Raw genomic sequence first — 57,671 nt, forward strand, 5'->3', positions numbered from 1 at the left:
TAAAGCCTAATTTAATGAGAGCACAAAGCTTAAATTCATCAGCACTCATATCTGGATTAAGTTGTATAAGATTCTCGTACAAATGAGGAAACATTTGTTTTACTTTAGGTATAAAAGCAATATCATCATTCATGGCCAGTTTTACAATACCTTCCAGATCTATCTCGTCTTTATTGTTGAGTTTTACTCTCATATCAGCAATAATCTTTTCACTTCTTATAGCCTGCTGGTACAATTTTACAATCTTAAACTGCTTTGAGAGGATGAAATACCCTAGAATACTAACGCCTAAAAATACTTGCAGAAAAGTAATGAGTCTTTGGTTTTCAGAAAAGAGTACATTATCTGCTCCTTCAATGGTAAAAATCCTGAAATCATAATAATGACTGATACTGAAAAGAATAAGTACAGTGAGATAAACAATTAAATTGTACCCAACTGTCTTTTTGGAATTGAAAATAAACAGAGAGGCCAACATAATGACGAAATAATATAATGACAATCCGTTTTCAAAGCCTGTGGTGGATGAAAAAAAGAAAATCAGAAACAGAAAAAGCTCCAAACTAAACAGCGTCACAAAATGATTATAACGCACCTTTGTGAAAAAGAAAAGGAAAAGATAAAAGATTCCTAATGCCGATAGAGCAAAAAAATTAAGTTTTAAACCAAACAATAAATCTCTGCATCCATTAAAGATCAAAACAGCTCCAATAGAAAATGCAAATAAGTTCATCCTCTGGGCTTCAATTCTTCCCAATGGATCTGTATCGGGAGCAATATGCCTATTCGCTATATAATCCCAGATTTTACGAAACATAATTTATAGATAATTAGCAAAAACATAAAATTCAACACAAAAATAAACAAAACGCTTAATATTTTATTCAAAAAATCACTTTTGATTACAATCTAGAGCTATTATTTATACCAAAAAGATTTTTTTCCATTTTGCTACGGTGTTTCGACTCAGTTTAAAATGAATGGCTAATTGACTATTATTGAGCTTATTTTTCTTCTGATAATCAAGAATTTTCACAATATCAGGTGTTTTATAAGACTTATATCGGCTGTTGCTTTTTTCAGAGACACCAAAAATAATGGTATTCAGCTTCAAAATATCTAACGCTAAAAGTTCATTTTTGGACAGTAAATGTTTACACAGTTTATATTTTTGTGGATATTTTCTGGCAAGAATATCAGTATAAATTTGCTTAAAATCAGGTGCTTTATATTTTTCCATATTTTGATTCAATGATATAGAAGAGAAAATATTATAACATCTTTATATCTGTCATTTTCTGAGTGTTTACCTCTTTTCAAATTTTATCGACTGTATTTACCAATCCATTTATGAAGGGTTGTTTTAGGAATTCTATATCGTTTCAAAACCTCTTCTCTGGTCATTTCTCCACTCATGATCTGTTCAAGAATAAAATCAATGACTTCCTGGGTATATATATTTTTACGAAACCGGGGTAATATCGTTTTTTTCTCTTCAGAAGAAGAACTTTTTATTTTAGAAGAAGTGGGAGCATAAAGAATCATGTGTTGAGAATAGATTCTGAAAAAATCATATTCCAAAAGCTTGCTCCATTGTAATAAAATTTCAGTATTCAAGCTGCTAGAGGCATACATTTCTTGGACTTGTTTTTCTGTACAGCGAAGAAACTTGCAAATACGAGATAATTCTATACTGTTTTCCGAAACAGCGTTTTCAATCAGATTCCCGATATGAATATTTTTATAATTCATATTCCTTTTTTCTTTTAAAATACTGCTGAATCTCAGAAAGAGAAACAACATGTATCATCGGTTTGTGTTTTATAGTAAAATCAATGAAAATAAAAAGGATAAAAATTCATATACCTGTTGGGATTCCATTGATCAGATCGTCTTTTTTAAGATTCCGGCAGGGCTTTGCCCCGCCGGAACTAAGCTTAGGAAGACATTCTTTGTGCCGTAATATGTATACGTCTGATGTTATTGGCCGGAATATTATCATTTAAATTATCAACGTAAACGAAAATGGTTAATCGATACCAAACTCCATCAATAGCAAGATCTATTGTTTCTATTTCCTGAGAATCATCAGAGCTGCTTGTAGAATTTATAGGAGTTGAACCACTGTTCATATTATCTCCCCAATTAAGGTAAATCCCGTTATCTGTTTCTACATAACCTCCGGGAGCGACTAAGATATTGGCTCGGCGGAAACGATCTACACTGGATAATGCAGCATACCACATTTTAACATTATTGGAAGAAACATTCACTAGCCTCGGGTTGTAGGTAACTCCGCCTGAACCTGTATTAGAACTAGACCAAAAACTAAGATCTAACCTCACCTTTCCTCCTAAAATAGGTGGATTTGGAATCATAGAACTTAATAAACCTGTTGTCGTTGCCGGAACTTCATACGTAAAAAACTGATATTCTCCCGGGCTTAGCTTTTTACCTCCACCTACTTCTGCGTTACAAGTTTGCCCTCCGATTGAAACAGGAAATATTGTAGTATTGGGGCTGGATACTGTAGGAGTTCCTGAAATAGTATAAATTAAAGTTCCTGCTCCTTGGGCAAAATTACCTTGTGTAATCGTTGCGGTAAGTCCGTTTACAGGGCCTAATGTCTGTGCTGAATATATTCCCCCATTTCCTCCGGTATAAGGAATTGTCATTGTTCCCTGGAAAGGAGTTCCTGCAGTGTATGTCAATGGATCAAGATTAACATCAGTACATCTCAAAGCACCTATAACTCCCTGTTGTAATGAACGCCCGTCTAAAGGTCTCCATTGAGTACCGTCCCAATATACATATCCGGCATAAGTAAATGTAGACTGTGTCCCCAGATTATACACCAATAATCCGGTAGCAGGATTAGGAATGCTAGTTGAGTCATTGTAAGCCGTTAGAGCAACTCTCGGCCCCAAAAAGCCTTTTTGCTTCCCTATCGTCAACTGACTGACATTGAGTTCTAAAATTGCTGATCCATCAGGTGAGGTTGTTCCTACTCCAACACTTCCATCAGCCATGACTACAAAATCATTGGCTTGCTGCCCTGCAGTAGGAATTCCTGTTAGAGAATTGTCTTTTTTACCATCAATATTAAAGATTCCTTGTGGATTAGAGGTATTGATACCAACCTGTGAATAACTCATTGAGCAGGCCATTATAGCTAATGGCAGAAGATACTTTTTCATACTGTGTTTATTGTATTTAAATTGATTGTTACAATGGTTTTAGTCAAAGAAATGCTGACTTTGATATTTTTTTGTTTTTTCTCAATACATATTTGGGCAGGTATTCTGTAAAAAAAGATGGGTATCAAATATCTTTTTTCATCACTCTAATTGCTCTTTTCACAGCCCTGCTGATCCTTCAAAATTATGATGCAAGATTAGAGTTATTTTATCCGAAACCCAAGAAAAGCAATACGCTACAGATACACTACAAGCTAACAACCATATACGTCAAAGATACGTTTAGCACACAAAAACAAAACACAATAAACTAACAATCAAACAATTAAAAACAAAAGTTCTAACTTAATAAAAAATTACAATATCTTGAACATTAGGATAAAAACAAACTCCATATAAAACAATTTTTATATAGGGATTTATTCCATATATGTTATAAGGAAAGAAATTTATTGAGAATTCGAACTCCGTTTTACACAATTATTCTAAGCAGGTAAAAAGTGTTTTTAGATTGATGTTATTAAAGAAGCTAAGAATATTGTATATCTTCCTATTCAGATTATTTTTTTGAATGTTGTTCCACCTTGTATATCCATCACAACTTCACTCACATTTCCTTTATCATCAAGGTTGAAATTGAAATCAAAATCGGGGTTCATTTGCTGAGCAACATCTTCAGTAAGTTTTGAAGAGAAAAGGTCATATTGTTTATGCACCAATATAAATTTGAATGTTGGAAAGGTGACATACAGATCATTTCCTAGTTTTGAAATTTTGAAAGTTCCATACCCTTTGTTGGTATATTCACCGCAATAAGAATCTAAATCATGAGTGGGCTTTTTCTTCTCATTAACTGCTGTATTTACATTCTTTTCCGGTTTTATAATATCATATTGCTCTTTTTCATAAGGATAAGGTTTATCATGATCCAATCTGAGCATCCGAATAGAAATCATATTGGCAATAGTATTAGAAATATCAGAATTATGTTGGTTAGACAATACAACAACTCCAAATTTGTCTGCAGGAAACATCGAAACACTAGAGGTAAAACCAGATACGCCCCCGTCATGCGAAACCTTATAGTGTCCTTTAAAAACTTGGGTAAACCAACCATATCCATGCGCAAATAAAAAATTTTTCTGGTCAGATTTTACAGGCGGTGTCCCGTCAATCACAGTTTTGGCGCTCATCGCATTGTTGGTATAATCTTTTGAAATGAGCATTGTACTTTCAAAGCTTCCATTATTTAACCAAAGTCTTACCCAGTTCCCCATATCTAATGCTGAACTATTCACTGCAGCTCCGGGTTTATCATTATCCGGCTTTTGAAATAACAATTTTTCAATACTGTTATGATAAAGCCCATAAGGATAAGAAAAGTCTTTCTGTTTTATCATTTCATCTACCGATGTATTGCTATTATTCATTTTCAAAGGGTTCAATATCTTCTCTTTGATAAGTTCATCCCAACTTTTACCATTAAGCTGTTCTGCAATGGTTCCTAACATAAGATATCCAAAATTGCTATATTTCCAGCTGTTCCTAGGTTCTCCGTTTTCTTTTAAAAAAGGAAGTCTCTGCATCAAATCAATTCTCTTGGAAGCTGGAAAAAAAATATAGGTACCATCTACACTTCCCAATCCGCTTCTATGTTCTAGTAAATCTTCAATGGTAATCAACGCATTCATTCGATCTGTAGAAAATGTTAAACCGGGAATATATTTAAAGGGTTTATCCTGAAGGGAAAGTTTTTTCTCATCTTTCAACATTCCTATCAAAGCGGATGTAAACGCTTTGGTATTGCTGCCAATGCAAAAAATAGTATTGGGGGTTACCGGAAGTTTATTTTCATAATCTCTATATCCATATCCTTTGCTATATATTATTTTATCATTCTTCACAATCGCCACCGATACCCCTACTCCTTTATAATCATTCAAAATTTTAGTGATTTCGTCATCTAATCCTTTCAGGTTTTCTCTTATTTCCTGGCTCAATAGTAAAGGACATAATAATATGCTCAGCAGATACATTATTTTTTTCATAGTATTAAGTTTTTAAGTGAATTGATCCATATCTAATTTTAAATACCATTGTCATTTCAAGTGCTATAAATTTACACTTATTAAGCTTTAAATGAACCAATTACATTCACTTATTTTATTTTAAAAATGCAGTTTTTTTATCGGCATTTTTTTAAATATTGAAAATTAATAATCAGCCGGCTTTTATTAATACATTTGTAATGCTATGGATATGAAAAAGATACTCTCATTAGAAACCTTACAGCTTGCCACATTAGAGAGCCAGGGATTGACACAGGCTACTCCTTTCGGAACCGGAAAAGATGCAGTATTGAATGCATTAGAACATCTTGGCTACATCCAGATTGATACCTTATCTATTGTGGAACGAGCCCATCACCATACATTATGGACAAGAATCCCTGATTTTCAGTCCGATTATCTGGATGAATTGGTGGAAGAACGTAAAGTATTTGAGTATTGGTTTCATGCTGCTTCTTATCTCCCAATGCAGGATTTCCGTTATGTGCTTCCTCAAATGCTTCATATAAAACAAAATGAATCACATTATTATAAGGCTGATAAAAACGTGATGGAATATGTGATAGATACCATCCGAGCTGAAGGCCCTAAAATGGCAAGAGATTTTGAGAGTAAAAAGGATAAAGCTGGAAGCTGGTGGAACTGGAAACCTGCAAAACTCGCTCTTGAAAGGCTCTTCATACAGGGAGACCTGATGATAAGTGGCCGAAGCGGCATGCAAAAAACATATGATCTTACGGAAAGGGTATTGCCATCGTCTATCAATACAACAGAACCTACCCCGATAGAACTTGCTGAATACCTGGTAAGAACTGCTCTTCGAGCTTACGGATTCACTACTTTAAAACAAATTACTTATCTCAGGAAAGGAGAAGCATTGAAAAAGAATGTGAATTTGGTATTACAGTCCTTACTTGAAAAGGGAGAAATACATCAGATTTCTATTGAAGGACTTCCCGCTGTTTTTATTCGGAGTGATATATTTGAAAAATCATTTGAATCAGCAAAATCTGATATCAGATTGCTATCTCCGTTTGACAATGCCGTTATCCACCGTGACCGTATTAAACAAGTTTTTGATTTCGATTTCAGGCTTGAGTGCTATGTTCCCAAAGAAAAAAGACAATACGGCTATTTCTGTCTACCCATTTTATTTGGAAATACTTTTATTGGAAGAGTGGATTGTAAAGCTCACAGAAAGGATAAAAGATTTGAATTGATTCATCTCCATATTGAAAATACAGATATTGCTCTAGAGCTATGGTTACCATCATTTGTAGCGTCTGTAAAGCGTTTCGCCTTATTTAATGGTTGTGAATCATTACAAATCAGCCAAGTAAGTCCATCCGGATTCAAAAATTTAATTCATAATGCTTTATCTCGTTAATGCTAAAGCTTTATGAATGTAAAAACCTGCAATTGTAGTAATGCAGGTTTATTCTCTCATCTTTGTGTCACAAGCTTCTCCAGCCTTTTCCATTTTGTAATGGCATTTCTGCTCATCTTAAAATGACTGGCCAATTGTGAATTGTTCAGTCTGTTTTTTTTTTCTGATACTCCAGGACTCTCAAAATATCATTCTCGTTGTAAGCCCGATGCTTTTAAGAACATTTTTCATGATCTAAAAAGAATTTTAGCAAAATTATCATTAATAAAACGACGAAAAAAGTGAATTTTTATAGATTTTTGTTGATAAAAAGACATTCTGTTGATCGCTAGAAAAAAACTATATTTACCCTAAATAAAGGAAATGGAGCTTTTCCCCATTATTGATATCCAGGATTTCAGAGAAAAACAGCTTTCCGGAAATGAAAACTTTTCTTATTCCGAGCTTAAAGGCATTCATCATATTGAACGGCCTCACAGACATCATTTCTTTCTATTGGTACTTTTTGAACAAGCCGGAGGTCTTCATACCATCGATTTTAATGAATATAAAATAGGAAACAGACAAATTCATATCCTCTTTCCAAAGCAAGTGCACACCTGGAACCTTGAACAGCATACCATCGGCTATCAGCTTATGGTAGACCGGGAACATTTTGAAAAATTTTCATCCAATTTTCCTTTTTCTTTTGCTTATTATCAGAAAAACCCTGTACTCAATTTACCTGAATCTGTTTTTGATCTGCTTCTTTATGAATTTAAAGCGATTCAAAATGAATTGGAAGAAAAAGATATTCTTCCTGAAGTGATTCACGCAAGAACTGCAGTCATCATCGCCATGGTAAGTAAAGAAATTCGAAAAATTTTCCATGCCAACGAAAACAATCCTTACAATACCCGACTTGTAAAATTGAATGAACTTATTGACGAATTTTTCAAGGAAGAAAAATCAGTTTCATTTTATGCAGAAAAGCTGAATATTTCAATGAGCTATCTTACCAAAATATGCAGAACCCAATTGCAGACATCTCCTACTCAGCTTATTTTACAGCGTACCATTCTTGAAGCCAAGAGACTTCTAAAATCCACCGACCTATCAGTCAAAGAGATTGCTTTCGAGCTTGGATTTATTGACTCACCTTACTTTTCCAATTTCTTCAAACAACATATAGGAATTTCCCCAAAACAGTTCAGAGATCAGTGATCGATTTTTCAATGCTTGGATCGGATTCTTCATCTTCTTGAAAATGCTTCTGGCTAATTTTGCACAGCAAATTCAAACAGATGATACAGACCAATAATATAACAGATCCAAAAGCTGTACAGACAAAAATAGAAACAGAGCACACTAAACCCGAACTTACCCAATCCTTACTTTGGCTCATCACCATAACCACAGGTATTGTGGTAGGTAACAACTATTATAATCAACCTCTTCTGGGGCTGATGGCTAAAGACTTCCAGGTAACTGAAGCAGCGATCAGTATTATTGCGATGCTTACCCAAGTAGGCTTTGCGGTCGGGCTACTTTTTATTGTTCCTTTGGGAGATATGGTACAGCGAAAAAAATTAATACTTTCTATCTTTTTACTGATCATTGTTTCTCTCATGGGAATGGTTTTAGCCCCTACTCTTCCCTGGCTTTATATTGCCAGCTTCATGGTAGGATTCAGTTCGGTAGTCCCTCAGATGCTTGTTCCTTTGACTGCAGAATTATCTACTCCGGAAAAACGCAGCTCTTCTATAGGAATGGTTATGAGTGGTCTATTGCTGGGTATTCTTTTATCACGTGTTGCGGCAGGATTTATCGGAGATATTTGGGGTTGGAAGGCCATTTATTATATTGCGATCGGATGTATGGTGGCATTGATGGCATTACTCGCCATAAAACTTCCGGATGTAAAACCTACTTTTAAAGGTCATTACGGGCAATTGATGCATTCTTTAATCCATCTGACCAAAACACAGCCGGTTTTACGTCTTTCAGCTTTTAGAGGAGCTTTAGGTTTCGCCGGATTCAGCGCTTTTTGGATCACTCTTGTGTTTCATTTAGAAGAAGCTCCTTTCCATGCAGGATCTGCAGTGGCCGGTTCTTTTGGATTAATCGGTGCAGTAGGTGCTCTTGCTGCTTCGGCAGTAGGAAAAGTTGCTAAAAGGGTTTCTACATACACCATTATCCTTGTAGCGATATTCATGCTATTAGCAAGCTGGATTATCTTTTACTTTGGAGGATATACTTATTTCGGACTGATTCTTGGAGTGATCCTGATCGACCTGGGATTACAATCAATGCACATCAGTAATCAATCTACATTCTTTGCATTGAATATAGGTGCTACCAATCGACTGAATACAGTGTATATGTTCAGTTACTTTGCAGGAGGTTCTTTAGGAAGTTATCTCGCCTCTCAGGCCTGGAAGTATTTCAAATGGGATGGTGTTGTATTTACAGGATTATTCTGTACACTGTTGGTGCTGGCTGCTCATCTTCTCTATGGAAAAAAAACGTCCGTGAACTAGAACTAGATATTTTATAACTCTTTTTTAAAATCCTCAATATCTCACAGGTATTGAGGATTTTATATTTCATGAGTATGTCATAGTTTATTAATATAAAGAGCCATTGGGAAAAATTGTCCATCATGAAGCGTAGAATATCCATTTTATCACGTTGAAGAACAACGCAATTTTGTACTGTCAAAAACAAGTAAAGAACAATTTAAAATAAAAATTATGACAACAACAAAATTCAACGTTCCTACCCGTGAAGAGGTTTCAACTAACAACCAGGCTCTTTTTGATACTTTACAGAAAGGATTAGGGTTTATTCCCAATACCTATGCTACCATCGCCCTAAGCAGCACCGCATTGGAAAACTATATGACTTTCACCAATGCTAAGACTTCACTGAGCAAAAAAGAAAAAGAGGTCATCAACTTAGTGGTGAGTCAGGTAAACTCTTGTGATTATTGTCTGGCAGCCCACACTGCAATTGGTAAACTCAACAGTTTTAATGAAGAACAAATCATAGAAATTAGAAAAGGGAGCATCACTTTTGATAACAGATTTGATGCCTTAGCAAAATTTGCTAAAGCAATAGCGATTAACAAAGGACATATCGACAATGCAACTCTGGAAAACCTGCTTGATCAAGGTTTTTCAAAAGAAAATGTAATGGATATTATTCTTGCAGTAGCTGATATTTCAATCACAAATTATGTCAACAATATTACAAAAGTTCCTATTGATTTTCCACCTGCATCCCCATTAGATTAATTCTCACATCAATAATAACCACATAGATTAGTAAATCTGTGTGGTTTCCCTATGTCCCAATTAAAACTACATTTCATTACCTTTGAATTTTATAATCTCTGCAAATGTCAGGACAGAACAACTATACACTTATTAATCCCAATACAGGCAATCTTGCTTTTAAAATATTTGATTTTGAAAGCAGTGAACGTTTTGATCATATCCAGCGAAATAACTTCTTTTCACTAATTTTTATACTGGAAGGTTCCGGAGAAGTAAAGGCTGACTTTTCAAAACATCAGTTTCAGAACGGTGCCATGTTTGCTTTTTCTCCCTATCAGCCATTTCTATTTTCTTCTGATCAGGATTGCAAAGGATTTGCTGTACAGTTTCATCCGGATTTCTTTTGCATTCATAAACATCAGAATGAAGTAGCCTGTAACGGAGTGCTTTTCAACAATATCTATGAGCCTCCTTACTTAACTCTGAATACGGCTCAGCAAGAGCAAATCAATACTATTGTGACTCAGCTTAAAAATGAGATTCTTAATAAGGATCTTGCTCAATATGAGCTTTTGATTGCCCATCTCAAAATTCTTCTTATTCATCTTTCCAGAATAAAAATGGAGCAGCAGTCTGAAGAATCAAAGGAAAAAGTAATCGGTGAAAAGCCTTTTGTCTTGCAAAATTTAAAAGATGCGATTGAAGAGCATTTTAAAATTAAACATTCTGCCAGTGAATACGCCGAAATGTTGAATATTTCATCCAAAGCATTAGCTAAAATCACAAAAGCCCACTTTAATAAAACGGTTACAGAATTAATTTCTGAACGCATCATCATTGAGGCTAAGCGAGAACTGTATCTTACCTCCAAAACAATAAAAGAAATTGCTGGTGAATTAGGCTATCAGGATGAATATTACTTTAGTCGATTTTTTAAAACCAATGCAGATGTATCGCCTCAAATCTATCGGGATACTGTTGGTTTTGCTGTAGCAGAGAAATAAGTTTCTAATTCAGACAAAGCAATTACTATTTTGATTTTTAGTTCTTTAGTAATTGCTCTCTGTACTCTATTCCCCATTTTGCCATCGTATCAATAATATCATGCAGGCTCTTTCCAAAATCCGTAAGTTCATAATCTACGGTTACAGGCATGGTATTATTTTGAGTTCTACTCACCAGATTATTCATTTCCAAATCTTTCAACTCCTTTGAAAGCGTTTTTGCGGCAATCCCTTCAAGCTGTCTTTTCAGATCCATAAACCGCATTTTACCACCAAAATACAAATGGCTGATGATAATTGTCTTCCATTTCCCTTCCAGAAGGTATACTGTATCTTTAACTCCTCGGATATGGTTTTTACACTCCGGGCCAAGCTCTATTTTTTCCTTTTTCATCCTTAAAAATTAGAGTACAAAATTAAATAATTATTCAAAATCATTGAAACCTGGTTACTTATAGGTAACTGATTACCTATGGGTAACAGGTATAAGAAAGCTACTGCTTATGCTATAACTTTGCAGCATCCTCAATAAGAATACAATAAATAATAAAATTATGTCACTACACGAAACTCTCAATTGGAGATCTGCAACCAAAGGTTATAACGGAAAAACCATTGAAAATGAGAAACTAGAACAGATATTGGAAGCGATTCGCCTTGCTCCTTCAAGTTCAGGTTTACAGCCTTTTAAAGTATTGGTGATTAAAAATAAAGAACTCAGAGAAAAGCTGCAACCTATTTCCTGTAATCAGGATCAAATCGTACAGGCTTCTCATATTCTAGTCTTTGCGGCGTGGGACGAATATACCACAGAAAGAGTAGATTCATTCTTTGAATTCAGCAATCAGGTAAGAAATCTTCCCCCTACAACTACTGATGACTATCGTTTGAATTTATTAAGGATGTTGGAACAACAGACCAAAGATCAACACTTTAACAATGCATCCAAACAAACTTATATTGCTTTAGGTTTTGGACTTTTGGCTGCCGCAGACCTTAGAGTGGATGCCACCCCCATAGAAGGATTTAACAATGAGGCTGTAGATCAAATTCTTAACCTCCCGGAGAAAGGTTTAAAAAGTACCGTTCTAATGGCTCTTGGCTATAAAGATGAAGCTACAGACTGGTGGGGAAAACTGGACAGGGTAAGAAGATCGAAGGAAGAACTCTTTGTGGAGATCAACTAAAATAAACATAAAATAAATAATAAAAAGCTGGAGATCTTTTGAGGGTCTCCCTTTTTTTGTATTAATTTAATGGACTGATAAATCATTACAATGGATTTGAAATTAAGCATTCTCGATCAAACTCCTGTTATCAAAGGAGGCAGCGCTGCTCAGGCACTTGAAAATAGCCTGGCTCTAGCAAAAATGGCGGACGAATTGGGATATCATAGTATTTTGTACTCAGAACATCATGGTGTGGAAGCCTATGGAAGCTCAAGTCCTGAAATCCTGGCAGCAACTGTTTTAGCATATACCCAAAATATTAAAGTGGGCACCGGAGGAATTATGCTGCGTAATTATTCCGCTTTTAAAATTGCTGAGTGGGCAAAAATGCTGGCCATACTCTATCCCAACCGTTTTATATTAGGATTGGGAAAAGCTCCCGGAGGTCTGAAAGATGCCGTTCTTGCTTTGAATGGGCATAAACTTCCCATCCTTAATAATCTGAATGAAAAGTTGGAAGAAATCATTGCTTATCTAAAAGAACAAAACTACAAAGAAGCCGGAGTGTTTGCCCAACCCACTCACGTTTCTGCATTACCAGAGCTTACATGGCTGGGTTCTGGAGAAAACTCTGCAAAAGAAGCGGCAAAATATGGCATTTCCTACTCTATGGCTGATTTCATAGCAGACGGCTCAAATACTGAAATTCGTAACATGTATCTGGAGGAGTTTAATGAGGAAGGATATCACAATCAACCTTCCTTTCAGGTAGCTATTTCTGTTTCTGTTGCTGAGAATATGGAACAAGCACGCCGAAACGCATTTGGAATGGTATATCAGTTTGTTGAATCCAGAAAAATCCAAGCTCCCGGCGCATTGAGATCTTCTGAAGAAGTGGAAACTCTTATTAATGGGAGTGAAGACGAAGAATTATTTAATACTTTACTAAATAAGGTTATCATAGGCACACCGGATACTATACATTCAAAACTAAAAGAAAAAGCAGTACAATACGGAACTGATGATCTTGTTCTATTATCGAATATGTTCCGAGAAGAAGACCGGATCTTTACTTATAAAAGCATTATTAAGTAAAAGTCTGCTCATTTTAACCATGGGCAGACCTATTTTCTTATTTTAAATTTTACTTATTTAAGGTTTCGGGATTCTAATTCTTTTTCTAATGCCTGGCTACGTCTGTTCCATTGAGTTCCCAGAAATACAGCAAAAAATAATGGAAACAGGGTAAAAAAACCAATCCCGTGGCTTACGCTGCTATATACAGCTACCCCAATGAAGCCCCCTATGAGAGCAGCAGTCACAATTTTATCAGATTTAGATTTGTTTTTCTTCTCTAATAATTCCTGATCAGTTAATTCTTTTAATCCTTTTTCACTCATGGTTATTGTTTTAGTTTTTATCTGAAATTTCTGCTAACTTACAAAAGTTTCGTTTTAAAATGAAAAATTTAAAGATTTTAATTAATTGACAGCCTGGCTCATAAGTTCAGTGGTAATTCTTAAAGATTTTAAAAGATTTTTATTATCAAAAAATAATGTTGAATAATGTTTTTCTCTTTTAAAAATCAGCTCTGAACCTCCCGGAAACTCACTATTATTATCTAGTTTCTGTACTTTTGCTCCGTATTTTTTGAACTTAGCTTTGGCTTCTTCCAGTGTCGTTTTATTCAAAACAAGACTATAAGGCAACCCTTCTATGATCAATGGCTGGCCATCCGGGATTTCAAAGAACATTTCATTGATTGTATTATTCTTTCCAAGGCCGGAATATAATCCTAATCCTGCTTCCGTAATCCATTTAGCATATTTTTCCTCATTAGCATCTTCATAGAAAACAGTTTCTGTATGCAATGCTTTTGAAATTTTATCTGTGGTTTGTGGAAAAATAAATTCTGAGTTTTTATCCAGTAAAGAATTCAAATCAACTTTTTTTTGCGAAAATGCAGTAAAGCTTATGAATTGTAAAATTACTGCCAGCCCTAAAGTAAACGGTTTTATCTTCATATCAACTATTTTAATGGTTTTCGGGTTTAAAGATATTAAAATTGTTGGAAGCCGAAAGAAATAGACCGGAAGTTATTATTGAACAAGCTATTATTAAACCACAATGGAGACACAAAAACTTTGTGACTTTTGTGGTTAAACTTAGACAGACTTATCGAATACCATACTTTTTTCAGTTTTTGCCTTTCTTAGATGAAGAATGAACAGTTTTTAATAAAGAAAACCGGAAAAAAATAATGTAAATTTGCCCTAACTTACCGCAAAGGTTGAGTCTTTTTAGTTTGAATATAATGAAAAAAACAGCATTTTCTTTACTGGCACTTGTGATACATCTGGCCTGCCAGGCACAAAATTTTGACGTTATTCCATTAGGAATCTATGGAGGAGAACAGGAAGATAATTTATCGGCATATCTGGTGGGAGCCACCAAAGACAACACTTTTCTTTGTCTTGATGCCGGTACTGTAAACACAGGAATCCGAAAAGCAATCCAGGAGAAAAGTCTTAACGGAACTGAAGAAACGGTTCTGAAAGAGCAGATCAAAGGTTATTTTATTTCTCATGGTCATTTGGATCATTTGGCAGGTCTTATTATCAACTCTCCGGCTGATTCCAAAAAAGATATTTTCGCCATCCCATCTGTTATTCAAATTTTTCAGAATCATTATTTTATTACAGATACCTGGATCAATTTTGCTGATCAGGGACAGAAACCAATCCTTGGAAAGTATCATTATAATGAGCTTCAGGAAGGGGTGGAAATTCCAACGAAGAAGACTTCTTTCTTCTTAACTGGGTATGAATTAAGCCATGTCAATCCATACAAGAGCAGCGCTGCTCTTGTAAGAAATGAAGACCATTACCTTCTTTATTTGGGTGATACAGGAGCGGATAGAATTGAGAAATCTGACCGTATGGACAACCTCTGGAAAAATGTAGCACCACTCGTACAGAACAAACAGTTGAACACTATACTGATTGAAGTTTCCTTCCCAAACAGCCAGCCTGAAAACCTACTGTTTGGACATCTTACGCCTAACCTATTGGTGGAAGAATTGGAGAAACTAAAAGATAAAACAGGGCAGAAAGATCTGGAAGGCCTGAATATTGTGGTTACTCATAGAAAACCAACAGGTAAAAATCCTGAGATCATCAAACAGGAATTATTGAAAAACAACCCTTTAAAGGTAAAGTACATCTTTCCTGAACAGGGTAAAAGAATTAATTTACCTTAATTATAAAAAGCGATGAGCCGTGGGTTTCATCGCTTTTTAGTTTATTAATCTGGATATCATTTCTGAAAACTCCCCGATTAATTGATTATTTCTCCTTTATTATTTTCCAGTTTTCCACGAAATTTCTGAATATCTTCAGGATTAGGTTTATTCCAGTCTGTTGCTTCTCCTACAATTTTCAATGGAAATTCTGAACGATAAGAACGGGTCAGATTGCCTGGAAATTTTTTATCCGTCAGATTGGGATCATTTTCAAAAATACCTGTTGGTTCTACTACATATACCCGCTCAACTCCATCACCTTTCGCTAATGTTGCAGCAAGACCCGCTCCATTAAGCAGAGCCGTAAAGTAAATATGGTTCATCTTAAAATCAGATTTATAATTGGAATTGCCTCCTGCTGTCAGCAAATCTCCTATTTGCAGATCTGCTTTTGTACCATGATAAAAAGGGCCTTTATCAAAAATTTCATCTTTCACCTTTACCGCAAGCTCATTATATTCTTTTGATTTTTCCGAATCAGAAAGTTCTTGATAACACTCAGCAATCTTTGAATATAAAGAATACAAAGCGCTTTTCGTTGTATTATCATTAGGTTTTAAAGAATGATATAAAGCTATTTCAAACCATTTTAAACGCTCGGAAGAGTTTTTTTGAGACCTCCCCATATAATATGCTGCAAGAAATTTTTCAACATCGTTTGTGGCTTCACTCCAGCCTTGTTCAAATAATTTACCGGCTTCTTCTGGTTTGTTTTGTTCCTCCATACTTATTCCCTGAATACAGAGCTTTACAACTTTATTGAAAGGTGAAAATTCCATGGTATCTTTATTTTGATCAATTACTAGTGGTAAGATTTTCAATGTGCTATAACAAATGTATACAAATATTCTTCCTTGTTTATTGTACTCTTCAATTTTCTTTACTTGCCCTTTTCAGAAAGACAGGATTATACCATTACCATTGAATCAATCAACTAGCTTTATCACTGGATTGATGGTCTAAAATCTAAAAATTAATCCTATATTTAAAGGAATATAACAGCAAACTGCTCAATCAATAATAACGATAACTTCTAAAAAATGGATAAGGAACTGATCGAAAGAATACAAAATAAAAAGCATTACTATGAAAATGTCGAAGCGCTGGAAAAGCATCTGGACACTCATTTTGAAAGTGACGAAATAACTGTTTTCCATGAAATGGTATCTCTGGATTTTCATCTGGATGTTTATTTTATTCAACCTAAAGATGAAGATTTCAATCTGCTGATAACTGCCGGGATGAGTTTATTAGAAATGAAGGTTCAGGATACTATTCAGGATAAGGAAGAGTATGCTTTTGCTGAACTCTTGATTTTACTCCCTAAAGATATTAAATTTGAAAAAACGTTTCCAAGTGAGGGAAAGAACGACTGGATCATCGCCTTGATAAAAGAAATGGCAAGGTTTCCACATCACCAGGATACATTCCTTACAGAAGGGCACTCGTTACAGGCATGGAGTGATATTTCAGAGCCTTATGATGAAAACACTCAGTTTACAAGCTCTATTTTATTGCCTTCCGCCACTTTTGACGATGATTTTATGCAAATTACCAGTGAAGACAGAATCATTAATCTGTACACTCTTTTTCCACTCTATCAAAATGAATTGGAATATAAAATAGAAAATGGCTACGACAAGTTTTTCGACTTATTGATAGAAGGTAATATCCCTGATATTCTCAATAATAACCGTAAAAATTTATTGGAATAAACGGTTTATAAAAAACGATTAAGTCTGATCATTGGATTCCTATTCTGATTTTCAGACTTTTAAATTATTTCTTTTTGATAATGATATCTCCATCTGATAACCTTACATTTTCATTATTTATATTCAGCTCAACCCATTGTTTTGGGTCATCAGACTCGCAATCATTGATGATTCTATAATCTGAGTATCCTGTGCGGAAATCCGGCAGCTCCAAAATCATATCAACAGTCTTTTTACTGATTTGATAGCCGTTAAACATATCTAATAGATGAACAGTTTCTGACAATTCTTCCTTCAGCTGTACATTAGATTCTTTATTTACTTCATTACTGATTAAATCATTCAGTTTTTCAATTTCTCTAACAATAAACTCCCTTGCCGTCATAATGATTTGCATTGATTCTTTTACTCAAAATTAGCCATTTCCCAACTTTTTACATCTAGAAATATTCCAAACCCAATCCTTTAGTCTTAAATATCAACAATAACTTTAAAATCATAAGCCTCAATTGTCATAAAATCTTTAAATTTAAACAAGTATGTAATTAAGTATCATCATGAAATGGAAAGGTGTCAAAAAATTAAAAAGGAGTCATTCAATTATTCAGGTTGAAAATGTTTTTGGAAAGAAGCTGCCACCCGAATATAAGACTTTAATTCTCATTTGTAATAACGGGTATCCTGAGCCTAACCTCTTGAATCTACAAGATAAAAAAGGTAAAGTATTTGGAGAGCTTTTAAATTTTAATCTGGATGAGAAAGGTAATATCTTAGAACATTATTCTTGGATGAAGGACAAGCTTCCTTTAAATGTATTCCCTATTACAATAACACCTGGTGGAGATTATTTATGTTATAACTATCAGGAAAATTCAGCCAGTCCAACGATTGTATATTGGGATCATGAACAAAATTCTGATATTATTAATGATGAAAGAATCATCTCTGAAAATCAAAAATACAATTTAGATTTTGTCGCCAACACCATAGTAGAATTACTTTCTCAATTGAATGAGAATGATACCGATGAAATAGACACTGGTGATGTGGTCACCCTATGGGAAGATTTTCTAAACGAAGAGGAATTAAAAAAATTAAGTGACAAGGATTTAGAAGAGGTAAACTATAGAAGAGCCAGACAAGGATGGGCTCCCATTGAAAAGTAAAAGTGTAAAATACCTATATATATTGTAGTTAAGATGCATCAACAAGAAATCTCAGAAAAGGAAATTCCGTTTGTTCTCAACCGATTCAACCGGAGTTTATGGTGGTCATTATTGGTCTTCCCTTTTATACTTATCATTATATTTCTGCCTTTATACCTTGTTATTTTCTTTATCAACTCGTTTTTTCTTAAACAACATTTTGATCATCAGGAGGTTTTTACCTATTATTTCATAGCAATTCTTACTTTAGTTGTTATTAACTTTTTATATGGGAAAATAATTATTGGAAATAAGATCAAGAAAAAAGAAGTGTACAAAATACAAGAATCCTTTCTTGTTCAAAAAAAAGACTCTTATACTTACACTTCGGAAACAGCATCAGACAGCCATTATTTTAAACTTTACTTATCTGGAGAAGACCATCAGCAAAAAGGGATATATGTATCCAAAGAAGATTACAAAAGAATCAAAGAAGGAAGTTCTATCAGTTTAACTTATTTTAAAATTGTAGATATTCCTGTAGAAGGCTTTTATGAGAGTGAAAAAATGGATTCTTTCCGTTTTTTTGTTGTAAACAGATGGGAGCATATCAAAAGACAATTATTTTTCTGCTGAACCAGGTATTCATTTACGTTTTAATGGCAATTACATACAATTTGTAATGTAAAATCAAACTTTAAGTCTTAATTTCGGCTATAAATGTACTTTTTTTTCCGAAATTTGAATATGGCTTTATTCTTAACTCCTGACAATGTTTATAAACTGTACAATATTGATCCTTCAAAAAAGATGGAAGGTATCGTTATTCTGCATCAACAAAACCATCCCGGAAAGGAATACACAGAGCACACTCGTGTATTTGACGGATTGCTATTAGGATTTATGATACAAGGATCCATGAAAGCTCAGATCCATTTTCTGGAATATGAACTCAATGCAGGAGACATCGCCGTCTTACAACCCAAACTGATGATTGACACCCAATCTCTTAGCAAAAATGCAGAAATAGTAACCATTGGCCTTTCACTAGATTTTATTGCTGCATTTCCAATCTTGCGTGAATTTGTGATGAACTCTCAAGTCCGATGGCAGCCGGTTATCAGGCTTCAGCATGAAGAAATAAGATTACAGAAAGAGTTGGTAACATTAATCCAAAACTTTTACCATAAAACCCCAAGCCCAAGAAAGACTGAAATGCTGCGCCATCTCGTAATTGCACTGATGTGCATGATTTCCGAAGCTTATTCCGGGTTGGCAGATCAGAATAATTTCACAAAGAACCGTACCCATGAAATCATTGATGATTTTTATTTGCTGATTTCAAAATATGCCACCCAACAAAGAAGTGTTAGATTCTACGCAGAAAAACTACATTTAACACCACAATATCTTTCTACTTTTTTGAAACAGAAAACAGGAAAATCAGTTTTGCAATGGATTGACCATGCTATGATTCTCCATGCTAAAACACAACTCAAGTCAACAAATTTATCCATTAAGCAGATTAGTCATGATTTACATTTTGAAAACTCCAGTGTATTCTGCAGATTTTTTAAAAAAATTACAGGGGTCTCACCAAGAGCTTTCAGAAACGGTTCATAAAACACTGCCCTATAGCATTTATATTTGTAAAGGCCTCAATATGATCTTAAAAAAAGATAATTTATTGATCATTTACTAAAAACAGAATCTATATCACATTACAAATTGCATATAAACACCATGAAAGTGTAACAGAAATACGGCCTGCCTAGTTTTACTTTTACACCATGAAAAATTCAACAAAAAAAGCAGCAATTGGGTTTATATTTGTAACCTTGCTGATTGACATTACAGGATGGGGAATCATACTTCCGGTAGTTCCAAAACTTATTAAAGAGCTTATTCATGGTGATATCAGTGAAGCGGCTCAATATGGCGGATGGCTTGGTTTTACTTATGCTTTTACACAATTTATATTTTCTCCTGTCATAGGAAATCTTAGTGACCAGTATGGAAGACGGCCTATTATTTTAATTTCTCTTTTTGGATTTGCTGTAGACTATCTTTTTTTAGCACTCGCTCCCTCCATCGGATGGTTATTTCTAGGAAGAATTATTGCAGGGCTTACAGGAGCCAGCATATCAACAGCAAGTGCTTATATTGCTGATATTTCAACAGATAAAGACAGGGCTAAAAATTTTGGTATGATTGGAGCGGCTTTAGGTTTAGGATTCATCATTGGCCCGGTTATCGGTGGATTATTAGGTCATTATGGCGCAAGAGTTCCTTTCTATGCTGCGGCCGGTCTGTGTTTTTTAAATTTTCTTTATGGTTATTTTATTCTTCCGGAAAGTCTTGATCAGAATAAGCGCAGAGCATTTGTATGGAAACGGGCTAATCCGATCGGATCACTTCATTTTTTAAGAAAACACCGTGAAATCTCAGGTTTAGTTATCGCTTTAGTTCTGGTTTATATTGGAATTCATGCTGTACAAAGCAACTGGCATTTCTTTACGATGTATAAATTTGGCTGGACTGAGCGCATGGTAGGAGTTTCCCTTGGAACCCTCGGATTATTACTAGGATTAGTTCAGGGAGTTTTGATAAGGTGGACAACTCCAAAATTAGGTGAACAAAAGAGTGTTTATTATGGTTTGGTGTGTTACGCTCTAGGATTGTTATTATTTGCTTTTGCTACTCAGGGATGGATGATGTTTGTTTTCCTTATCCCCTATAGCCTGGGTGGAATCTGTGGCCCAGCGCTACAATCCATCATCACTAAAAATATCCCATCCAATGAACAGGGAGAGCTTCAGGGATCATTAACAAGTTTAGTAAGTGCTACTTCTATCATAGGGCCTCCAATAATGACAAATTTATTCTACTATTTCACTCATGACGAAGCGCCTTTCAAATTTTCAGGAGCACCATTTTTTCTAGCTTCCGTATTAATGACAATCAGTGTAATCATAGTATATTTTGTTTTCCGACAAAATAAAAGTAATTAAATTGGGAAAAGCCTAAAGAAAGTCGTCGCATTGGACTAAAGACTGGATGGATTTTCCAATGTGCGACATCTGTTACCTGCCTGAAAACCGGGAAGCTTATGCCATTGAACCTGTCCATATTGAATTTTTAACGTTTAGTGAAAATCGATTCCATGATCGCAGCCAGTTTCAAAAAGAAAATGACGATCATTGGAGGGAAATTAAATTACAACCATAATTAGGTCTTAGAAAAAGAAAAATCCTGCAATTTTTAAAATTGCAGGATTTTTAGTTTTTTAAACTTGCTATGAAAGCAATGTTATCCGCGGAGAGTGAGGGATTCGAACTATTTGATATAAGCTGTTGAAAATGAATCTATTTGATGATTTAAATTCAACAATAGCCACGAATTTGCCACAACTCCATAAATATTTTAATCTACAAAATCTAACAAAAGATTTAAAGAACGTTTTAGTTTTGATATTACAAATATAATAAAAATCATCTTTTAGTAGAGGTAAGATATTCTTTTATTTAATCAATCATGATAAAGACACCTAGTGAATTTTTTAATACTATGCTCTTTTTTTCCATTTCAGAGAAGAATTCTTATTTCTATTTTGAAAGTAATGCTCTGCTGCTAAGAGTGTATCCTCAATAGATACAACTTTCATCGGCGAATAAAATAGTTGTTCTCCTGCAATTACTATCGGTATATGTTTTCTGCTTGAATTCTGTTCTTTATTTATAAGATCAAAAATAATTCCGTCTATGGAAACTGAAACAGCATAATTATCATTACCACCACCAATGTACAATTCGGAAAAGGTATCTTTTGCTATTATCTCGGTAAATTCAGACTGATCTAAACGAATAATAAAATCTTCTAACTGTGTGAAGCGTTTAATAATAAAGGTCTCCCTAACAATGGAGCTTCGGTTCCATCGGTCAAAAATAATTTGCATAAAATTTATGTTTTTTAATATCAAGCCAAGAACTGGTTCTATCGTTCTTGTTTAAACTCTTCCCATACTTCTTGAGTATATTTCTTTTCCTCAAATATTTTAAATATGCCACCTCTGTAATTATCAAAATCTGTCCAAACTTCATAATTTGTCCGATCGTACAGTTAGTCGTTGCCATCAATAACATTACGGCAGCTGTCTTTTTTATTATGTTAGGATCTTTTCAATGATTTTTTTCATTTTTGATTCAATAAAAATATAGCTTCTCAAGAACAAGAAACAGTATTGTATTGGCTGTAGCAGTATGTTTTTTTCTGAATTTGTTCCATTTAAACCAATGGAAATTCTTATCGAACAAAATTAAAGCTGATTCTATCAGCTTTAATTTATAAAATTCATTTTCTTAAATTGTAGTGGATTATCCCTTGTGAAGAATTATATTTCAAAGTCTATTCCGGGATAGTCTTGTAATAATTTGTATTTACTCTCTTTTAATAATTCTATCTGGGGAACTATCTGAGGTGTAAGGTGCCAACTATTGATAGTTAACTGCATTAAATCATTATTGGGTTGATATTTTGGTAAACCAAGTCTTGATCTTATATTGAGCCATAATACAATTTCAATTGCAAATACGAAATAGTCAGAAGAGGCAAAGTCAGGTGTTCTGTCTTTATATTCATCCTCATCGGACTGCTCAATATGAAAAATACTTAATTCATCAACCAATTGAGCTAGTAAGTTTAAATCTTTGGTATCCCAGTGTTCCAATGCTTTATTATATGGTGCTAGGTCGTCCGGGGAATTTAATTTGCTCTGATCTAGCTCAATTCCTTGCCATTTGCAGAAAAGTTCTAACATAAACCAAACATGTTTGTAGGCAGGATTCCATCCGTTATATTGTTTTCCGTACAACATCTCTATTAAGACATGTCCATATTTTATTGCTATTTCATCCCACCCCAGAAGTAATCCCTGTGCCAGATGTTTTATCGCCTTATCAAATTGTAAAGCTTGTCTATAAGTTTCAACTTTTTTCCCCAGAAAATAACGCACATTGTTAGACTCTATACCAAATAGAGTTGAGTTAGATAGTAATTCATAATCTACTTTATTTTCTTTTAAAAACTTTTCAATAAAATTCCAATGATACCAAACTGATAAATATTCAAGTCCTGAAGTTACTGCTACAGCACTTTTCTTTCCATCCAGAAATTCTTGAATTTCTGCGATCGATTGTGAATAGTGGCTCTGTAGTCTACCTATTTGCTCTGTTTTTTTACCGATTGTATATTCTTTTGACTCAATTAAATTTTTCATATTTCTTTTTTATTTACCAGTCCCGAAGTACTGGATTCCCTCTTAAATTACCGTTATCATCTACGTAAATATCCATTTTTTCAGTCTTAACTTCTTTACCACTTAATTCTGCCTCTTCTTGAAGCCTCAAGGCCTCTCTTGCCTGTTGAGAACTTTGTCCATCTGTATAACCATCTTCTCCATTAGCCGCACGCTGTAAGCGGTCATTGGTATATTGCTCTCCTCCCATATTTCTCTGGTCTGGACTCATTGGAATTTCTTTAGTATCTCCATTGTTCCACAGACGTTCCTGCTGGGAGGTTTTAACTTCTGTCTTTATCATTTCTCCTGTTCCGGATTTTCTAGCGACTATATCAACGCCGTTTCCTGATCTATTTTGGACTGCATAGAATTCATCATATCCCAAAGACCTATAATAATCTTCAGCAATTCTTTCTCCAAAATCCCCCAGCTTTTCGCTACTTAATTTTGTGTAATTTGCAGCATTAAACTCTGGTAAAGCATTTCCACGTTCAAACAAGAATTTCTTTCCTGCCCGAATAGCTTTCGCTACAGCTTTCTTTGCAGCAGCAACAGATTCCAACGTAATATTTTCATGTGTTGCAGCTCCTTTTGTCATCAGACCTAATGAGACAGCAGAAAGTCCGGCATAATACAAATCTGTATATAATGCACCTGTTCCGTGGCCATTATGTGCCTCTGGTATATTATTCCCAGCAGCATCTTTCGCATAACCGCCCTGATAATACCCACTTTGTAAGCGGTCGTAAATATTAATAAAGGGTTGTTCGAACATGGTAGCACCTGCCTTTGCCTCTTCTTTTGTATCGCTAAAAGCTTTACCTTCTCGTAACATACCCTCAAAAAGTACTTGATCGGCAACACCGATTCCTCTCGCTGTTGCATTAAGAGCAACAAAATTAAGCATGGCGGTTCCCATTGCTGGAGTTGCAGTACCTGCAAAAGCACCCAATCCTGAAGTTCCAAGCTTACCGATCAAAGCTCCCTCCAATAAAGCCCATCCTGTATTTCTAGCAGTATAGACAAGTGCTTGCCATTGGCTTGTGATTCCAGGAGCATAAGTTATTACACCTCCTATTGGACACATCATTTGACATTTTGAAGTAAGAGAATAGGCATCCCTTCGACCATATGCGTTCAAAGTTGAATATCCTACCCATTTTCTAAATGGAGCCGCTAATCCACCACATAAAGCTGCGCTAGCAGCCACCGCTACAGCTGCAAGTACAAGTAAAGCAGCGCCACCAGTAACTACTCCTGCTGCTGCAATTGCTGCTGCTAGAACCAACGTCCACCGACAGCAAAAATCACCTATTTGCTGAGTTGCCGTATCGTCTTTAACAAGATAATAAAATTTATCTTTTGTAGCGTGATTATGCTGGGTGGGATATATTTTTGCGGGAGCTAAGCCTGATGAACAAGTAAAATACATATCACTGTTCAAAGCTACATTTCCAGTTTGACTATCACTCATATTGTTGTAATTTATAATAGACTTCACCACTAAACTTTTCATTTATGACCTCCCTAAAACGTACTTGACCATCTTTGAGAAATCCGTTTGCTCTATCTATATTATAATTGGCATTGTAAACATAAATAGGTTTTACCATGTTAAAATCTGAAATTGGAAATCCTCCATACAGATTTTTTATATGATTTTCATCTAGAATGCTGGGATAACCTTCTATTTGTATATTAATAGCGTTGTCATAATCATTACTTGCATTACTTTCATATCGCAAATCAAAAGGGATGGTTCCCGATCTATACAAATTTGGGATATTCTTTCTTACTCTACTAAAAAAATCTCTACCATATAAGCCATTTAGATAAATGGTGAAAAATTCCATATTTTTTACCATTGCTTCAACACCGCCCTTGCTTTCAAAAGTTTCGTCTTGTATTTTAAACAATTCTACTAAAGATGTATTGCCGCGGTTGTACTCAATGGCTTCAGATTTGACATCCTCCCAACGATCTTTTATCTGCTCCAAGTTATCAACTCTGAGGAAATTGCCCTGTCGGTCAACCGTAAACTTTACTTCATTAAGAGCTTTTTGCATTTGACTGACTACTTTATGTATTTCTATGTATCCAGAATTGTCTGCCTTAACCATGCTATGATCTAGTGTAATCAGTTCAAATGAGTAATGTTGTGTTCCAATTTCGATCAAACTTAGCATCCACCTAATTTGTACTTCATTATCACTCGTAAACCCGTTGAGGTTCATATTGCTTTTAATTGTAACTAGATACTTTCTTGTAGCTAAGGATTTAAAATCTATAGTATACTCCATTGCAGTAATCTTAATTAATAAATACATTTCCACCACTCCAAGAACCTTCTCCGGTAATTTCAATTTTTGCTCCATTTACTTTGATACCAGCCGTAGAAATTTCTATACTGTTATCTCCAACTTTAAGCGTTAATTTATCGAGTGAACTAAGATCAATTACACCATCTTTGCCCATAGTCAATACACTTTGTCCATTTCCTACATCTGTTTTATGAGTATCTCCAACATTCACAGTGTTCTTTTGCCCCACAGTAACAGATTTGTTTTTATTAGCTTTTGTATCAGCATTTCCAGCTCCATCAAACTTCATATTTGCTCCACCTTGATCCGTTAGAAAAACAGAACCTTCACCATCGTTCAGCTCTAGTTTGTTTCCGCTACGACTACTTAAGCTCTTGATATTATTACCAGCACCGCCACCAGCACCAATCCCGCCATGATACATTCCGCCCATAACAAAAGGTCTGTCAGGATGGAGGTGAACAAAGTTTACAATGACCTGATCCCCAACTTCTGGAATGGACATAAATCCCCTGTTTTTACCGACTTTTTCACTACTACCAGCATCTGGGGACATAACACGTATGAATTCTGTACTATCTGATCCGCTTTGCCAATCCAACTGAACCTGTACGCGCCCCTGATTCAGAGGATCAGTATTAGAAACCACTTTTCCAAATTGTGGTTCAGCTACCGGAATAATAAATTCCGGTCTTGGAATGTAACCTGTATCAGAAGCTATTGCCTGAAATGATCCATCATAATATCCTCTCGCATCTACTTCATGGGTAACTTCAATTAACATTAACTTTGTAAAGTAGGAGGTATCATTAGAATCAGTCTTCCTCATCTCAATTTCAGCTATACAACCAGGATACAGAAATGGAACTGTCGTATTTCCAGAAGTGACAAAAACCTCTGACGCTTTACTACCTGCTGTTCCTTTTTGTGAAGCATCAATATCCATAAATGACGATGCCCTGATGGGAGCAACCCTTAAAGATGGTGTCTGAAATGTTCTTTCAGAAATCTCGTAAGCGCGTTTTGCTATATCAGAAGTGTGATTGATTTTTGGATCACCGCCCTTAAACTTCTCGTTTTTACTGCTATTGTAACCATAGAACGAAGGTTTTACATGCTGCGCCTTCATCTTAACTTTAATATCTGTCAGGTTACTACCATAGGTTAACTTCACAGGCTTCTCCTGTGGTGGTAACTGTCCAAAATGCAATACTTCTCCATCATAGAAAAACTGTTCCCCGTAGGCTTCTGCCATTCTTGCCAAATAATTGTAATGGGTTTCTTCATATTGACAACTGTAAGGGACATTACCATGCTTTGCATCAACTCTAAAGTCAAATCGGCCTTGTCCGAACCCCTGCTGGATAACCTCCGTAGCAATACTATTCAGGCTCATCGGTTGGGCTCCACCAAAACTTTGAATATGAGGTGCCGCATCTAAAAGTATAGTTGGGCTAGAGCCCGACAATACAAGGTTGCCCAAACTTCCCTGATTCTGACTGAAACCAACTTCTGTAATGACTCCTACAAAGTTCCGTTCAGGCCCTTCTTCGATGTCTTTGTACTTGAAGACAACAGTTATCCTTTTTCCCAGAAGATTGTGCGCTTCTTCAAGATTATGGTTCTCAGGATTCCCCAGGCTATCATGAGCTAGAATAAGCTCAAATTCATGATGTTTTGTAGCACTCTGAACCAGTTTAAAATGCTTGAAATACTTAATAGGCTTTCCTTCAACATGAATGTCAAGGCGAACGACACGGTTTATTCCAGCAATGGCATTTTCTGGAATTGCCTGTGCATTGAAAATCTTAGATGTGGGCTGTTGAGCCCAAACTCTGTTTTGTACAACGGTAGGAGCAGTAGGGATTAAAGGCTGGTTCATAAAGCTCTGAGCCATGCTACCTGCCGTCTTAATGGTTGAAAGCGTTTTATTGGAAGTCGGAATATTCATAGCTATTTCCTGAATATTTTTTGCGATATCTCCGTTTACTGAATCTGCTCCTTTCTTTGGCAGATTCTTATCATCTTGAAACATGACATAATTTTTTTCGGTTGTGTTGATTTACGGATTGGAACTATGTCCAAATAAGATGAGACTATTTAGGTCAAATCGCAGCTGGTAAATCATGGTCTCCACAGGATATTTACTTTCATAGCTGGTTTGAATAATATCGGAGAGAATTTAGTTGGGAACTAAAACTCTTACTAAGTACTTACGATAAGTATTATTTTAGATTGATTGCTTTGTATTTTCATAAGTTTTTTTATTGATTTAGTTTTGCAATATATTACGTATAAATTTCACCCACAAATGAAATAGGTGTTAATTTAAAAATTGTCGTAGTTCTACGATTCTTATTATCCAGCAACTTACAATTTATTTTTTTGATTTCATTACGGGTTTCCGTAATGAGTTCTCCGTAGAATGCTGTAGTATTGGTTTTTAAAAAAAGTGAAGATTAAAATCTAATTATTATACGGGTCTACTACGTGATTTGTCTTGAAGGGTAAATGAAGTACGTACTACATGGTGCTAATTTGTTAATAAGCACCAGCTAAAATCAATTAAGCACCACAAAGTTTTGGATTGTAATAGTTATTTAGATTTAAATTGTGTTCATTCCGAAAAATGAGCATCCATTTACTGACTGAATTGATTAATCAGCTTAAGTGTAGATCAGTGGATGTTTTCAGGATACAAAAAGCATATTATTTATGTTCATTTTCTGGAAAAGAAGCAGTATGTTGTTGCTGATCTGTTCAGTTTGACCATAAATTTAGCAATAAATTAGGTTTTCATGGTACGTTGTTTCAACTATACCGGAGTAATGGTCTTCATTGAATGAATTTACCTGAATCTCCGGATAGTTGATTTTAAAATCTGGACTTGATAAAGAATAAACGCCAAATGATTATTTAGCTATATACTATTTTAAAAGTCAGTTCACCAGCTGCCATGTCATTTCTATTTCCATCAGTAGATGCTTTTACCGTGCTAACCGATTCAATCCATTTTGCATATCCGGGCTCTGTTGGCGGATTGGGATAATCAAGGGTAATCGGTAAGCGACTGACGAAACAGAAAGCACATTGATCACCATAGAATTGCGCCGTTCGAACGTCAATATTAAGCAGAAATTGGTTCTGGCTTGCTGATAGATCAAAATTACCTTCGATCCATTGTTTAAAACCGTCCCGGATCAGCTTTGCTTCAGCTTGCAGCATACTGTCAGGAAGACCATATAAATAATCAATCATGCTGTTAACACCAGTTGGTGTAAATGGGTATTTTGCCATATAGTCAAGTTTTTTGGTTATTATTTTCTTTTGATTTATTAATCTGAAGTTAACAAAAAGAGCTTTTTCTTATATTTAATAATTAGAATTTCACTATGCTTTGAATAATATTCATCTGAAAACCATGATAAACAATATTTACAACAACAAGAAGACACGTGTAAGCGCAGCAGTGATAGCAGCATTTTATATCGTGATCCATGGGAAACCATTTAATTTACTCAAAGCATTATATTCCCTCGGATTTTATATTGCTTTAGCAATCAGTATTGTGGTGGCTATGTTTCTCGTCCAGGTTGTTCACAGATGTACAGTATTATTGGATCAAAAATATGACTGGAGGACTATGTTGTTCACCCGTATTGTTATGCAGAGCGTTTTTGGAATAGTATTGCCATGCCTCATAGATCTAATAATAATGTCGCTTTTTTTTCAGTTACAGGGACAAAATGCATGGGAAAACGGATTCATTCATATTGATTTTCCGGTAATCATACTACTGATGGTTATTTTAAACCTATACTATCTGATTTACTATTTACTCTATACAAGAAGTAATGAAGAACCTATACAGCTAGCTGCTAAAAAGCAAATTTTAAAAGCAGGCCCGTCGACGCTCATTGTTCATTATAATGGAAAACATATTCAATTTAACGTTAATGACGATATTATCTTCTTTTTTAGATCAGGTCGGTATGTTAAAGCTCTGACTGTACATGGCAACGAATATGTGATCCCTCAAACGATTGGTGAGTTGGAAGACAGTTATGCTCATGTAGATTTTTGTCGGATTAACAGGGCTGTGCTGATTAATTGTACGACGGTTCGTGGGTATGCAACTGGTGATAAAAGGGGAAGTTTTCGTATTATCTTCAAACCGCCAATAGCTGAAATTGTCGATAGTTATGGAAACGCAAATTTTAGTATAACCAAAGATTTTTTTTCAGTATTTCGGGATAGATTCGAGAAATTGTGATTTAAAAACTTATAAGAATATTAAAAATATCTCGATTTTTTGATGTTTTCCATGACAGATTTTACATACTTCACGACATATTTCTGTAGGTTTCGTATACAAATTATGTATGTTTCGCAACATCCACGAATTTATCGTATTGTTTTATAAGCATTATTCACTTTACATTTGGCTTGAAGGTGGACTTTAAAACTGTCTGAAAGTTTAACCGTAAAAAATAGCCTCACAGCATATCAATATATCCCAAAATTTTGTTGATATGAATCTTAGATTTTTATGATGTGATAGTAACTATTTCGGATCGTGAAAAAATATTAAAATTATCAGATCCAATGATCTCTGAAATAGTAGAGTTTAAATGAATTGCTGAAAACAGTAACCGATTTAAACTTAGAATTCTTAGGATGTACAAATGTAATTGTCTTACAGAATTGTAAAAGTAACCCGCAGACCTTTTCGTCTGTACCTTTTTCAATCTCCTCTTTCAAAGACAGATTTTCTGTCTAATTAATAATCATTAAAATCAAACCAAAATGAAACCAATCAAAATCGCCGCTACAGCGTTAATTATTGCTGGCGGCACATTCGCAGCTTTTGCATTTACTTCAAATAAGGAAAGCAAAACCACTCCGCCGCCAACAACTTACTACGCTATTGAGGATACGCCAGGATCACCGAACTTTCATTGGTCCACCAGTGTTCCAGCAGGCTATGAATGCGTACCAGGAAAAGCCGTATGTTCCATAACAGCAACCACTCCGCCAACGAACAATCAGCTTCCAAGTGGGGTAACTTCACGAAATGAAGTTTATCGTTTGATTGAATAATAGCATTGTTAAATGGGCTCTTTAAAGATTGTTATTCAGAGCTTTTTCGATTTTATTTTTTAAGTCGGAACCTTGGTCTGAAACTAACTTTCTTGGGGAGCCTATTATTTTTCCATTTTTATCAATGATAATAATGGTAGGATATCCGCTAACCTGCAAATATCTGAACAACGGATGGCTGTCACCCTGTTTACCTCCTGAGAGGTTAATATGTTTCGGATCTGTATACAATCCGCCATGAATACTTTTTAACCAAAGATGTAGTTTGCTATCTCTTGAAATCGAAATGAGTTTCACAGGTTGTCCTTCAAAACCCTTTATGATAGGATCAAGGATTTTGTAAGCAATGGCACAAGCGCCACAACCCGTAAACCAAAAATCCAGTACCAATACATTCCCTTTGAACTGACTTAGTGGAACTTCATTTCCTGATGTGTCTGTAAGGGTAAACTCAGGAATTACTGTCCCTGGTGAAAATTTTTGTATACCTTTTAAAAGATTTTGATAACGGCTAAAATCAATATCTTTAGTGATACTGGTAATGTAATTGGTTGTGAAAGTGTCAGCCTGTCTATTATAATAAATAAATGCCGCAATTAATTGGGATAATATTTGACCTTTAAAATTATCTTTTAAATAGGCAATGTATTCATTGTCTTTCTCTACTTTGGTCAATCTCTCCGATTTATTATGATTTCTCTTGAATATACTTCCATAACGAGAGGCAACAAGTGAAATCCACGAAGCAGAAGGAATATTGACCAGATCCTTATTACTGGAAAGAGGTTTAATATACCTGTCATAGAGATCAGTATCAATTTTACGCATATATTCCTGCGCCGCGCCTTTATTTATATAGGCAATAGAGTACAGTATACTTACTAATCCAATTGTTTTTTGAAGTCGTACAGCTGAAAATGCCTGGGTCATGTATCGTGGATTTTGCCCGTCTGTAGCTTGAATAGCTTGAATGGTTTTTTTTATTATTTCCATATTTTTTTCCATCATTCCGCCCTGCCAGTTTATACCTGCTACATTAGAATTGTAAATTGAATCTAATAGATTATGATAATTTACTATAGCTGCTCCTTTTTTACTAAATACAAGCTGATTGTTTTTTATAGCTAAGCTTAGATCACAACCTGATTCTAGAATTCCATCATCCCAACCCAATGCACCCAATCTTTCCGGTAAATAAAGTCTGCATCGCTCTATATTTCCAATCAGCTCAATATCAAAAGAAAAACTGTTATTCTTAACGATCGCATAGGCAATGATCTGGTTTTCCAATCCAGCAGACAAAAATTGATATTGATAGCGAACTAACTTGATGGAATCTCCATCTTTTAGCTCTTTCATAGTGCCGCTAAGTCTAATATTTTTTCGACTTTGAGAAAAAACGCTTGATCCGGATAAGATCATTAATATTATAATAATGTAGACCTGATATATTTTATTTGAATTGAAATTTTTCATTTTCTTTAATATTGGATAAATTATTAACGTTCATTTTGTTGCATTCCGGTTAGTTCAATTTCCCTGTAAGGAATCGGAAATGCATATTTTTTGTCGTTGGGAAGTAACTTATAGGTTACATTATCAATTTCTCTTGATAGGGTCTGTTTGAAAGGTTCTTCCAGATTGAGCCTTCTTAAATCTGTCCAGCGAAGCCCTCTGTTGATAAGTTCTTTTCTTCTTTCCAATAAAATACGTATTAACAGCTGAGACTGGTCCTTTAGATCAATTGGTAAGAATGTTCCCGTTTTAAAACGGTACTTCAAAAGTTCGTTCACATCTTTTAGAGCCTGTGTTAAATTTCCGATTCTTGTCGCTGTCTCTGCTCGGATCAGTAGAATTTCATCCACGGCGAGACCTGAATAAAGCCCCGTTTTTACAGCATAAGAACCCCGGAAACGTATCCCGTTTTGATAGGTATAAAGTATCTTTTCACGCCTGATATCATTAGGTTCATATTCGGCATATAGTTCCGAATCAATGACGCAGCTTACCCGGCTCCTGGGAATAGTATGGGCTGTCAAAGTTCTATGATAGATGTCCTCATTAAGAAAGTCTGTAGATAATGTATATGTTCCCGGTGATAACGTATTATAATCTGTCAGGGCTGTCTTCATTTTTAAACACTTATCTGCGTATTCATAGGCTTTATCATAATCCCTTATGGCGAGTGAAATACGTGCAAGCAATGCATAAGCGGCCCATTTAGAAGGGCGAGTAGGTTTATCGGGGAAATCTGGTAGTAAATCTACTGACGCATTTACATCGCTGAGAATCTGCTCATAATTTTCTTTGATCGAGGCTCTTACTGATTTCATATTGGGATCTGAGCTGAGCCTTATCGGAATTCCCAATGAAGATATATGGGTTTTAGGATCATAAGGCATTGCAAAAGTCTGTACCAATGAATAAGAGGCATACCCCCTTAAAAAGAACGCGCTTCCTTTGATATTATCATAGATTTTCTGCTCTTGGTAACTATATTTTATTTTAGGTAGATAGTCCAAAATTGTATTGGCATAGTAGATCTGTTCGTATGATTGATCCCAATCATTGGAATAGGGTTCCCCTTGATATATATCTTTTGCCCAGATGTAGGAATTTCTTTGGACAGCTGTGGAGAGTGTTTTCCATTGTGGTGTTGAGACATTATATTCCTCACTTGCAATCGCTCCTAATGCCGGATCACTGTTCATATTAAACAATTCTTCATTATTCAATAACAGTTGTAAATCACTGAGGGTCTGCGGAGTGGACAAGGCGTCATTGGGTTTCTCCGCCAGGAATTCATCCTGCTTTTTGCAGGCCATTGAGCAGCTTATGCTGATCAGAAGAAAAAAGATGTATGTTGATTTCATGGCTTTATTGATTAGAATGTGCATTTCACGCCCAGTGCATAGGATCTTGCAGAAGGTAGCCCGCCAGCGAATGTATCTGGATCAAGTCCCTGTTTGTTGGCACGCCAAAGGATACCTAAATTACCGGCGTAGAAGTAAATATTGATAGATTTAACAGTACCAGAGAACAGTTTTGTTGCTGGTAATGAATAGGACAGATTGATGTCCTGCAATCTTACATGGTCAGCTTTGGAAACAAGTGGTTCACTGAACATATAGAATGTATTCCTTGAAGCATTTAACGGAAAGTCCGGCATGGAAGGAACATGAGTTCTTAATTCATCGCCCGGTTGCTGCCAGCGCTCATTAAAGTCTCGGTGTCCCTTAAGATTGTATATTAGGGATCCGTAGTCTAAGGAACTCCGTCTCAGATAATATCCAAACTTATACAAGATATTGAAAGAAAGAGAGAGTGATTTATAGGAAACAGTGTTTAGAAAGGAACCAAAAGAAATGGGTCTTGCGGAACCGAAGTATACCAGATCATCCGTTGCTGTCTCAGAGATAATAGCTCCATAGTCTTTTGAAACTGCACCATTCAAATACCCCTGCGGATCTCCTTTTTCGTGATCCAGGCCAGCCCATTTGTAGCCAAAAGTACTGAAGACTGGTTTTCCAACAAGTGGGGTCACGCTTCCCATACCGTAGAAAAGATAATCAAAACTGGTTGCCTCCACGTCATATTTGACCAACTTGTCCAAACTGTAGCTATAGTTGATCGCTGAGCTCCATTTAATGGGTTTTGTTTTGAATAGATTAAAAGAAAGTGCGAGGTCAATCCCTTCTCCCTTGGTACTTGCTGTATTTCCTTTATACTGTCTGATACCAGTTGAGGCTGCCAGTGGAGAAAAACCGATCAGATTGATTCCCTTTTTTTTATAATATTCCAGCGATCCAGTAATTAAACCTGAACTCGACGCAAAATCAATCCCCAAATTGGTCATCTTGGTTTTTTCCCATTGAAGGTGGGGGTTATTTGGATTGAGTATCCTTGCATTGGGTAAACCTGTTATAAAAGAATTATTGGCTCTTATTATCGTTGTAACGGCTGCAACGGTTTTATCCACATTACCGTTATACCCGTAGGTTGCCCTGATTTTTAAATAGGTTAAAAACGACAAATGATAGAAACTTTCCTTGGAAATATCCCAAGCCAATCCTGCGGAATATAACGGAACGGACTGCTGATTTGTTTTCACCCCAAAAAGGTTTGATTTATCAATCCTTCCGCTAATTGAAAATATGTATTTTTTATCCAGCGTATATCCTGCATTACCAAAATAGGAAATATAGCGGTCTGTATAACCACTAAATCCATTTCTGTTGGGAATAAGTGAATTGGCACCACTTGGAAAGGTTCGGTAATAATTAACCAAATCTACGTTAACCTGCGAACCTGTGCTTTTGTCATAACCATAAGATGTATTACCACTACCAGTTGTGCGAGCATTGTTGATCTCAGCTCCAAAAAGTGCATTTAAATCATGTCTGCCTGAGAAATTCTTATTGTAGGTTAGTAATGACCTCAGTCTGTTGGATATAAGTCGGGTGTATGCACTATTGAGGATACCACCCTCAGGAACGGGCGTATTTCCTGAAACCGTATCCAAAAACATATTGTACAGATTTCTGCTATAATATGTCTTATCATCAAAATAATTCGCCGTTTCAGAAAGTTGTTTTTCATACTGGTAATTCAGAGCGATATGCAAGCCATCGATGATCCGGTATTTAAGTCCCAAAACGATTCTCATATCAGCATTGCTACCTGTATTGTCTGCATTTTCAAGCGCACTTAGGGGATAATAATTCCAGTCCTTATATTTAGATGACCCTGAAACTGAATTAAAAAAAGAGTAATTATAATCTCTTTCAATCCGCGTTGCATTACCGTTCTGATCCCTGAGACTAACATATGGGTACATAAAGTTCCGGCTTCCCCCGGTATGCAGTTCGGCAAGTGTACTATTGGACTTGCTGTTAGTATTGCTCCAAGAGATATTGGAAGACAATTCCAGATTCTTCAATAATGAGAAAGTATTGGCCAATGCTATTGTAGTTCTCCTGTTATTATTACCTCTTGACGCGAAATCGTTTTTGTCATGTCCAACTGAAAAGTGGTAGGTATACTGCTCGGTTCCACCTGAAAGACTGAAAGCGTACTGCTGTAAGACAGATTTACGATAATAATATTTCATGATATCATTTCTGATGTCAAGCTTGCCCAGGGAGTCAAGGATCTGATTTAACTTACTATCCTGAATCAAGCCAGATTTTTTTTCATAGAGAGACTGCACGACAGGGGAAATAACGCTATTGGGGTCTTTTATTGTGGTTTCATAAAAATCTTGGTCAAACAGAAATTTTTCAACCGAAATCACGTCTTTACTGGAAATGAAATTGGGATCATAGAAGATGTTGGGCTTATTTCCTATGGTGACATTGGAATTGAAACTGATCAGCGGCTGAGTGTTTTTCTTTCCGCTTTTGGTGGTCAGGACGATTACGCCATTCCCGGATCTCACTCCCCAGATGGAAGCCGCCGCTGCATCTTTTAAGATGCTGATATTTTCAATGTCATTGGGGTTGATATTGGAAAGGTCTCCGTCATATGGAAATCCATCAACAACAATTAGCGGCTGATCTCCGGCAAATAGTGTACTCCGGCCTCTTATACTTATGTCCGGCCCCGAAGTCGAAGCAGAAGTATTTTTGTTAAAAAGAAGTCCCGGAACAACACCTTCCAGTCTTTCCAGAATATTTGTGCTTACCTTTCTATTGATAAGGGTACTATCAAGGAAAACAAAACTACCTGTGGCTCGTTCTTTGGGTAGGGTCTGATACCCCGTATTGACAGTTACATCGACAATTCCAAGCTGCATGATCTGGGAATGAAGTATAACATCCATTCTTTCGCCTTCTATATCCTTGGTAATGGACTGGTAACCCAATAACCTGAAAGAAACCTTTTTATTTGCATCATTATAAGGCAGGGAAAAATTGCCATCAGCATCTGACCGAGCTGCTATATCGGTATTGTGCAAAAGTATAGTTACTCCTGTAAGTGGCATTCCTAAAGAATCGGTTATTTTTCCATTGATTTGCTTCTGTTTGGAAGGAAGACTTCTGTCACTTTCTGTCTTCTTTTCCTGAATATAAATCGTTCTGTCTTTGATTTCATAATCAAATGGCTGATTCTTAAAAATTTCAGTAAGCACTTTTTCAATAGTAGCAGACTTAAAGTCTACGGAAACAGATTTTGCTTTTTTAACCTGCTGGGTATTGAAAACAAAAGCATAATTGCTCTGCTGACGAAGTTGTTTAATAACTTCTATTAGTGGTTGTTGACGCGCTGTAATGCTGATAGACTGTCCATAACTGTGTAATGTTAGCAGCAACGAAAGCAATGTCAGGAGCATTCGAGTAATACTCTTAAAGGGGGTATGGCTGGTTTCTGTTTCATATCGGGAACAGCGAAACCAATAATCCATGTGTTTCATCGATTCATAATCTGAGATACTGGAGTAAAACCCCTTTGCGGGGCATATCCTACTGTTGTTATTGCAGTCGATAAAGATTACTTTTGTATCAGTTGGTTAATTCGTTTATATAATCCGCAATGATTATTACCATTTTAGCCGACAATCTGCCGGGACTGCGCGAACAGTTCCGGTTAGATTTTTTGTAGGGCTAACTTTTCAATATTATCCTACTGTTTCACAATAATCCTCCTTCCCTGAATTTCAAATTTAGAGTTGCCGCTATGCTTTAATGAAACAAGGACCTCGGAAAGTTTCCTGTTGCGGGGAATTTCAGCATAAAAGCTTTCGTTCTTAAAGTCTTTCGGATAAACCACATCAACATCATACCAACGGCTGATATGAAGAAGAATATCGGTCAATTTTGTATCATTGAAAATAAATACATCCTTTGTCCAGCCGATATAATCAGACACTTCAACCTCTTTGACCCTTACGCGGTTTCCGGTTAAGATACTTTGCTGTCCAGGACTTAACTTTATAGGTAGACTGCTTCTTTCATTGGTGTTTATTTCTACTTTTCCTTCCTGTAAAGTCGTTGTAATAGGTTCCCCCGCGAAACTGTAAAGATTAAATTTAGTTCCCAGTACTTTAATGCTCTGTCCAGTACTTTTTACGATAAAGGGATTTTCGGGATTGTGTGACACCTCAAAGTAAGCTTCGCCGTATAATTCGACATTGCGATATGGTGTTGTGAATTTTGTTGGATAAGTAATGGTAGTCGCTGAGTTTAAAAAGACCTTGGTTCCATCAGGTAGAACAACCCTGTACTGTCCACCACGTGGTGTACTGATGGTTACATTCTGAATGGTCTGTATATCGGTAATTTTATTTCCTCCAGTATATTTAATTCCTGTGGAATCTGTTTGGATTCCATTTTTATCACTGTTAAGTTCATAAGTTGATCCACTAGAAAGCTTAAGGGTTGCCCGATCGGTTCCCGGAGTAATATCCTTTACATCTGTTGTTGTGATATTTTTTCTTATTTCGTTGGGTTCGATAAAAAAGAAATACGAGAATATGCCAATAATAATCAGTATTGCAGCGGACAGATAAGGAAGGTTTTTTCTGAAAAGGGACTTTTTCATTTTACTGATCTCGATCATCTGATAGATATGGCTATCTGTGAGGGCAAGCGTTTTATGGAGACCTATTTCATCTATTGAATCCCGTTCTTCTTCAATAGCCATTAGGAGCATTTCATGGAGATCGTTGCTATTCTGTTCTATTGAAAAATATTCAAGTAGCCTGCTAAATTCCTCCTTGGAAATGGTTCCGTCAAGATAGCTTTTAAAAAGCTCCAGTATATCGTTATTGGTTTTCAATGCTGTTTTTTAAGGGTAATACTGACTTGGTCCCCAAAACAATAGCTACAGAAAAGAAGAAATATGTAAAATTATTGCAATTAACTGTAATTCAGTTAGATTAATTTATGGTATTGCTAATCAACAGCGCAAAAAATAAGGATGCAGATTTATCGTAGTTTTTTAGCAGAAACTTATTCGCCTTGGTTATATGGTCATTAACAGCGGCTTCTGAAATTTTTAGCATAGCACTTACTTCCCTGTAACTTTTTCCCTCGAGTTTACAGAGTTTAAAAACAGTTCTTCGCTGTCTGGGAAGCTTTTCGATGGTCTGCATGAGCTGCTGATCGGCTAAAGTCTGTAAGCATAAAATTTCTGTATCATGTTCCTGCGAGAGAGTAAGCCACAGGGCCTCAGCTAATTTTCGGTCACGTGAGATTTTTTTAAAATGGTCTGCTGTCAGGTTCGCCGCTATCCGGTATAGATAGGCTGAAAAAGACCGTTCTGATTGAATGGCTGTTCTATGTTGCCATATCCTTACAAAAAGCTCCTGTAGGATTTCTTGCGTATCATCCCATGATTTAAGTACTCCGAAGAGCTTTCTGGCGATTGGTTCTTTATACTCGTTATACAAGTATTCAAACGCCAAATGATCCCCATTCCGCAATTTATTCAGCAGCTCCTTTTCATCGATCATCTTCATGGACTTCATAATCCTACAGGTTATTGGTATTATAAAGTTACCGAATTATTTGGCAATTAAAGAATCATAGTATCTTATAAAATTCCAGAAAAAATCTGTACAAACTTATTTCAGCAAAAAACTATCGCCATTTGTCACGTAACTGTTAAAGAATAATGCTGATAAATTGTAATATCATTACGAAATTAATCATTAATTAAAATATACGTAAATTTGTTTTTCGAGCCATAAATGTATGTCCTTCCCACATAACCATAAAAAGAGCAATAAGGATGATCTGTATGAATCCTTTTTCTACCGATATTACTACCGGATATTTTCCTTTTTGAGCCAAAAAATCAATAACAGGGATGATGTACTGGATGTGATGCAGGACATATTTACATATTTATGGGATAAAGAGCTGCTTACATCGGAAAATTCCGAGGCAATCATCTTCAATGTGACCAAACAGAAGCTGGCATTATTCTATCGCAGGATAAAAAAACAGCAGTATGATCTTGATAAACTTCCGGAAATATCAGATGACTCTTCGTTTGAGGAATTTGATGAACGGATTGAACGTGAAATGGCGATGGATAAATTACAGCAAGACATCGAACTTCTCCCTGAACTGCGCAGGGAAATCCTTATTCTCAATAAATTTGAAGGAGTTTCGCAACAGGAAATCGCGGAGCGGTACGATATGTCAAGATCTGCCGTAGAAAACCAGATAAGCAAAGCGATCATCTTTCTTAAAAAAAGGCTGTTTGGGACTTAAAATATGTTAAAGTATCATAATTTTCGTTAAAATTTACTGTAAGGGGGATGTGAAAATCAATGTTCCGGCATATTTATATATAAAGGACCTTGTTTATGAATCGACAGAACCCCAATATGCCACCACCTACAGAAGATGAACTCCAACAGATGTGGAGCAGAATCACAAACGAGGTAAAAAAAAGAAGGCAAAGGAGAACCCGCATTAGATTGGCGGTTTCGGCATCCGTTGTAATACTACTGACTCTATCTGGTGTCATGTACTACGATATGCAGATTCGGGATGATGTTTATTATGCTGAAAGTGCGGATAAAAAGATTATCCTGGTGGACGGTTCTGAAATTACGCTATCGAAGGGTGCCAGGTTAACCGTTGAAAAGACCTTTCCTTCCGATACAAGAGAAGTCTATCTGGAAGGTGACGCCATATTCAAAGTTAGCAAGTCAAAAGTCCATCCTTTTGTTGTTCATGGAAATGGGTATGAAACAAGGGTGCTTGGAACCGTGTTCAAGGTTGTCCAAAAAGGGAAAACATTCAGTGTGGATCTATTTGAAGGAAAGGTTTCCGTTTATCGGAAGGAAAAACCAAGTGAGTATTTTGTCTTGCAGCCAAAGGAAACGTTCAGTAATATGGGAGCAAAAGAAATTGCCACCGTCATGAAAACCGAACACAAAACAGATCCCTCAACATCAAAGGATCTGAAAATTGACCTCAATTTCACGGAATGCCCTTTTGAGCTGGCGATTCAGACAATTGAAAAAAACTATGGACTGAAAATAATATATCCACTGGAACTGGGACAGGAAGATATCTCCATAACACATCATGGAAACGCAGAACAAATAATTAAGGCGATTGCCTTACAGTATAATTTAAATACAAAAAAAATCAATGCTACAACATTTGAATTTGAAAAGTAAGATATGGTGTCTTATGACACCAGCACTTATTCCGGACACTTTGTCAAATTGAATGCAGAAAAACGACCGACGGGTGGGACCGTCGGCCATGTATTCAACTAATAACTTTTCGTCGATTATTAATTTTAAATACAATGCAAAAATATGAAAAATCTTTGCACGGCCGCCCTTTTCTTTATATTCAGCGGTCACGGGGTGAAAGCCCAACAAAGTCTCTCTGCCATGAGAGTAAGTTATCAGACAGAAAAAATGTCTGCACCTGATGCGATCGAAAAATTTATCTCACAGACAAAGATCAGGCATTTTTCCTATTCAAAAAAAACATTGAGCGGGTATTTTGTGCAGCCGACAAAATGTACAGATGAGCCTCTTATGAAATGTCTTGATAAATTGTTGAAGGGATTGCCTTTTGAGGGGCTGATCTACAATAACATGCTTATTGTTAGACGAAAGAAGAATGATTCTGTATCCGACTTACAAGAAACAGTCCCCTCAAACGTTGCGGTGGCTGATACTCTAAACCCTTCATCATCCGTAAATAAAATTGATGAAATTATTGTCAATGCTGGGTATTACACTGTCAAAGACAAGGAACGTACAGGGAGCATTTCAAAGGTGACAGCCAAAGACATAGAAAACCAACCAGTGAATAACGTATTATCCACCGTACAGGGCCGTATGGCGGGTGTAAATATTGTTCAGAACAGCGGCGTACCGGGTAGCGGATTTGAAATACAGATCAGGGGAAAGAACAGCCTACGCCGTGAAGGGAACGCACCGTTATATATTATTGATGGTGTACCTGTCGGAGGTGAAGTGAATACATTTTCAAATACCGGAACAATTCTGCCCGCAGGGAGTATCAGCCCTTTGAACAGTATCAATCCGAATGATATTGAGAGTTTTGAAGTACTAAAGGATGCAGACGCAACTGCAATCTATGGTTCCCGTGGTGCGAATGGGGTCATCTTAATCACAACCAAGAAAGGCAGGTCGGGTAAATTGGATGTCAGCTTCAACACATCCTATGGAATAAGCCATGCTGTTTCCAATTTAAAAATGATGAATACCCAGCAATATATGAATATGCGCAGACAGGCATTTTCCAATAGTGGAGTAAGCACATATCCTGCAACTGCCTATGATATTAATGGAACATGGCACCAAAACCGGACTACTGACTGGAGGAAAACTTTGATCGGGAAGACAGCGACTTCATCAGCCACTCAGTTATCAGTAAGCGGTGGAAGCGAAACTACAACTTTTGCGCTAAGTTTTGGACACAATGAACAAACGACTGTTTTTGGTAGAGACTTCAATTACAAGACCAATACGCTGTCCAGTAATATTACACATCGGTCAAAGGACAACCGCTTTCAATTCAGCTTTTCCAATATATTTGCACTACTGAAAAATAATGTTCTGAACTCGGATGTTACCAGAACTTCTTTCTCCCTTTCTCCAAATGCCCCAGCGTTATATAATACTGATGGCAGCCTGAACTGGGAAAACAATACATGGAACAATCCGGTGGCAGCCTATAACGCTACCTATTCAAATGAGAATATCCAGTATTTATCCAATATGAATATCGGCTATGAAATTTTCCAAAATATCCGATTGAAATTAAACAGTGGTATCAATTATCAGGCTTTTGAAGAGTGGTCAATCCGGCCCAATACTATTTTTAATCCAGCTTATATTACTGGCCAGTCGAGTGCATACTCAAGTGCATCCAAAAACAATCAAAATAGATTTTCTTATCTGATAGAACCTCAGATAAACTGGGCTTTTCAGAAAAAAGAACATTCGTTTGATCTGTTAATTGGCGGAACTTTCCAAAGTGAAATTAACTCAACAGGTTCTATGACGGGAACCGGATTCGAGAGTAATGTATTTATCCGGAACATAGCAGCAGCCCAGACCAAAACAATCAATGACCAGATCAGTAAAGAATACCGATATGCGGCTGTTTTCGGTAGAATCAACTATCAGTTTGCAAAAAAGTACATCCTTAATATAACCGGTAGACGTGACGGTAGCAGCCGTTTCGGACCCAATAAGAAGTTCGCTAATTTTGGGGCAGTCGGTGGAGCCTGGCTATTTACAAAAGAGCACTTCCTGAATGATTTAAAGTGGCTTAACTTCGGAAAATTACGGGGTAGCTTTGGTATTGCAGGAAGCGACAATATCGGCGATTATCAGTATATGGATACGTATACTGTATCTTCATCAATCTATAATGGTGTTACAGGGGTAGCGCCCTCCCGACTTTTTAATCCCGACTTTAGCTGGGAAAAGACGACCAAGCTGGAAACTGCCCTTGAACTGGGACTTTTTAAAAACAAACTTAATCTTACTGCTGCCTGGTACCGAAACCGTTCATCCAATCAGCTTGTGGGATATCAGTTACCTGCAATCACCGGGTTTCCCTCTGTACTGGCCAATCTAAATGCTACTGTACAAAACTCAGGCTGGGAATTCGAAATAAATGTAAAACCTTTATCAAAAGATGTATTTCAGTGGAATACAGGATTTAACATTAGCTTTCCGAAAAACAAACTGCTGTCATTTCCCGGACTGCAAGGTTCAACCTACGGAAATACATATGTTATAGGCCAGCCCATATCCATTGTAAAACTATACCAGCTGGAAGGTATTAACCCGCAGACGGGCATGTACCAATTTACAGATTTTAATGGCGATGGTAAAATATCCTCACCAGATGATAATCAGGTGATTGAAAATATCGGTGTACGTTATTTCGGTGGATGGACAAATTCATTAAGATATAAGGACTGGGCTCTGTCATTCCTTTTCCAATTTTCAAAGCAAAAAAATAGAAATTACAATTATATCATACCTTCGCCCGGTATCATGAACAATCTCCCGGTTGAAGCATTGAACGTCTGGTCACCAGATAATCCAGATGGTTTATACCAACCTTACAAACCGAACGCAATGCCGAATCATTCCCAATTTCAAAATAGCACTGCGACGGTCTCTGATGCTTCATTTATTAGGCTCAAAAATGTTGAATTAGCCTATACCATACCAATAAGAGAAAGTGTATTTAAATCGGTTCGGGTATATTTTCAGGGACAGAACCTGATTACATGGACAAAGTATTTTGGAATAGATCCAGAATTTCAGGTCATTGGTTTTCTGCCACCTTTAAAAACATTCTCTTTCGGTCTTCAATGCAACCTTTAAAAAATCTAAAAATGAAAATATCTAAAATCATACTATTAATATTGTTCCTATTAATATTGAACTATGTGTTTAGCTCCTGTGAGAAACTGGTAGAAGTCGATCTTCCCGCCAACCAATTATCTTCGGGTCAGGTTTTTGAAAATACCCAAACAGCCAATGCTGCACTTTCGGAATTATATGCAGGGCTCTGGGAAAGTTCACCAATAGCAGGAAACCAGACAGGCCCATTATTGGGTACATATACGGATGATCTGGATTTTTATGCAATGAACTCCAATACCGGAATTGTCGAAGTTTTTCAAAATACTTTAATTGACTCCAATCCGGCAGTCTATTCTTACTGGTCAAGTGCTTATCAGAAATTGTACATAGCAAATTCTATAATTGAAGGGGTTGAACATTCGGTTTCCCTGCCTGATGCAGACAGAAAAAGGATCAAAGGAGAAGCCCTTTTGGTCAGAAGCATTTTGTTCTATTATTTAGAACAGATTTATGGGGACATTCCTTTGGTAACAACTACAGATTATACAGTAAATCAATTTCTTGCCAAAACATCCTCAAACGATGCTTTAAACAAGATAGAAGATGATTTAAATGAATCGGTAATTTTATTGACGGATGACTACCGTCATGCTGAACGTATATACCCCAACAAAAAAGTTGCCCAGTTGATGCTGGCTAAGGTCTACATGCTACGCCAAAAATGGCAAGATGCAGAAATTCAATTAAAGTCCATTGTACAAAGCCCTTTATACCAATTTCAGAATGACCTTACAAAAGTTTTTAAAAAATCGGGCAAGCATATTCTATGGCAATTAAAACCAAAGAATGAAGGTAATGCTACCAAAGAAGCTATCGAGTATTATTTCAGTGGCGCTGCACCTACCGGAACTGCATTAAGCAGTAATTTAGTTAATACTTTTACTGCTATGGATAGGCGCAAAGATAATTGGATCGCCACAGTAACCATTGGTTCAAATACTTGGTACAGGGCAGATAAGTATAAAAACCGAACTATTAATCCGGATGAATATTCTGTGGTATTTAGGTTGGAAGAAGTATACCTTTTACTTGCAGAATCATTGGCACAGCAAGATAAGATCGGCGAAGCATTACCCTATATCAATGCAACAAGACAACGTGCGACACTTGTCCCATTGGTCATCCCAATTGGTAAACAGTCATTACTCAATGAAATTCTACTTGAAGACCGCAAAGAGTTTTTTACAGAAATGGGACATCGTTTCTTAGATCTTAAAAGATTCGATAGGCTAAATGGTTTATCAGCCGTAAAACCTAACTGGCAAAATTTTCACCGTGTATGGCCATTGCCACAAAAGGAATTGCTGTTGAATCCCAATATGAACCCACAAAATACAGGATATTAAGAAATGAAAAATACAGTTGTAATATTTTTACTTTTTTGTTCGGCACATTTCTATTCGAACATCAGGTTCGATAAGGACAGTTTAGAAAACTGGATGTCCAAATTTTATAGGCTGAATAAGTTAGAAGTATCAGAAGATGGGCAATGGGCGATCGCAAGAAAAGACTACTGGAAAAATAAGGACACCATATTGTTGTTTAATCTGAAAAAAAAAGATACGAAGCCATTGGAAGTGACGGGAATGAATCAGCAACAGGCTTTCATTGGTAGGCAGCAAATATTGGGTTATGGTAGCGGTATGGCGAAACTGGTGAACCTGAAAACCGGAGCTGAAATAAAATATCAGTCTGTACAGGAAGCGAGTGCGCTCCCGGAAATAAAGCAATATCTGGTACTCGATAATAAGGGGACTCTGACAGTCCATAATGATAAGGGGAACATCCTGTATAAAGTCAGTAATATTTTGCATTATGTTACAGATTCCAAGAAAGCTTGGTTTGCTTATCAAAAAACAGAGGGGAAAAGTGAACTAATTTATAGTATTGAAGGTAAAATACAGTATTATAAAACAGATAATGCTATTTCACATCACCAAATGTCAATAACTCCTTCGGGTAGATACCTTACACTGACCGAAACGGAAAAAGAAAGCGGAAATTTAAAGTTAACGCTTATTGACACAACAACAGGAAGTGTACATTTTCCTATGGGTATTCCGTCTGTAAAAGCTGATATGGTTAAGGTATTTGAAATACAAAATGGTAAAGCCTACTTGATAACATTTCCAAAAGCGGTAAGTCCTCCAAGCAAAAAGTTGGTAGATATATGGTATGAAAACGATAATAATTTAAGAGCAAAAAATCTAGGGACTCACAAGATAAGGTACTGGCTTTGGCATTCTGATACCAATAACGCAGATTCTATTCCATCAGATAGATTTTCGGAATTTTCTTCGTTTGATAGTGACCGATATCTTCTTGCTTTTAGACCCTATAGGGATTATGTAATTGATGCAGAGTTAGCAGATGTATATCTGTACGATACAGTTAATCAAAGCTATGATCCGATTTTTCAGCAATCGACCAAAATCGTTGCCTCTTCGGGAGGTAATTACATGACGAGTTTCAGCAGTACGAAACAGCAATGGCAACTTTTTGATGTCGACGCTAAAGAACAAATAGTATTCAAGGAAAATGACTTACGGAATCCTATTTTCTCTTTGGACAATGCATTTGTTTTTTTTGAAAGCAACAGTGGTTTACTACAGTATGATATAAAACAAAAACGTATCAATTTGATTTTAACAGCAGCAGCAAAAGATCAAATAACGATCGAAAATTATCAATATTATAGGGTTAATCCTTTGTTGGGGATTGAAATAAAAACAATAAATCTAAATCTTCCTGTTCTTATCAGAAAAAACTGGAATTCTGACAATAGAACAGCATACTTTACTTACTTTAAAGGGGACTTAAAAGCAATGATGACACCCACAGACAATAAAGTGTCAGCAGTAAAATACGATAGCAAGATGAAGAAAATATTGGCGGTAGAAGAAAATTACAATATTGCTTCCAAGCTCTCTATAACTGATACAAAGAGATTGACAAAAACAGATCTTTATAGAAGCAGTAATGCAATAAGAGATACAAAATCTCTAAAACAGGACATCATCCATTTTACGAATTCTAAAAATGTCCAATTAAAAGGGGTGTTATATTACCCAACGAATTTTGATCCGTTAAAGAAATACCCGATGATCGTTCATATCTATCAAATTCAAAGTAAGTTAGCTAACAATTATCCTTTTCCTGAATATAGTGTGACCGGATTCAATCTCAGGAGCTTTATCGAAAAAGGATACTTCGTATATATGCCGGATACTGTGACTGATAGTAGAGGTCCGGGCATCTCGGTATTGGATTGTGTCAATGCAGCATTAGATACCCTGAAAGATCATCCTAATATAGAAAAAAGTCGTACAGGGCTAATGGGACAGTCCTTTGGAGGATATGAGACTGACTTTATCGCAACTCAGTCCGACCGATTTGCCGCTTATATATCAGGAGCAGGTATAAGCGATATTGTAAAATCTTATTTTTCATTGAATTACAATTCATACAAACCAAACTATAGTATTATCGAAGAGAAGAATGGACAATATCGTATGGATTGTCCTTTTTCCGAAGATAAAGAACTCTATGATAGAAATAATCCCATTAATTACGTTCAAAATGTAAGTTCACCTATATTGTTATGGGCAGGCCTAAAGGACAAGCAGGTAGAGCCAGATCATACTATGGGTTTCTATATAGGTTTAAAGCGGAATAATAAAGATGTTATCACATTACTTTATCCTAATGGCAATCATTCAATGCTTCAGTATTCAGAGGAAATAAAAGATCTCAATATCCGTACATTTGAGTGGTGGGACTATTTCCTTAAAGATAAGAAAGGGGTTCCCTGGATCGAAAAGCAAATGAAACCTTCCAAATAAAGTATAAAATCCCCGAAGCATAATCTCTAATTCAAGAAATAGCTTCGGGGATCTTACATCGTACAAATACAGTAGCAAAATTCTTAACCTAAAGAATTCTTCCGTATTTACCCCTAATTAAGTTCATACAACGGGTCGCTACAGAAGGTTGCACCCTCACGTTGTAATTGTACAGTTGGGTCCTCCGACCAAGTACAGATCGGATTGGTACTGTTATCGCTACATTGTTTCTTCGCGTCAACACACAATCCGGATATTGGATGTTGTACATAGCCTTGAACAGTTGCATCAGGGCTGTTTTTAGCCTTATTGGTTGCAAATGCTGCACCTAATCCCATTGTTACAAGGAGAGTAGGTAAAAGTAACTTTTTCATGCTGTCATAATTTAATTGGTTACTGCCTAATCTGTTACAGGATTTTCGGCAATCTCCTATATATCCTTATCCATCGGTCATTCCCAGAACGACCGATTTCGTTGTAAATTCAATTAAAAAACACCATCCCGTATCTTAAAACGTCGGAGATTATCGCCCGAAATTGCATAAAAATAATTGTCGGTTACCCAAAAGTCTTTCATCCCGTTGTCTTTCTTTTTATAGATATAAAAGCTGCCAATATATTCCTTTCGGTCGGTATGGTAAACGTCTACTACTTTAGCTTTTTCCCACGATTTTCTGGATTCATGTCTGCCCATCAGATCAGACTGGTTAAAAAGAAGCCCTTTATAAGCTACAGCCCGTCGATTTACTTTTACAGGAGGGGCGTTCATCTTGTGCCGTCCATCTGCAAGTTTTGTGGTTTTTATCTGGGCTATACTTGTCGTATCAATGGTATTCAGACTTCTATTGATGTTAAAATGCTCATCCATTACAATGAACTGGTTGCGATAGGTATATAAGTAGATCAGGTCATTAGTATGTCGGTCAGTAATAATATTACCGTCGACATCAAAAACACCATCAAATTGTTTTTTCAAAATTTCCGGATAGAGTTTCACTTTTATACTATCTGGCAGATTCAAAAAAGCAATTGTAAATTCTTTAGTTGAACTGCTCTGAGTTCTTAAAGCAAATTTGTTGGTATCTAACGCCACCAACTGATTAAAGTAGGCATCGCCATAGCTGATTGTATGTGCTAATGTGTCACCAATTAGTCCCCTATATATGACGGGAACAGTGCCGTCATAAAAATAATAATAGGGAGCTCTTACCTGTACACGAAGGTTTCGGAAATTGTGATGTATATTATCGGGGATGATCTTCATTGTCTCAATTCTTACCAGCGCGGTATCCACCGTTAACAAAATCTGTGGAAAGTTGTGATTCCCCAAATAGATGTGTGTACTGTCACTTCCTGCAAAGTAGTAATCGGAGTTGTCCAATAGCAGTGTTTTATTCTCGATAACCGGATGCAAAAGGAATCGTCTGGTAAAGTTGTTCTCCTTTTTAATAATATGTTCAGAACTGAGGAAAAGGGCTATTACCAGAGCACAACTGATGACCGTGGTGAGAAAAGAGAATTGCGCAGGTCGTCGTAAGCCTGTTCCTTTTTGTTTTTCGGTGACGAAAATTGCAATTGTTGCTAATAACAAGAAAAAGATATTGAATATCAAATGCTCCGTCCAGCCGAGCTTTTCAAGAATGCCACCACAACTACAAGGTATAAAATCGCTAAAATTCAAAATAAGGAAAATGTAGATTGTAAAGCCCGCCATTAGTCCCAATGAAGCATATAGTGCGATCAGTCTGGTATTGCTAAAACACAACAGTATCGCGACAATAAATTCGATGCCAATGATACTGTACGAAACTATTCCAGCATAAGCACTTAATAGAGGTGACTGAGCAAGCTGTACCTGAAAATTTTCAAAGTCAAGTATTTTACTACCTGCTGCATAAATAAACAGTAATGTCAGCAGAATACTAACAGAAATTGTGAAATGTTTTTTTATGAACCCCTGTACTTTCATAATCATTACTGTTGATTATGACAAAGTTATCGCTAACGTGAGCCTAAAAAAACACCCAAAATTCAAAATAATATCCCCAAAATTTATTTTTTTATCCCCAAAATTTTTTTAGTCAGACCAACCTGGGGATTTTTGACCGTGGAACTTCGTATCGTTTAAAAGCTTTGTGCATCGTCTTGTATCCCTCAAATCCGTTTTCAAAAGCAATTTCTTTTAAACTTTTTACAGTAAATATCATTTCACCCACAGCTTCAATGATTCTTTTTTTCAGTATAAATGAATAAAAAGTATCACCAAAGTAAGCCTTGAAGTCTTGCAGAAACCGATTATAGGAATAACCTTTTGAAGTTATATATTCAACAATGGACTTTCCGCTGTTTGTTCTTTTAGAATCTTTCATGTCTTTTGTATAGGAATCCAGTATATCCCTGACATAACCGATATTGTGGGAAACACCTGTAATCAGTCTTTTGGGAATGAATAGGTCTACTAAATGAAATTCAGCGGATTTTTTATTTTCTATCCGCACAATTCCTGCAACAAAATGCAGGTTATTTTTATCTGAATAGCGTAACTGGACCGGTATTATATCATTACTGTTAAATTCAGCTTCATTGATCTTCTGAATTGTTTGAAGTATGGTTGTATTATCTGTTTTTTTTCCTTTCAGATTATAGTGGCCATGATGGTGAAGTTTATATGCTCCGATAGGAATAAATTTAAGCTGTTGGAAAAAACTGAGATAAAAATCAGAAACAACGCTCAATTGTTGTGAAAGGAATTCAGGATTGGCAAAATACCCCATTGACCTCACTGATTCCAAGCGACTGAAAGCAATAATGTTTTGCTGTATTATTGAATCAAGTAGGGACATGATGTAAATGTTCATAATCGATCTATTTTACTTAAAATGGAGACCAGGGAGTACGAGCATTGTCATTGGGGGTATCTTTCCGTGTAGTGTAATTTTGGCCTGTTAGTTTTTAAATGTAATTTTTTTTAATCTAATAAAGAAATAAAATGCTTAAAATAAAAGTAGGTGTCCAGTAGGTGGATTATAGTATATTTTATGTAACAAAAAAGAACAGTCCGCTGGACTGTTCTATGGGGACATGTTTTTCAATTGACCTTATCCTGATAAGTCATGTTTGAATACAAAAATAACATTTGTAGGTAAGATTTAAAAATTCATCTTTATCGGTATCCCTTTGCTGTTATCCTTGTTATATTTACTTTTCATTTAAATCAAGCGTAGGTGTTGTATAATGTTGAATGTAAAGATATTCTAAATTAGATAATTACCTATGGTATCAGCCCCTGTAGATTTTTTTCTTCTTCTTTTTCCTTTGGACCGGAATATAATCAGGTTCCTGCTCATTGGAAGGTCCAAAACTTAACAGTGAAAACAGTTCAGAAGCCAATTCTACGATAGCAAAGATCTGCTGAAAGGCGGAAAAAGGGATCTGACTTCCAGCGGAAAGTTCCCTGCAAATGTTGTTCATTTCCTCTTTCAGTTTATTGTTATCCGATCTGTCAGAGTCTGGATTTTTCATCCGTTCATATCGAATGGATTTTTCCAGCAGGTCAATTACAGAATCCAGATATTTTTTCTTTTCCAAAGCAAAAACATTGGGATCGGTCAGCAGGATGGAGTTTTTGCTTTTCAGATCTGAGATTTCCGTTTTGAGTTCCTTTGATTGGGACTGTAGTTCTGTAATCTGCTTGTTTTTTGCCTTTAGTTGATTATTGATTTTTAAAAGCTCAGCATTATACAATCTGAAAGCATTCCCATAGTTTTTGGTTGTTTTGTCCAGATTGATCTGTTGAACGCCGAAGAAATTAGGTTCTTTAATAATAAGATCGTTGAATTGACCGGAGCCCAGCTGAGCTGTCATCCCCTGTATTTTGAGATCAAGTGCTTTTAATTCCTCTTCTTTTTTCTGAATTTTGAATTCTACCGCTTCCAATCTGCCTACTGATCCGGCTGTGCCACGTTCCATACCAAGGCATTCTGCAGCAAGATCCTGCATTTTGGAATAATGAAAAGACTGATGTTTTAAAGTCTTTCCGGTTTTCAGATCCTGCCAGTCAGCAACAAGATGAGCATGCAGATTCGGTTTCCATTCTTTGGACTCCTTATCCCAGTGACCTTCATCTTTATGGATAGCGATCTGGAATACCCTTATTCCAAGTTCCTGTTCAAGTTTTCTGCTGAGATCGTGCAGGTCTTTCATGGTGGTATCTTCCTTGATGACTACCACAGCTTCACGTATAGGCATGGCATTGCTCTGTAATTTTCTACCAGACTTCTGCTTACAATAAGTCTCTATTTTAAGTATTCTATCCGAAATCTTTTCCTCCTGCCAATATTCGTTTTTATCCGTCAATTCTTTACGGATATAGTCAAAAGTCTTTTTTCGGAAATTATGGATTTCAGCATCAGGCTTTACGGCTTTAAAATTAATGGAAGTTTTCATACTATATCTTTTTGACCAGTCATAACAAAATTTTATATTTAGCCCTGATAGAGCTCTACTTTGAATCATGAGTAGACGAACTATGATTAAGAACCGCTGGGCAGCTCATCAAAAGGGCTGCCTTTTTTAGCCCCCGGCAGGGCGAAGCAGAAACTTTGTTGGGAGGGCACCGACCTTCAAAGTTGCGAATGAGCTCCTAACTTCTGCGGGAAGCTTGGTAAAAAGCACAGTCTACATTCTTCTGCGCAATCCTTTCGTTACCCTGTTTGTTTCTTCTTTGCATGATTCCTTTTTTTTTGCACTGTCACTTTCCTGTTTTGGAATACCTTCTGTTTTTAGTGAAGGTAGAGCCTGTCGCTGTCTTTTTTTGATAAGGTACTGGTTGAGGTCTTTATGATCTGAATAGATATGGGAAAAGTCTTTTGCGTGGGGATAGATATTTAGAATTTTGTCGGTAGATTTCTTTCCTGCTTTGTCGTTATCCAGAAATAGGAAGATTTCAGAATATCCTTTTAGGCTGTCAATAGCTTTTTGGAGTAAACTGGTAGAATTGAGCACGAGCAGGTCTCCCTGATAGCTACCCTTCAGTTCAAGAAAGGAAAGGGCATCCATGAAGCCTTCCACGACGACTATCTTGTCATCAAGCCGTCCATCATGCGATACTGATAGAACATTATCAGGATGTATCTTTTGATTGTTAGCATTCGGGACTGCTGGATCAATATGCAGTATTGAGATGTCCTTATTCAGTAATGCACCTTTGTAGTAGGGATTTCGAACTTCCCAGCCACCTGATCGGTTCTCAAATCCAATAGTATAATAAGATTTATCTTTTATCGTGAACCAGATCTCCTTTAGATACGGATACATCTTGGATGATAATTCTCTATCCCGAAGATATCGTAAAAGATTGGGATGTGAAAGTTCCTGTACCTTATCTATCCTATATTCGGTAGGTATTTTCCTAATCTGTTCAGATTGCTGGGGAAAAGAAGAAAAACTTTGCGAAGATGCCCATTCCAGCACGCCCTTCACGGTTGTGTTCAGGTATTTCTGCATAAAGTCGGTATTGGTTCCCCCGATACCTTCCGAGAACAGATACCAAACGTTATGGCTCCGATCAACTTTAAAAGAGGCTTGGGACTCTGTGGCAAAGGGACTGAGGTACCAAGCTTCTTTATCATTTTGTCTGATTGGAAGGTGTCCGAGAGCAGCGAGGACTTCTTCCAATCCTATGGAATTAAATTGTTTGCAGTTCATTTTGTGTTATAAATTTTCAGAAAATACCACATTCTGCTTCCGGTCTATTTTAAATGGTATTCTGTGGCCTCTTTAGGCATTAGTTTTCCTCTGTTAAAGCGAAATATTAAGCTAAGCAAACATTTTGTTGGACAAATGGTTATATTCCTGTAGAGAAATGAAGCAAACAAAATAAATTTTTTGCCATGCATTTTAATTTTGGTAAAAGTATTTTACAATAAAAGCATTAGGTAAAAAAAGCGGGCAATTAAAAAGTAAGATTTTTTTCGGGTGTTATTGACAGGGTTTTAACATTCTTCTTCTGAAGTTAGGAAAGAAGAATTTAATTGCTATTTGAGCAAGCATATTGGGTCAACCGTACTACCGGATATGATTTAAGGTAAAGATTCAAACAATTCTAAATTTATGAGGAAGGAGATCATAAAAGATAAAGAAGGCAATCCGGTTTCTTTAATACTGGATTATAGAGAATGGGTTTTGGTAGAGCGTTTCTTAAGCTTTAATATGACCAATTTTAATCTATCGGGTAACCCTCTCGATTGGTATGTCGTTACTGAAAGCCTAAATTTGATACTCACTGAATTGATTGCTTATTCGGGCAGGGAACGTTTTAAAGAACTTAGGAAAAATAAGCCCAGACTGAAAAGGGTCGAAAATTTGAAAGGGTTTTCAGAAGATCTAAAGAAGGTCAGTAGAGATTGGGATAATTTTAAGGATGTCAGGCGCATGAGACATCTTGTCGATGTTTATGCACCCCTGTTAGAAGAAATCAATAATGGAAAACATATCTATTGACAGACTTGACAAGCTAAGACAGCGCTATCGGCTGTCAGATACAGACTTTGCCGACCTATTTGCTATCATTGTCGAAGAAGTTGCTGATGGTTATCTGCCATCTCCGGAGCCTAGGGTTGTTATTTTGGTGGGAGCCCCCGGATCGGGAATCATCGAACTAGAAAAAGTGGCCGGATCTATCCTTATGGAACGTGCCGTGATATGTAATCCGGATAATCTTAGGGATTTTCATCCATTATCCAGAAGATTGAAGCGGAATTATCCTGATCTTTATGCTGGTATTATAACAGAATATGCACAAAAATGGAATGATCTTTTATGTGCGTACTGTCAGGATAACCGCTTAAACTATATTTTGGAAACTACCTTTTCTTCCGGTAGTTATCTGGAAGAAAAGATCGGGGAAATAAAAAACAGAGGATATGTAGTGGATATTATGTTGCTAGCGGTCAATCCCCGTTTTAGTTTACTAGGGACTTATATCCATTATGAAAACTGTCTTGAATTATTGGGATTTGCCAACAAGGTATCAAAGGTAGCCCATGATCTTTATTTTGATGCTATGCCTACAGCAATACAAGCAATAACGAAAAATCCGATATATGATAATATCTATATTTATTCACGTTCCATGGAACAGGAATATTCTGGTTTGGTTGAAGGACTAAGGCTAATTGCCCACAACCCCCAAGATGTAATGAAGGTCTATAGGGAAGAAATTGGAGGTCCCTGGCATCCGAAGTTGAAGGAATATTTTCAACAGTCCTGTGCCGATGTCATTGAGCTCATGTATAAACGCTCGGCGCAGCCTTCCGAAATTGAACTTTTCAGAGATGAACTGGGAATAAGTGTGGATTTCGGGTAACCTAACTATGCAATTCCGTGGCAACTTGACCACCTGATCCCCATTCCAATGTTTTTTTAAAACTGATGTAGATATGTGAGATCTAGCCTTTGCCCATCACTAAAATAGGAATAGCCAATATGGTTACTATATCTACTACCAAAATGAGTGGCCTCAATGGTTTTTCCTTAGAAAAGAAGAGGCATAGTCTAAAAAATAGACGAATAATTAGATATAGGATATAACAGATTAGCCTTGCCGTCAACACAATTAGGGCTATCATACCCAAACAGAAGGGAATGGTCAGAAGAATTAGAATGTCTTTCCAGATGATATGAACGGGAAGTGTTTGCATGAAAAAATAGGAATCGAATAAAGCTACATTTGCATGTAAAGCATATAGAACCAGGCCGGCAGCAAACATGATAAACAAACCCATTTTAATGATGTCTTTTCTATCAAGATGACCGATTACAATAAGTAGTAATACACAGGTACAATAAAAGATAACATTATTCTTTAAAGGATTGTGGATTGAATCTGCACCGAAAATCATCATACTTATGTAGTTTAGAATTGCTAATCCAATAAAAGGAAAAGCAATCCATTTTGTGGATCTTTTTCGTGTTTCGTCATAGGGGGCATTGATAATAACAAGCATCTGGTTACTAATTCTCAGGTGAAAATTAGTGATATAGGCAAGAACTTTTTTATTGGTTATTGTACTTTCTGCTTTCATAATGATTAGTGATACCACCACCACTAATGATATAATAAAATTACCCATATAAATATTTCGGCGCAATTTAGTATAATAATTGTTTTAAATCAAATAGACTCTAATTTGGAAAACATAGGAAAAGAAACGCCACTGAATGCCATATAACTATAGTATGTGGCCTAAAATAAGAATTTTGAATTAAATCAAAAATCTTAAATATGGATACAATCACAAAAAATGACCTCGAAACATTGAGAATTCAAATTCTTTCTGATATTGGTAACCTTCTTCAGAACAAATTAATGGATGGTAGGGAATCGGAAGAATTTGGCTGGATGCGGAGTAAAGCTATACGCAAGGTCCTTAATATTTCGGCGTCTACACTACAGAATCTAAGAATTACAGGAAAAATTCGTTTCAAAAAGGTATTAGGTTCTTATTATTACAACAAGGAAGACCTTCAGCACCTATTTGAAGATGAAGACTGATTCTCTACAACGATGGTTTGACTTTATGGACTACCTTGACAACGATCCGAGTCTGAACGTTTGGCATCTTTCATTGCTACTTGCAATCGCCAGACTTGCCCACAGACAAAATGAAGGATGGGTTATCAGGGTGAGCCGAAGTAAACTTATGAAACTCTCCCATATTGATACTATAAGCAGTTATCATAAATATTTTAAGCAGCTTCAAGAACTCGGTTATATCAAATATGTGCCATCCTATCATCCGGGATATCGAAGTACAGTAGAGATCCTAAAAAGGCAGAAAGAATGATCTGCAATAATAAGCCCCAATATTTCGGATAATATTGGGGCTTATTTTTTTAGACAATTGCTTTAACCCTGTCCAGCATGTTTTCAAAAGTAGAATACCTGTCTTCAAAGGTGTTATTTTTTTGAGCGTTTTTAAGTTCTTGGAACTCTTTTTCAAGTTTTTCGAGGAATTTTCTCAAATCATCGTTGGAGTTTTCTGTACCTTTTAATTTTGCACTCAATTCTTTCATTTCACGGGCTATCGAAGCCTGTTCGGTAATGGCATAATCTTCTGTCTGTTTAATCGAATAATGACCCAGCATTTCTTTGACCACATGCATTGACACACCATTGTTTAAGGTGACCGTACTGGCAAAGGTGCGTCTTGCTTTATGGGTGTTGAGCGTTACGTGAATATCACATAGAACAGCAATTTCTTTAAGGTACTCATTCATTTTCTGGTTTGAACGACCGGGAAGTACAGTTCCTCTGTTCAGGCATCGTGGATCATCCTGATATTTAGCGATTATTTCTAATGCTTTTGGTAAAAGAGGTATATCTGTATCTGCTTTTGATTTCTGTCGGCTACTCATTATCCACATAGTACCATCGTCAGCCTCTTTGATATCTTCCCATTTAAGCTGGAAGGCA

General features: G+C 36.3%; 53 protein-coding genes (2 of these 53 cut by a window edge). 25 read left to right on the forward strand and 28 right to left on the reverse strand.

All coding sequences use genetic code 11. The annotated features are described in order from the left end of the window. From GTR01_RS20515 to GTR01_RS20535, 5 genes are all read right to left on the reverse strand, one after another. Nucleotides 1-817: the 5' portion of a helix-turn-helix transcriptional regulator gene (locus GTR01_RS20515; RefSeq protein ID WP_228452299.1), read on the reverse strand. It extends 128 nt beyond the left edge of the window; only the first 817 of its 945 coding nucleotides appear in the window; the start codon lies at nt 815-817; its stop codon lies beyond the left edge, outside the window. A gap of 105 nt (nt 818-922) precedes the next feature. Next, entirely contained in the window at nt 923-1,240 is a 318-nt protein-coding gene (locus tag GTR01_RS20520; protein ID WP_160139587.1) for a helix-turn-helix domain-containing protein, read from the reverse strand. 83 nt (nt 1,241-1,323) lie between these two features. Beyond that, nucleotides 1,324-1,752, reverse strand: a complete 429-nt coding sequence (locus GTR01_RS20525; protein ID WP_160139588.1) for a transposase — start codon at nt 1,750-1,752, stop codon at nt 1,324-1,326. Between the two features lie 185 nt (nt 1,753-1,937). Continuing rightward, the gene (locus GTR01_RS20530; protein WP_160139589.1) at nt 1,938-3,197 is read right to left on the reverse strand and encodes a hypothetical protein; all 1,260 of its coding nucleotides are present in this window, start codon (nt 3,195-3,197) and stop codon (nt 1,938-1,940) included. A gap of 554 nt (nt 3,198-3,751) precedes the next feature. Then, nucleotides 3,752-5,245: a serine hydrolase gene (locus GTR01_RS20535; protein WP_160139590.1), complete on the reverse strand. Its 1,494-nt coding sequence runs from the start codon at nt 5,243-5,245 to the stop codon at nt 3,752-3,754. 211 nt (nt 5,246-5,456) lie between these two features. Here GTR01_RS20535 and GTR01_RS20540 point away from each other — a divergent pair, with 211 nt between their 5' ends. The 5 genes from GTR01_RS20540 (at nt 5,457) to GTR01_RS20560 (ending at nt 10,914) form a co-directional block, all read left to right on the forward strand. Continuing rightward, on the forward strand, nt 5,457-6,653 hold the full coding sequence (locus GTR01_RS20540; RefSeq protein WP_160139591.1) for a winged helix-turn-helix domain-containing protein: 1,197 nt from the start codon (nt 5,457-5,459) through the stop codon (nt 6,651-6,653). A 363-nt stretch (nt 6,654-7,016) separates the two neighbouring features. Further along, a complete protein-coding gene (locus tag GTR01_RS20545; protein WP_160139592.1) occupies nt 7,017-7,856 on the forward strand; it encodes a helix-turn-helix domain-containing protein in 840 nt (279 codons plus the stop codon). Between the two features lie 80 nt (nt 7,857-7,936). Further along, the gene (locus GTR01_RS20550; protein WP_160139593.1) at nt 7,937-9,172 is read left to right on the forward strand and encodes an MFS transporter; all 1,236 of its coding nucleotides are present in this window, start codon (nt 7,937-7,939) and stop codon (nt 9,170-9,172) included. A 213-nt stretch (nt 9,173-9,385) separates the two neighbouring features. Beyond that, on the forward strand, nt 9,386-9,928 hold the full coding sequence (locus GTR01_RS20555) for a carboxymuconolactone decarboxylase family protein (protein WP_160139594.1): 543 nt from the start codon (nt 9,386-9,388) through the stop codon (nt 9,926-9,928). A gap of 104 nt (nt 9,929-10,032) precedes the next feature. Then, the gene (locus GTR01_RS20560; RefSeq protein ID WP_160139595.1) at nt 10,033-10,914 is read left to right on the forward strand and encodes a helix-turn-helix domain-containing protein; all 882 of its coding nucleotides are present in this window, start codon (nt 10,033-10,035) and stop codon (nt 10,912-10,914) included. A gap of 37 nt (nt 10,915-10,951) precedes the next feature. On the opposite strand, the gene GTR01_RS20565 is transcribed toward GTR01_RS20560, so the two are convergent. Next, complete coding sequence (locus GTR01_RS20565; RefSeq protein ID WP_160139596.1) at nt 10,952-11,308, reverse strand: winged helix-turn-helix transcriptional regulator; 357 nt, start codon at nt 11,306-11,308, stop codon at nt 10,952-10,954. Nucleotides 11,309-11,468: 160 nt separating this feature from the next. On the opposite strand from GTR01_RS20565, the gene GTR01_RS20570 reads away from it, so the two are divergent. Together GTR01_RS20570 and GTR01_RS20575 are read left to right on the forward strand one after the other, a co-directional pair. Next, a complete protein-coding gene (locus GTR01_RS20570; RefSeq protein ID WP_160139597.1) occupies nt 11,469-12,101 on the forward strand; it encodes an NAD(P)H-dependent oxidoreductase in 633 nt (210 codons plus the stop codon). Between the two features lie 90 nt (nt 12,102-12,191). Beyond that, on the forward strand, nt 12,192-13,178 hold the full coding sequence (locus tag GTR01_RS20575) for an MsnO8 family LLM class oxidoreductase (protein WP_160139598.1): 987 nt from the start codon (nt 12,192-12,194) through the stop codon (nt 13,176-13,178). A 53-nt stretch (nt 13,179-13,231) separates the two neighbouring features. On the opposite strand, the gene GTR01_RS20580 is transcribed toward GTR01_RS20575, so the two are convergent. After that, complete coding sequence (locus tag GTR01_RS20580; protein ID WP_160139599.1) at nt 13,232-13,483, reverse strand: hypothetical protein; 252 nt, start codon at nt 13,481-13,483, stop codon at nt 13,232-13,234. Between the two features lie 81 nt (nt 13,484-13,564). Continuing rightward, entirely contained in the window at nt 13,565-14,107 is a 543-nt protein-coding gene (locus GTR01_RS20585; RefSeq protein WP_160139600.1) for a hypothetical protein, read from the reverse strand. Nucleotides 14,108-14,397: 290 nt separating this feature from the next. Here GTR01_RS20585 and GTR01_RS20590 point away from each other — a divergent pair, with 290 nt between their 5' ends. Beyond that, on the forward strand, nt 14,398-15,342 hold the full coding sequence (locus tag GTR01_RS20590) for a 3',5'-cyclic-nucleotide phosphodiesterase (RefSeq protein WP_160139601.1): 945 nt from the start codon (nt 14,398-14,400) through the stop codon (nt 15,340-15,342). A 77-nt stretch (nt 15,343-15,419) separates the two neighbouring features. Here GTR01_RS20590 and arr read toward each other — a convergent pair whose 3' ends face one another. Further along, complete coding sequence (gene arr / locus GTR01_RS24925; RefSeq protein ID WP_410492609.1) at nt 15,420-15,821, reverse strand: NAD(+)--rifampin ADP-ribosyltransferase; 402 nt, start codon at nt 15,819-15,821, stop codon at nt 15,420-15,422. A 603-nt stretch (nt 15,822-16,424) separates the two neighbouring features. Here arr and GTR01_RS20600 point away from each other — a divergent pair. Then, nucleotides 16,425-17,099: a suppressor of fused domain protein gene (locus GTR01_RS20600; RefSeq protein WP_160139603.1), complete on the forward strand. Its 675-nt coding sequence runs from the start codon at nt 16,425-16,427 to the stop codon at nt 17,097-17,099. Between the two features lie 64 nt (nt 17,100-17,163). Here GTR01_RS20600 and GTR01_RS20605 read toward each other — a convergent pair whose 3' ends face one another. After that, nucleotides 17,164-17,496: a hypothetical protein gene (locus GTR01_RS20605; RefSeq protein WP_160139604.1), complete on the reverse strand. Its 333-nt coding sequence runs from the start codon at nt 17,494-17,496 to the stop codon at nt 17,164-17,166. Between the two features lie 160 nt (nt 17,497-17,656). Here GTR01_RS20605 and GTR01_RS20610 point away from each other — a divergent pair, with 160 nt between their 5' ends. From GTR01_RS20610 to GTR01_RS24930, 5 genes are all read left to right on the forward strand, one after another. Next, complete coding sequence (locus tag GTR01_RS20610) at nt 17,657-18,265, forward strand: SMI1/KNR4 family protein (protein ID WP_160139605.1); 609 nt, start codon at nt 17,657-17,659, stop codon at nt 18,263-18,265. A gap of 33 nt (nt 18,266-18,298) precedes the next feature. After that, nucleotides 18,299-18,880, forward strand: coding sequence for a hypothetical protein (locus GTR01_RS20615; protein WP_160139606.1), 582 nt, complete (start codon nt 18,299-18,301; stop codon nt 18,878-18,880). Nucleotides 18,881-18,991: 111 nt separating this feature from the next. After that, nucleotides 18,992-19,867: an AraC family transcriptional regulator gene (locus GTR01_RS20620; protein WP_160139607.1), complete on the forward strand. Its 876-nt coding sequence runs from the start codon at nt 18,992-18,994 to the stop codon at nt 19,865-19,867. A gap of 167 nt (nt 19,868-20,034) precedes the next feature. Beyond that, the gene (locus GTR01_RS20625; RefSeq protein ID WP_160139608.1) at nt 20,035-21,255 is read left to right on the forward strand and encodes a TCR/Tet family MFS transporter; all 1,221 of its coding nucleotides are present in this window, start codon (nt 20,035-20,037) and stop codon (nt 21,253-21,255) included. 58 nt (nt 21,256-21,313) lie between these two features. Beyond that, nucleotides 21,314-21,472 carry a pyridoxine 5'-phosphate oxidase C-terminal domain-containing protein gene (locus tag GTR01_RS24930; RefSeq protein WP_410492610.1) on the forward strand — a complete coding sequence of 53 codons (159 nt, stop codon included), beginning with the start codon at nt 21,314-21,316 and terminating at the stop codon, nt 21,470-21,472. Nucleotides 21,473-21,809: 337 nt separating this feature from the next. On the opposite strand, the gene GTR01_RS20635 is transcribed toward GTR01_RS24930, so the two are convergent. The 6 genes from GTR01_RS20635 to GTR01_RS20660 form a co-directional block, all read right to left on the reverse strand. After that, nucleotides 21,810-22,199, reverse strand: a complete 390-nt coding sequence (locus GTR01_RS20635; RefSeq protein WP_160139610.1) for a hypothetical protein — start codon at nt 22,197-22,199, stop codon at nt 21,810-21,812. A gap of 435 nt (nt 22,200-22,634) precedes the next feature. Continuing rightward, nucleotides 22,635-23,519: a hypothetical protein gene (locus GTR01_RS20640; RefSeq protein WP_160139611.1), complete on the reverse strand. Its 885-nt coding sequence runs from the start codon at nt 23,517-23,519 to the stop codon at nt 22,635-22,637. A gap of 13 nt (nt 23,520-23,532) precedes the next feature. After that, nucleotides 23,533-25,014 (reverse strand): hypothetical protein, encoded by a 1,482-nt coding sequence (locus GTR01_RS20645; RefSeq protein WP_160139612.1) that lies wholly within the window; start codon nt 25,012-25,014, stop codon nt 23,533-23,535. Then, entirely contained in the window at nt 25,007-25,903 is an 897-nt protein-coding gene (locus GTR01_RS20650) for a hypothetical protein (protein WP_160139613.1), read from the reverse strand. Before GTR01_RS20650 ends, GTR01_RS20645 begins: the two co-directional genes overlap by 8 nt. Continuing rightward, nucleotides 25,851-27,896 (reverse strand): type VI secretion system Vgr family protein, encoded by a 2,046-nt coding sequence (locus GTR01_RS20655; protein ID WP_410492608.1) that lies wholly within the window; start codon nt 27,894-27,896, stop codon nt 25,851-25,853. The genes GTR01_RS20650 and GTR01_RS20655 overlap by 53 nt, the downstream gene beginning before the upstream one ends. 881 nt (nt 27,897-28,777) lie before the next feature. Then, the gene (locus tag GTR01_RS20660) at nt 28,778-29,158 is read right to left on the reverse strand and encodes a hypothetical protein (protein WP_160139614.1); all 381 of its coding nucleotides are present in this window, start codon (nt 29,156-29,158) and stop codon (nt 28,778-28,780) included. A 124-nt stretch (nt 29,159-29,282) separates the two neighbouring features. Between GTR01_RS20660 and GTR01_RS20665 the strand changes: the two genes are divergently transcribed. Both GTR01_RS20665 and GTR01_RS20670 read left to right on the forward strand, forming a co-directional pair. Continuing rightward, nucleotides 29,283-30,134 (forward strand): LytTR family DNA-binding domain-containing protein, encoded by an 852-nt coding sequence (locus GTR01_RS20665; RefSeq protein ID WP_160139615.1) that lies wholly within the window; start codon nt 29,283-29,285, stop codon nt 30,132-30,134. Nucleotides 30,135-30,667: 533 nt separating this feature from the next. Beyond that, the gene (locus GTR01_RS20670) at nt 30,668-30,961 is read left to right on the forward strand and encodes a hypothetical protein (protein ID WP_160139616.1); all 294 of its coding nucleotides are present in this window, start codon (nt 30,668-30,670) and stop codon (nt 30,959-30,961) included. Nucleotides 30,962-30,982: 21 nt separating this feature from the next. Here GTR01_RS20670 and GTR01_RS20675 read toward each other — a convergent pair whose 3' ends face one another. From GTR01_RS20675 to GTR01_RS20695, 5 genes are all read right to left on the reverse strand, one after another. Next, nucleotides 30,983-32,320: a TlpA family protein disulfide reductase gene (locus tag GTR01_RS20675; protein ID WP_160139617.1), complete on the reverse strand. Its 1,338-nt coding sequence runs from the start codon at nt 32,318-32,320 to the stop codon at nt 30,983-30,985. 140 nt (nt 32,321-32,460) lie between these two features. Continuing rightward, nucleotides 32,461-33,834 carry a RagB/SusD family nutrient uptake outer membrane protein gene (locus tag GTR01_RS20680; protein ID WP_160139618.1) on the reverse strand — a complete coding sequence of 458 codons (1,374 nt, stop codon included), beginning with the start codon at nt 33,832-33,834 and terminating at the stop codon, nt 32,461-32,463. An 11-nt stretch (nt 33,835-33,845) separates the two neighbouring features. Beyond that, entirely contained in the window at nt 33,846-37,364 is a 3,519-nt protein-coding gene (locus GTR01_RS20685) for a SusC/RagA family TonB-linked outer membrane protein (protein ID WP_160139619.1), read from the reverse strand. A 218-nt stretch (nt 37,365-37,582) separates the two neighbouring features. Next, the gene (locus tag GTR01_RS20690) at nt 37,583-38,737 is read right to left on the reverse strand and encodes a FecR family protein (protein WP_160139620.1); all 1,155 of its coding nucleotides are present in this window, start codon (nt 38,735-38,737) and stop codon (nt 37,583-37,585) included. A 100-nt stretch (nt 38,738-38,837) separates the two neighbouring features. Continuing rightward, nucleotides 38,838-39,419, reverse strand: coding sequence for an RNA polymerase sigma factor (locus tag GTR01_RS20695; protein WP_160139621.1), 582 nt, complete (start codon nt 39,417-39,419; stop codon nt 38,838-38,840). 235 nt (nt 39,420-39,654) lie between these two features. Between GTR01_RS20695 and GTR01_RS20700 the strand changes: the two genes are divergently transcribed. The 5 genes from GTR01_RS20700 (at nt 39,655) to GTR01_RS20720 (ending at nt 48,196) form a co-directional block, all read left to right on the forward strand. Next, complete coding sequence (locus GTR01_RS20700) at nt 39,655-40,179, forward strand: RNA polymerase sigma factor (protein ID WP_160139622.1); 525 nt, start codon at nt 39,655-39,657, stop codon at nt 40,177-40,179. Nucleotides 40,180-40,274: 95 nt separating this feature from the next. Further along, complete coding sequence (locus GTR01_RS20705; protein WP_160139623.1) at nt 40,275-41,099, forward strand: FecR family protein; 825 nt, start codon at nt 40,275-40,277, stop codon at nt 41,097-41,099. 144 nt (nt 41,100-41,243) lie between these two features. After that, nucleotides 41,244-44,312, forward strand: coding sequence for a SusC/RagA family TonB-linked outer membrane protein (locus tag GTR01_RS20710; protein WP_160139624.1), 3,069 nt, complete (start codon nt 41,244-41,246; stop codon nt 44,310-44,312). A gap of 11 nt (nt 44,313-44,323) precedes the next feature. Continuing rightward, entirely contained in the window at nt 44,324-45,700 is a 1,377-nt protein-coding gene (locus GTR01_RS20715) for a RagB/SusD family nutrient uptake outer membrane protein (RefSeq protein WP_160139625.1), read from the forward strand. A 93-nt stretch (nt 45,701-45,793) separates the two neighbouring features. Next, nucleotides 45,794-48,196, forward strand: a complete 2,403-nt coding sequence (locus GTR01_RS20720; protein WP_160139626.1) for an alpha/beta hydrolase family protein — start codon at nt 45,794-45,796, stop codon at nt 48,194-48,196. A gap of 113 nt (nt 48,197-48,309) precedes the next feature. Here GTR01_RS20720 and GTR01_RS20725 read toward each other — a convergent pair whose 3' ends face one another. The 5 genes from GTR01_RS20725 to GTR01_RS20745 form a co-directional block, all read right to left on the reverse strand. Beyond that, nucleotides 48,310-48,570 (reverse strand): DUF6520 family protein, encoded by a 261-nt coding sequence (locus GTR01_RS20725; protein ID WP_160139627.1) that lies wholly within the window; start codon nt 48,568-48,570, stop codon nt 48,310-48,312. Nucleotides 48,571-48,683: 113 nt separating this feature from the next. Further along, the gene (locus tag GTR01_RS20730) at nt 48,684-50,165 is read right to left on the reverse strand and encodes a DoxX family protein (protein WP_228452300.1); all 1,482 of its coding nucleotides are present in this window, start codon (nt 50,163-50,165) and stop codon (nt 48,684-48,686) included. 112 nt (nt 50,166-50,277) lie between these two features. Continuing rightward, a complete protein-coding gene (locus GTR01_RS20735) occupies nt 50,278-51,054 on the reverse strand; it encodes a helix-turn-helix domain-containing protein (RefSeq protein ID WP_160139629.1) in 777 nt (258 codons plus the stop codon). Nucleotides 51,055-51,475: 421 nt separating this feature from the next. Continuing rightward, entirely contained in the window at nt 51,476-52,642 is a 1,167-nt protein-coding gene (locus GTR01_RS20740; protein WP_160139630.1) for a hypothetical protein, read from the reverse strand. Between the two features lie 231 nt (nt 52,643-52,873). Beyond that, nucleotides 52,874-53,902: a toprim domain-containing protein gene (locus tag GTR01_RS20745; protein WP_160139631.1), complete on the reverse strand. Its 1,029-nt coding sequence runs from the start codon at nt 53,900-53,902 to the stop codon at nt 52,874-52,876. 405 nt (nt 53,903-54,307) lie between these two features. On the opposite strand from GTR01_RS20745, the gene GTR01_RS20750 reads away from it, so the two are divergent. Both GTR01_RS20750 and GTR01_RS20755 read left to right on the forward strand, forming a co-directional pair. Beyond that, nucleotides 54,308-54,697 (forward strand): hypothetical protein, encoded by a 390-nt coding sequence (locus GTR01_RS20750; protein WP_160139632.1) that lies wholly within the window; start codon nt 54,308-54,310, stop codon nt 54,695-54,697. Beyond that, nucleotides 54,678-55,562 carry a zeta toxin family protein gene (locus GTR01_RS20755; protein WP_160139633.1) on the forward strand — a complete coding sequence of 295 codons (885 nt, stop codon included), beginning with the start codon at nt 54,678-54,680 and terminating at the stop codon, nt 55,560-55,562. The genes GTR01_RS20750 and GTR01_RS20755 overlap by 20 nt, the downstream gene beginning before the upstream one ends. Before the next feature lie 82 nt (nt 55,563-55,644). Here GTR01_RS20755 and GTR01_RS20760 read toward each other — a convergent pair whose 3' ends face one another. Continuing rightward, nucleotides 55,645-56,328, reverse strand: coding sequence for a hypothetical protein (locus GTR01_RS20760; protein ID WP_160139634.1), 684 nt, complete (start codon nt 56,326-56,328; stop codon nt 55,645-55,647). Nucleotides 56,329-56,480: 152 nt separating this feature from the next. On the opposite strand from GTR01_RS20760, the gene GTR01_RS20765 reads away from it, so the two are divergent. Together GTR01_RS20765 and GTR01_RS20770 are read left to right on the forward strand one after the other, a co-directional pair. After that, complete coding sequence (locus GTR01_RS20765; RefSeq protein WP_160139635.1) at nt 56,481-56,750, forward strand: helix-turn-helix domain-containing protein; 270 nt, start codon at nt 56,481-56,483, stop codon at nt 56,748-56,750. Beyond that, nucleotides 56,740-57,042: a hypothetical protein gene (locus GTR01_RS20770; protein WP_160139636.1), complete on the forward strand. Its 303-nt coding sequence runs from the start codon at nt 56,740-56,742 to the stop codon at nt 57,040-57,042. The genes GTR01_RS20765 and GTR01_RS20770 overlap by 11 nt, the downstream gene beginning before the upstream one ends. Nucleotides 57,043-57,091: 49 nt before the next feature. Here GTR01_RS20770 and GTR01_RS20775 read toward each other — a convergent pair whose 3' ends face one another. Further along, a protein-coding gene (locus tag GTR01_RS20775; RefSeq protein WP_160139637.1) for a site-specific integrase crosses the window boundary here: on the reverse strand, nt 57,092-57,671 show its final stretch. 785 nt of this gene lie beyond the right edge of the window; 580 of the gene's 1,365 nt are visible here — the last part of the coding sequence; the start codon falls outside the window, past its right edge; its stop codon occupies nt 57,092-57,094.

This window comes from Chryseobacterium sp. c4a (genome assembly GCF_009900745.1).
GTDB lineage: Bacteria > Bacteroidota > Bacteroidia > Flavobacteriales > Weeksellaceae > Chryseobacterium.

Coding starts and splice junctions, on each gene's coding strand:
- GTR01_RS20655 (WP_410492608.1), bottom strand. CDS start 27,896: ATGTTTCAAGATGATAAGAATCTGCCAAAGAAAGGAGCAGATTCAGTA.
- GTR01_RS20645 (WP_160139612.1), bottom strand. CDS start 25,014: ATGAGTGATAGTCAAACTGGAAATGTAGCTTTGAACAGTGATATGTAT.
- GTR01_RS20680 (WP_160139618.1), bottom strand. CDS start 33,834: ATGAAATCAACATACATCTTTTTTCTTCTGATCAGCATAAGCTGCTCA.
- GTR01_RS20760 (WP_160139634.1), bottom strand. CDS start 56,328: ATGGGTAATTTTATTATATCATTAGTGGTGGTGGTATCACTAATCATT.
- GTR01_RS20770 (WP_160139636.1), top strand. CDS start 56,740: ATGAAGACTGATTCTCTACAACGATGGTTTGACTTTATGGACTACCTT.
- GTR01_RS20675 (WP_160139617.1), bottom strand. CDS start 32,320: ATGAAAGAGCTAAAAGATGGAGATTCCATCAAGTTAGTTCGCTATCAA.
- GTR01_RS20620 (WP_160139607.1), top strand. CDS start 18,992: ATGGCTTTATTCTTAACTCCTGACAATGTTTATAAACTGTACAATATT.
- GTR01_RS20530 (WP_160139589.1), bottom strand. CDS start 3,197: ATGAAAAAGTATCTTCTGCCATTAGCTATAATGGCCTGCTCAATGAGT.
- GTR01_RS20610 (WP_160139605.1), top strand. CDS start 17,657: ATGAAATGGAAAGGTGTCAAAAAATTAAAAAGGAGTCATTCAATTATT.
- GTR01_RS20550 (WP_160139593.1), top strand. CDS start 7,937: ATGATACAGACCAATAATATAACAGATCCAAAAGCTGTACAGACAAAA.
- GTR01_RS20640 (WP_160139611.1), bottom strand. CDS start 23,519: ATGAAAAATTTAATTGAGTCAAAAGAATATACAATCGGTAAAAAAACA.
- GTR01_RS20635 (WP_160139610.1), bottom strand. CDS start 22,199: ATGCAAATTATTTTTGACCGATGGAACCGAAGCTCCATTGTTAGGGAG.
- GTR01_RS20725 (WP_160139627.1), bottom strand. CDS start 48,570: ATGAAAAAGTTACTTTTACCTACTCTCCTTGTAACAATGGGATTAGGT.
- GTR01_RS20720 (WP_160139626.1), top strand. CDS start 45,794: ATGTCCAAATTTTATAGGCTGAATAAGTTAGAAGTATCAGAAGATGGG.
- GTR01_RS20585 (WP_160139600.1), bottom strand. CDS start 14,107: ATGAAGATAAAACCGTTTACTTTAGGGCTGGCAGTAATTTTACAATTC.
- GTR01_RS20705 (WP_160139623.1), top strand. CDS start 40,275: ATGAATCGACAGAACCCCAATATGCCACCACCTACAGAAGATGAACTC.
- GTR01_RS20625 (WP_160139608.1), top strand. CDS start 20,035: ATGAAAAATTCAACAAAAAAAGCAGCAATTGGGTTTATATTTGTAACC.
- GTR01_RS20615 (WP_160139606.1), top strand. CDS start 18,299: ATGCATCAACAAGAAATCTCAGAAAAGGAAATTCCGTTTGTTCTCAAC.
- GTR01_RS20540 (WP_160139591.1), top strand. CDS start 5,457: ATGAAAAAGATACTCTCATTAGAAACCTTACAGCTTGCCACATTAGAG.
- GTR01_RS20575 (WP_160139598.1), top strand. CDS start 12,192: ATGGATTTGAAATTAAGCATTCTCGATCAAACTCCTGTTATCAAAGGA.
- GTR01_RS20565 (WP_160139596.1), bottom strand. CDS start 11,308: ATGAAAAAGGAAAAAATAGAGCTTGGCCCGGAGTGTAAAAACCATATC.
- GTR01_RS20660 (WP_160139614.1), bottom strand. CDS start 29,158: ATGGCAAAATACCCATTTACACCAACTGGTGTTAACAGCATGATTGAT.
- GTR01_RS20735 (WP_160139629.1), bottom strand. CDS start 51,054: ATGAACATTTACATCATGTCCCTACTTGATTCAATAATACAGCAAAAC.
- GTR01_RS20755 (WP_160139633.1), top strand. CDS start 54,678: ATGGAAAACATATCTATTGACAGACTTGACAAGCTAAGACAGCGCTAT.
- GTR01_RS20685 (WP_160139619.1), bottom strand. CDS start 37,364: ATGGATTATTGGTTTCGCTGTTCCCGATATGAAACAGAAACCAGCCAT.
- GTR01_RS20745 (WP_160139631.1), bottom strand. CDS start 53,902: ATGAACTGCAAACAATTTAATTCCATAGGATTGGAAGAAGTCCTCGCT.
- GTR01_RS20580 (WP_160139599.1), bottom strand. CDS start 13,483: ATGAGTGAAAAAGGATTAAAAGAATTAACTGATCAGGAATTATTAGAG.
- GTR01_RS20605 (WP_160139604.1), bottom strand. CDS start 17,496: ATGCAAATCATTATGACGGCAAGGGAGTTTATTGTTAGAGAAATTGAA.
- GTR01_RS20730 (WP_228452300.1), bottom strand. CDS start 50,165: ATGAAAGTACAGGGGTTCATAAAAAAACATTTCACAATTTCTGTTAGT.
- GTR01_RS20535 (WP_160139590.1), bottom strand. CDS start 5,245: ATGAAAAAAATAATGTATCTGCTGAGCATATTATTATGTCCTTTACTA.
- GTR01_RS20570 (WP_160139597.1), top strand. CDS start 11,469: ATGTCACTACACGAAACTCTCAATTGGAGATCTGCAACCAAAGGTTAT.
- GTR01_RS24930 (WP_410492610.1), top strand. CDS start 21,314: ATGTGCGACATCTGTTACCTGCCTGAAAACCGGGAAGCTTATGCCATT.
- GTR01_RS20525 (WP_160139588.1), bottom strand. CDS start 1,752: ATGAATTATAAAAATATTCATATCGGGAATCTGATTGAAAACGCTGTT.
- GTR01_RS20765 (WP_160139635.1), top strand. CDS start 56,481: ATGGATACAATCACAAAAAATGACCTCGAAACATTGAGAATTCAAATT.
- GTR01_RS20700 (WP_160139622.1), top strand. CDS start 39,655: ATGTCCTTCCCACATAACCATAAAAAGAGCAATAAGGATGATCTGTAT.
- GTR01_RS20665 (WP_160139615.1), top strand. CDS start 29,283: ATGATAAACAATATTTACAACAACAAGAAGACACGTGTAAGCGCAGCA.
- GTR01_RS20710 (WP_160139624.1), top strand. CDS start 41,244: ATGAAAAATCTTTGCACGGCCGCCCTTTTCTTTATATTCAGCGGTCAC.
- GTR01_RS20555 (WP_160139594.1), top strand. CDS start 9,386: ATGACAACAACAAAATTCAACGTTCCTACCCGTGAAGAGGTTTCAACT.
- GTR01_RS20695 (WP_160139621.1), bottom strand. CDS start 39,419: ATGAAGATGATCGATGAAAAGGAGCTGCTGAATAAATTGCGGAATGGG.
- GTR01_RS20545 (WP_160139592.1), top strand. CDS start 7,017: ATGGAGCTTTTCCCCATTATTGATATCCAGGATTTCAGAGAAAAACAG.
- GTR01_RS20715 (WP_160139625.1), top strand. CDS start 44,324: ATGAAAATATCTAAAATCATACTATTAATATTGTTCCTATTAATATTG.
- GTR01_RS20750 (WP_160139632.1), top strand. CDS start 54,308: ATGAGGAAGGAGATCATAAAAGATAAAGAAGGCAATCCGGTTTCTTTA.
- GTR01_RS20560 (WP_160139595.1), top strand. CDS start 10,033: ATGTCAGGACAGAACAACTATACACTTATTAATCCCAATACAGGCAAT.
- GTR01_RS20590 (WP_160139601.1), top strand. CDS start 14,398: ATGAAAAAAACAGCATTTTCTTTACTGGCACTTGTGATACATCTGGCC.
- GTR01_RS20670 (WP_160139616.1), top strand. CDS start 30,668: ATGAAACCAATCAAAATCGCCGCTACAGCGTTAATTATTGCTGGCGGC.
- GTR01_RS20740 (WP_160139630.1), bottom strand. CDS start 52,642: ATGAAAACTTCCATTAATTTTAAAGCCGTAAAGCCTGATGCTGAAATC.
- GTR01_RS20520 (WP_160139587.1), bottom strand. CDS start 1,240: ATGGAAAAATATAAAGCACCTGATTTTAAGCAAATTTATACTGATATT.
- GTR01_RS20600 (WP_160139603.1), top strand. CDS start 16,425: ATGGATAAGGAACTGATCGAAAGAATACAAAATAAAAAGCATTACTAT.